Below are 43,124 nucleotides of genomic sequence, written 5' to 3'. Positions count from 1 at the left end.
CCACCGGGACGGTAGCGAATGGGGGGGCGGGCCCGCGGCCCCCCGGGGCTTGACGGGGTGGCCCCCCCCCGCCCTGGGGGCGGCTGGGGGGGGGGCCCGCGCCGCCGGGGCCGCCCCCCGGGGGCCCGACCGCCGCCCGCCCGCCCCCGCCACCATGCCCCGTCCGGTTCCGGCCGGCGCTCAACGAGGAGAAATTCCATGAGTGTTTCCGTTCTACTCATCCCCGCGGCCATCGCCGCCGTCGCTACCTTCAACGCCGCCCTCGCGGGCAGGGCCGAGAGCCGTGCCTCGGACACGGTGCCGGAGGTCGAAGCCGTGCCCCAGATCCAGGTGGGCACCCGGATGCGGGACCTAAACCTGCTGCAGGCCGCCCTGGAAGACACGCAGGCCAAGGTCGCGCGTGTCACCAAGGTTTCCATCGACGCCGCCTGGGCAGACGTGGCGGCGGTCTTCGAACGCGACGCCGACGGCATCTGGCAGGTCCACTTCAGCGGCGAGGACATCAACCGGCGCCGCGCGGCCGAGATTGTCCAGGCCATCGACGCGGCCTACGCCCGGCGGGTCCAGCAGGCGGTGGTGCAAAAGCTGCGGGAGCGCGCGCACACCGCGGGCTTGGAGCTAGCGTCGGAAACCGTGGAGGAAGACCAGAGCGTCACCATGGTCCTGAATGTCCGCCGCTGAGCATCCCGCCGCGCTCTCGGGCCGGACCGGAACGCCGCCGGTCCTCTGGCTGGGCGTCGCCAGCCTGTGGCTGCTGCTGCCGCTGTTCGGCGTCGGGGTCATGGGCTGGGCCGGGTTCTTGATCATCGGCCTGCTGGCGCGCCGCGCTGCCTGGATGTCCGCCGGCGGCTTCTACCTGGCGGCGCTGCTGGTTTCGCTGTTCATGAACGAAGAAGCCGGCCCCACGGCCCGCCTCCTGCTCTGGGCCATCAGCTCACTGCATGCGCTGGGCATCAATCCGGCCTGGCTACGCAACCGCTGGGCCCAGGCGTCCCGCTCGTCCGGCAGCGCGTGGACGGCCCTCGTCCGCCGGACCCCAGCGGACAGCTCCATGGACAGCACGACGGCGATGCCCACCGCCCGGGCACTGTTCCGCCGTCGACCTCGCACCGCCGCGCCGCTCCCTGCAGGAACAACCCCCGCCCCTGTGGGTGCCGCCGCCGAGCTCCTCAACGATCCCCGGCTCGACGCCGCCAATTATTACGCGGGCACCAGCAATTCGGGAGCCGGTACGTTTTCCGCGCCGTCGGCCGAGCCGGTGGACGTGAACACTGCGCCGGCGGCGGCCCTGCAGAAGCTGCCCGGGATCAGCAGGCACAAGGCGCGCAAGGCCGTGCGGTTGCGCCAGGAGCGCGGCCCCTTCCGAACCGTGGCGGACTTCGCCGCCGCGCTGGACGTGCCCAGACCAGAGCAGGCAAGGCTGAACCGGCTGGTAGTCTGCAAACTTCCGCCGGCCAAACCGGTTCCTTTCGGAAGGTCGGTGGATTACTGATGTCATCGGCCCAATCGAGCCTGAAGTGGAATCTGCGCCAGAGCCTCTGGCTGCTGGTCCCCTTGGGAACCTTCGGCTTCCTGGGCGGGGCTGCCCTGCTGGTGGTCGGTGCACGGGCGGGGCGGCCGCTGTGGTGGATCCTCGGCTTGGTCCACCTCACCCTCACGGGCGTGGCCATGGCCCTGGTCGACGGCACCGGAGTGCAGGAAGAAATCGCAACGTGGCTGCTCCTGACCTGCTGGCTGGCCGGCAGCAGCTTTGCCGTGGCCATCAATCCTGAGTACCTGCGGTTCAAGTGGGACCGCGACCGCGGCGCGGCCCGTCCTGCCCGCACCACGGGGGCAGCCACACGGTCGCGCTCCGGTAGCCAACTAAACTCCCGCGGACGGTCGCGCAGCCGGTCCGGCCCAGGCAGCCCCAGGTCCGTGCCCCGTACCGGTGCCGGTTCCCGCAACGGCGCCCCGACCCCCAAAGCTGGCACATCAGGGAAATCCCGTGCGGCCGGCCGGGGCCAGAGAGCCCCTGCCGGAGCACCAGCCCGGCAGGCTGCGGCTCAGGCGGTTGCCTCACGGACGAAGGCCGAGGCGGCGCTCGAACCGGTTGATGTTAATGCGGCCACCGCCCGCGAGCTCGAAACGCTGCCCGGATTCTCGCGGGCGCTTGCCAGGAAGGCGATTCAGGTCAGGGAGGAGCGCGGCGGGTTCACCTCTGAACAGGACTTCGCCGCCGCCCTGGACCTGCCACCGCACGTCTTCCAGCGGCTGCGCGGCCGCATTTCCTGCGGACGCCTGCCGCAGGCGCCGCCGTCGTTCGGGCGGGTGGTGGACTACTGAGGCCGGCGAGCCACGGCCGGCCCGGGTACGGCCGGCTCTAGCTGGGGTCAGGACCCGGTGTAGGGGAAACCTCCGGGAGCGGCCGACTTCTGGTCCTCCCCGTCAGTCAGCACTCTGAGCGCTCGGGGCCGAAGCTGCGGACTGAGCCGACACGGGCGAGGGAGCACTCTGGGCCGAGACCGGGCTGGCGGGTGACTGGGCGGAGACGGGTGACGGCGCGCTCTGGGCCGACACCGGACTGGCCGGGCTCTGGGCCGTAACGGCGGACGCCGCGGTCTTCACATCCTGCTGCTCCAGGTTCACCGCCGCCGGGGACACGCTGGTATTCACGACGGGGGCAGCAGCCGATGCTTCCGATGCCTGGACAATGCCCGGTCCCAAATCCTGGCTCCCGAAGCCGGAGTCCGCGACGGCGGCGCCGGCACCGATGGCCATGACGCCCAGAGTTCCGGTTGCGATCCACAGAGTGCGCTTGTTCATGTTGCTGCCTTCCATCGTGCGGTGAGGTGCTGATGACTCAACCATGCACGCCCAACGTGAGACGTTCAGGAGAACTCGATGAGAACGTTCTCATCTGCCGCTCGCGACTAAAGTATCCATAGCAACTCCCCAGGAAGGCCACGAATGACGCAGACCGCTCACCTGCCCACCGGCGACCAAATCGTGCAGGAGCTCCCCTGGCGCTGGCGGGTGCAGGGCAAGATCTTCCTGCTTGGCGGCCTCGGCTTCATGTTCGACGCGTGGGACGTCACGCTCAACGGCGTGCTGATCCCGCTGCTGTCGGACCATTGGGACCTCGTTCCGGCCCAGGCCGCCTGGATCGGCACCGCGAACCTGATCGGCATGGCCCTGGGCGCCTTCATCTGGGGATCGATTGCGGACATCATCGGCCGTAAAACGGCGTTTGCCGCCACGTTGCTGGTCTTCTCAATCTTTACGGTCCTCGGAGCCTTCGCCCCGGACATTGTCTGGTTCTGCGTTTTCCGGTTCATTGCCGGGTTTGGACTTGGGGGTTGCGTTCCCGTGGACTATGCGCTGGTCGGCGAATTCACGCCGCGGCGCCTTCGCGGGCGCGTCCTCACTGCCATGGACGGCTGGTGGCCGGTCGGGGCTGCACTCTGCGGTGTCGTCTCGGCCCTCATCATGGCCACCGTGGCCGATTGGCGCTTCACCATGCTGATCATGGTTTTGCCTGCGCTGCTGGTGTTCTGGGTCCGCAGGTCGGTGCCTGAATCCCCGCTCTATCTGGTGAGCCGCGGCCGAACGGCGGAGGCCGAGCAGGTCATCAACAGCATGATCCAGCGAACCGGCGCGACCGTTCGTGAATGGCGGCTGCCTGAACCGAGCGAAGCGCCGCGGTTGTCGGCCGGCAACGTCATGGCGCAGTTCCGCGCAGTCTGGAAATTCAACTGGAAAATCACGACGGCGGCGTGGGCCTTGTTCTTCAGCATCCTGCTGGTCTACTACCTGGCCCTGACCTGGATGCCGATCATCCTCATCGACGCCGGATTTGCCGCGGCGCGGGCATTCCTGACTACGGCCGGCATGGCCGCGGTCGGGCTGGTGGGCGTCGTCATCGCCGCCTACTTCGTCGAGAAGACCGGGCGGAAGTGGATCCTCGCCATCACCGGGCCGTTGTCCGCACTGACGCTGGTCGCCGTCGCACTCACGATGGATGTCCCCCCGGCGGTGGTGACTCTGCTGCTGGCCTACGGCATGGTCGTGCAGATTGCTATCCCGGTGCTGTACACCTACGTCTCCGAGCTCTACCCCACCGAGCTGCGCGGGTCGGGCTTCGGCTGGGCATCGACGTTCTCCCGCCTTGGCGCCGGGTTCGGCCCGATCATCTTCGCCTCGGTCATGTGGCCCTACCTAGGGCTGGCCTGGTCGTTCGCCATCGCCGGAGTCCTGGTGCTGCTCGCCGTGTTGTGGATGGCGCGCTTCTCCCCCGAGACCAAGGCCGCCGAGCTTCTTTAGTGCCTGCGATTGCCCGCCCGGTCCCGCAGACGCAAAGCGCCCTCCCGTCAGCAGGCGGAAGGGCGCACGCGCATTGGACGTGTCGGGGTGTTTACTCGGGGATCTCGGCGTCCGGCGTCTCTTCGACCGACACCATCGACCACGCGCCGTCGGCGTAGTTGGCAGTCACCGTCAGAGTGGTTCCGTCCGAATCCCATTCCTTGGTCTCGACGGTCTGGCCGTCCTTGTCCAAGGTGGTGCGCGCATCTTCCATGAACGGAACCACGGCGCTCAGGTTGCCCGCGTCGTCCTTGGCCTCATCCAACGCCACCACGTTCAGCGCCTTCGGCTGCCCGCCGGCAATCCAGCCACCGTCGGCGTAAACAGCCTCGAGGGCGTCAGCCTCGGCCATGCAGCTTTCGCAATCCGCGGCAACTTCGCGCATCAGGTCTGCTTCGCCGGTCTGGACCGCGTAATTCTTGGCGTCGAAGTAGTAGTACGTGAAGGACGCCAGGCCTTCGGCGGTGTCTTGGGCCATCCGATCGTTCTTCTCCGGAGTCCGCACATTCTGCGCCGGCGCTTCGGCAGTAGCCGCCACCGGTTTGTTGCTATCGGCTGGCTTGTCAGCGCCGGCTTCGCTGCCGCAGCCGACAAGTGCCATTGCTGCCGCGGCCAACACAGCACCCGACATCATCAACTTCTTCATGGTCTCCCCTGGGATTACGGTGTGATGGTGCCGACTGCTGCGCGTCCCGGCGGCGTCAGCACCGTCACATACCCTATCGCCGGATCGACGCGAAAATCTGAAAAAAGTGCTTCAGGTGTTGCAGATCACAGCACATTATTGATTCTCAACTAACAGCCCGCGCCCTCGGGATTCTCGAGGCAGTTATCCGCATAGTTATTGACCACAGAGCGCCAGACGCTAATCGCCACAGGAGCTGAACCGAAATCAGCAGTGTTGGGAATAGGAATCTCTTGGCTCCCATTCACAGAGTAGTAGCCCCTGAAAGTGGTGGTCAGGAGGATCTGAAAGTCTCCCGTCTGTCGGTAGACGTGACTCGTGGCAGTCTGCTCACCCCAGCGCTCGGGTGGCACCGGCCCGCCTGGGTCTGAGACGGGCCCAAAACCGCTACCGTCCCCATAGGCCCATGCATAACCGACGGGCTCGACCCGAATCACGACTTCTTGGCCGAGCATATTGAGTTCGAAGGCCTGCTCATGAGCCACGGCGTAAATATTTGTGTGAGCTCCCCTGAGTGTGTGTTCATTTGGCTGAAGTAAGACCTCTCCGGCTACCACCGGACGTTGCTCAAACTGATGCTGTATACGCGAGGCGATTTCTTCAAGAACATCGACAGGATCCTCCGAATAGATACATGCAGGGTTACCGAGAGGCATCCAACTGGACCGGTCAGTTCCTATAAGACCGGTGTACCACTGCACCAGTCGCGGCCCTTCCCCCTCCGTGCATCGGTCTCGTTGCTCCAAGCAAGGGGCGCTTTGGTGGCTCTTGTCCTCCAAACAAAGCGGCTCGAACCGATATCCATTCGGGTCCGTTGGCAGGGCATTCAAGGATCGGTGCCACATGCCGGATGCTGGGTCCCGCAGCCACGATTCTGCAGTAGCGTGGTCATCCAGGTAAATGTCGTCGATGCGATCAGCCATGGATGGCGCTGAGATAAGTGTCAGGGACATGCACAACACAGCGGTACTCAGAAGCTGCGTGACGCGCCCAATCATCCTCAACCAATTTTCTCGACGTTTTTTGCCATCCAATGCCCATCTTCGTATATTGCAATCATTATCAGCACCGACGAATCCACCGGTTCGCCGTTGAGCTTGCTAGTGCCGTCAGAACTGTAAACGTCGATTGCCTCTTGCGCATGCTGGAATAGGATCTGGTATTCGCCATCTGACGTGGGCTTGAAGTTCGTTTGTGCTGTTCCGGGAGTTAGCGCACCGCCAACAACCCATCCACCCCCCGCGTAAATATCGAAAATGCCACTCGCTGCATTTTTGCAGGCGGTGCAATTGGCGCCGCTGATGGCCTTCATTGGCCCCAAATCACCTGTTGCATACGCGTAGGTCATCGTTTCTAGCCAGTAAGCCGAGAACGCTGTTAATCCCTGTTCAGTCTTTTCTGTGGCGGCCTCTGGGAGTACCGGCACGGGGACATTTTCCGCGGGGCCTTCCTCAGTTGCCGGTTTGTAGATCGGCGCGGCTGACGGCGATGAAGCCGGCGTCGGAGTCTCGCTGGACGCCGTAGATGTAGCGGGTTGCGGCGGATCGGAGGGCTCGGCTCCGGCAGGGCCGGTGCAGCCTGTGAGGGCTAGGGGTGCCCCTGCGAGAAGCAGGGCGATAATTCGGGTGGCGCGCGTTGTTACTGAGAGTGGTAGCTGCTGGCTCACTCAGACCCCCGTGCTGGTCGGGCTAGACGCTAGGTGCGAGCCAGTCTAACCAGACGCCTCAGCGGATGCGGAGGTTTTCCACAGGTTTGGTCTGCAGCAGGTTAAAACCTCCGGCTTCCCTTGACAGCGGCACGACCATCCGGCGGTGTGCAAGGGAGAAGGGAGCACGCGCACCGTGACCAGGCACCGGCGTCGTTGTTCAGCTGGGGCTAGGCCAGCTTGGCGAGGGTCTCCACCAGAAGTTGGCGTTCCTCCACCTTGATCCGCTCGTGGAGGGAATCCTCGGTGTCGTCGTCGAGCACCGGCACGGCCGCCTGGGCGAGGATGGGTCCGGTGTCGACACCGGAATCGACCAAATGCACCGTCACGCCGGTGATCTTGACGCCATGGGCCAGGGCATCGCGCACGCCGTGGGCGCCGGGGAAAGAGGGCAACAGCGCCGGGTGGGTATTGACCAACCGGCCCTCGAAGCGGGCGACGAATCCGGCGTCGAGGATCCGCATGAACCCTGCCAGCAGCACCACATCCGGCTGGAAGGCCGCGGCGGCTTCTTCCAAGGCCCGGTTCCACTCCGGCCTGGTGGCGAAGTCTGCGGGAGCCACGGTGAACGTCTCAATGCCCGCCGCGGCGGCACGTTCCAGGCCGCGGCAGCCGGGCACGTCGCTGCCCACAGCAACGATCTCGGCATCCAGGCGGCCGGTGCCGATAGCGTCGATAACGGCCTGAAGATTGGTGCCGGAACCGGAAACGAGGACCACGATGCGCATGGAAGCAACTTTATGCGTCCCTCTCGCCTAGGCTTAAACCCATGCTTCAGAACACGCGCCCGGCGCCGACCGAGGAACAGACCAAGTCCGCGGGGCTTTTCATCCGTGTGCTGCTGCTGTTACTGGCTTCCACCTTCCTGGCAACGGCGCTCCCGCTCCCCTGGAAGGCCGTGGCTCCCGTGCTGGCCGTGGCAAGCGTCGTGGTGGCCGTGGTGGGATTGGTCAACGCGGTGCGCGCCGGTCTGCCGGGCTCGCTCCGGCTTACCTATGTGCTGGGCATCGGCGCGGGCGGATTCTTCCTGCTGACCACGCTGGCGCAGGTGCTCTTCTGGCCGCTGACGGCCGATTTCGAGGCTTGCAACCAGATGGCTGTCACGCAGTCCGCCCGCGAAGAATGCCTGGCCGCATACGAGGACAAGCTGCTGAACCTGGACGATCTGCTGAACCCGTAGGTTACTTCCGGCTGCGGGACTTGGCCGGTTCGCGTTCCAGCCAGGGGGCCACCGCGTAGCCGAGCATCGTTCCCACCGCGACCTCGCCCGCTACCCAGAGGGCGGTCCAGAGTGGATCCGGTCCGATCTCCGTCAACCGCCCGATGCCCAGCGAACCGTTGGACAGCCACACCAACCCGGCTGCCGCGGCCCCGGCAACAGACCCGACGAACAGGCCCAGGACCACCGTGGATCCGGATGCGGTGAACCAGCGGGCTTGGATCTTGATGGAGAGCCACTCGTCGAAATGGTTCTCGCCCTCGCGCAGGAACCACCATCCGGCCAGCACCCCGGCAAGCACGGGCAAGGCCAGGGCCGCGAGTCCGTAGGTCAGCTCGCCGGTAGGCAGCGCACCCAGCACCGGAAACGCTGGCATCGGGCCCACCGTGGTGGCCAGCGGTCCGATGGAACTGCCGGATCCGATAGCGAAGCCGGCCCCCGAGGACCATGCCAGCGTCCACACCACGAAATTCGGGACCAGCCCAAGCTGCGCCACCGTCAGCACGGCACCGCCGATAATGCCCGCGCCGAGCTGTTCGTAAATCTCGACGATTTCGGCCCAGTGCAGGCCGAGATCCACGGCGAGCAGCAGTGCCGAGAGTGACACCGCGGCCGTTACCGCCAGCAGTCCCGCGCGGACGGCTGCCCAGACGTAAGACCCGGCCCAGCGTGAGTGCTGGCTGGTACGTGCCACCCATGCTGCCGCATCCACGCCGATCAACCGCCCCCACGATCCCGCCTCCCGGTACGCGCCGACGATCAGCCCGGCACCGGCGGGCAACAGCGGGATGAGCGCGCCCGCCAGAGTGGAAATATTCACTTCGTCAGTGCGCACCATGTAGGCGGTTGCGCCTCCCGCCGCAGCGTACGTTCCCAGCGCGCCGACCAGCGCCTGCCAGAGCTGGTCGGTGTAGGACGCCCGTGCCAGCCGCCGTCCGGCGCGCCAGGACAAAAAGAACGGGACGACCATGAGTCCCAGCGGCACCAGCGATAACGTGCCGCTCAGCGTTTCCGCCGAACTGGGGCCGGTCTGGATGGCCAGTTCCAGCGGGACGCCGTGGATCAGCAGCCACGCCTGGCCACCGAGCCGGGCGAGCGAATCGAAGCTGCGGTCGTCGAAACCGTCCGCGAACCACACACCCACCAGCGGCAGCAGCACCAGGATGGCCGAGAGCAGGGCGCACTGAAAGAACTCGAAGACACCCTGCAGCCACAGGGGCATCGGCAGTCCGGCCTGACCGTCCGGTCGCGACGTGAGTTTCATTGCTTCTATGGTGCCAGTCCGGCTGCCCTTGCCCGTTCAGCGACTCGGTGCCGTAACCATCGGCACACCGCCAGCGGCCGCCGACGATGCCGACGCCACCGGGCGCCGGCCTTATTGGCGGCGGGCGTTGCTTGGCGGCAGGAGCTGCTTGGCGGCGGGCGTCGACGTGGCTTCGGCAAAAAAGCTCGATTGCCTCGGGATACCCGGACTGCTTTTCATACAGCGTTGCGAAAAATAAAATGGGCGGCCGGATGACATTGAGATCAATCCGGCCGCCCGGCAGGCGGATATTCGCTCAACGGAAATTCAACGCAGGAAAATAAATTCCGCGGACTCTTTCCGTGGCTCCGCCAGTCTGCAAGAACCGTGTTCCCGCGGTTCTTCCGGACCCGCTGGTCCGCGCCCCTCGAACGGCAGCCCCGCATCGCGCTGCCGTTTGCACGGACCCTGGCGGTTCCGGCGTGCTAGCGCTTGCGGCGTTTGGGAACGGTTTCGTTCTCCAAGACCGCCTTTTCGCGCTTTTCGGCACGCTTTTCTTTAATGCTTCTGCCTTGCTTCTTGGCACTCTCGCGTGACGGCGTTTTTCCTGACATTCGTGCTCCTCTTTCTCAAGCGGGATGTCTTGCTAAAGACCATACCTGCTTTGGGAAATAAAGCCAGCCCCCATTTCCAGCCGGACAAAATACCGGAAAAGCGCCACATTCAGGCCAGCAAGTCCGCCAGTCCCTTGGCCAGCGCACCGGCCGCTCCCAAAAAGGCGAGCACGACAACAGCGGTCCTGGCGTGCTCGTCCCGCAGCCGCCGGCCCAGCCGTTCGCCGGCAACGATGCCCATGATGATCGAGAGCACAATCACCGCCCACATCCACCACTGCAGGTGCGGCACGCTGCCCGGGTCCACCGCCAGCTTGGCGCCGACGGTGATGATGCACAGCTGAAGGAAGAACGGCTGCAGCGTCGCCGCGAACCGGCGCGGCGGCCAGTGGGACAGAATGGCGTACGCGCTGACGGTCGGGCCGCCCACGCCGGCGAGCGCGTTGGTCAACCCGGAGCCGAAACCCGCGAGCACCTTGGGCAGCTGCCCGGAAACGGTGACTTGGGCGCGGCCCAACGCCACGGCGACGGCCAGCCCGGCCATCACCACGCCGCCCACGACGGCGGACAGCACTGCGGGCGGGACCTGCACCGCGAACCAGGAACCCAGAACCGTGCCGGCGGCGGCAGGGACGGACAGCCACAGCAACAGGGTCCAATGGATCTCCTGCCAGACCCGGGGCACAATCAGTCCGCACGAGACGACGGCGCAGATGTTGATCATCATGATGCCCTCATGCGGCCCGAGCAGGATCGCCAGGATCGGTGCCACCAGCAGCGCGAACCCGATGCCCGCGATGCGCTGGGCCACCGAACCGAAGAAGATTGCGCCGGTGATCAGCGCCAGGAGTCCCATGGTCACCCGACCACCCTCCCAGAGTGGAGTTAGACCGCCGTTCACCGACACGATCACACCTGCTTGCCTGCCGGTCGCCCGCCGCGGGCAGGCTGGACGGCGTGAGGATAGCTATCGTTGCCGAATCGTTCCTTCCGCACATGAACGGGGTCACCCAGTCGCTGTTGCAGGTGATCGCCCACTTGCGGCGCCGCGGCGACGACGTCCTGGTGATCGCACCGGCGTCGTCCTGGCTGGAGGACACCGCCCCGGCCACGGTGGAGGGCTACCCGGTCCACCGTTTGCCCTCCATCCCGCTGCGCGGCTATCCCAACGTGCGGGTGGCGGCCGGAACCGTAACCCGCATCCGCCGGGTGCTGGCTGACTTCCGTCCGGACGTGGTCCACGTGGCGTCGCCCTTCATCCTGGGCTGGCGCGCGGTGCAGGCCGCGCAGCAGCTCGGCCTGCCGACGGTCTCCATCTACCAGACCGAGGTGCCCGCCTACGCAGCCCGCTACGGTGCGCCATGGTTGCAGGAGCTGCTGTGGCAGCGGGTGGAGAACATCCACAAGGCCTCCACCCTGACGCTGGCGCCGTCGTCGTTCGCCATGGAGCAGTTGCGCAGCCGTGGCATCCGCGTCCACCTGTGGCGCCGCGGCGTGGACACCAGCCGTTTCCATCCGGATAAGCACGACGCCGGCTGGCGGGCATCCGTCGCGCCGCACGGCGAGCGGATCATCGGTTACGTGGGCCGCCTGGCGGCGGAAAAGCAGGTGGAGGACCTGGCCGTGCTGGCCGACCTCCCCGGCACCCGGCTGGTGGTGGTCGGCTCCGGCCCGCTGAAGGAGGAGCTGCAGGAGATATTGCCCGGCGCACACTTTGCCGGTTTCCAGAGCGGCGAAGACCTGGCCCGGCATGTGGCATCCTTCGACCTCTTTGTACACCCGGGCGAATCGGAAACGTTCTGCCAGACCATCCAGGAGGCCATGGCCAGCGGCGTGCCCGTGGTGGCGGTGGGCCGCGGCGGTCCGGTGGACCTGGTGGACCCCTCGCGAACCGGCTGGATCTACGAGCCCGGGAAGTTGGACCAGCTGCGCGGGTACGTCCAGGACCTGGTGGGTGATGACACCAAGCGCCGGGCGCTGGGCAGGGCAGCTTTCGACTCGGTGCAAGGGCGCACCTGGCCGGTGCTCTGCGAGCAGCTGGTGGACTATTACCGGCTGGCCATCACGGTCAAGCGCCGCGCCCTTAACCTCGAAGCCCGCGGCGTGCTTGGCTTTCTGGCCGGGTGAAAGCTTCAGCCCGAGCCCGGACCGGTGGACGCCTTCCCTGCTTCCACTAGGATGTGGCCATGCCCACAGAAACCGGTTCCTTCCCGTCCGACAATGGCTCCTCCCTGGGGCAGGAGCAGCGCGGGCCTGCCGGGCAGTCCGTACCGGAGCGGCTGGCTGAGCAGCTCAAATCCCTGGGCGTTGCCCGGACCTACGGAGAACCGCTGCAGGTGGGCGGCGACACCGTGGTGCCCGTGGCCATGGTCTACTACGGATTTGGCGGCGGCGGCGACTCCGAGGGCGCAGCCGGCGGTGGCGGCGGCGGTGGCGCTGTTCCGCTCGGCGCCTACATCGGCAACGGCAGCGGACCCGCCACGTTCCGGCCGAACACCGTCGCGTTGTACGCCGTGCTGATCCCCTTGGTCTGGATCGCAGGCCGGGCGGTGGCACGCGTGATCCGGGCCGCCAAGAAGTAGCGGCAGCGCCGGTTGCGGAGCGGGCCAGTGGCGCGCGTGGTCCGGGCCGCCAAGAGGTAGGGGCAGCGCCGGTTTAGGGAGCCAGCGTGCCTTGAATACCGCGCCCGGCAATCTTCCCCCAGCGTGCGCGCTCCCGCCCTAGCGGACACTGCGGCAGGACCGTAGGCTCGAATATGACAGCCACCTACGGGAGAAGGACATCCGATGAAACTGAGCCATATCCCCTTGCGCCTGTCCACCGGCGCGTTCATCTTCAACTCCGGCCTGGGCAAGCGGAAGCTGGACAGGGACAGTGCCGCGGCCATGCAGGAGATGGGCAGCCGCGCGATCCCCCAGTTGAAGGAGATGGACCCCGAGAAGTTCGGCAAACTGCTCGCGTACGGCGAGATCGCCCTCGGCGCGGCCCTGCTGCTGCCGTTCGTGCCCAGCCGGCTGGCCGGCCTGGGCCTGACCGCCTTCTCCGGTTCAATGCTGGCCATGTACTTGAACACCCCCCACATGACCACCGAAGGCGGCGTCCGCCCCAGCTCCGAGGGCACTCCCTTGGCCAAGGACGTCTGGCTGCTCGGCATCGCGCTGGCGCTGGTCCTCGACACCAAGGACAAGAAGCCGAAGGTCCTCAGGACCCTGTAGCTTTCACGGCAGGACGGCGGCGGCGCCTGCCCTCCGCCGCCGTCCTCCCCCGTCCACAGCGCCAGCGGCCCGTGCCGGACGACGGTTCCCGCGTGACCGGCGGCCGGTTCCAGCGTGAGATGATGGAAGCCATGGCCGCTCTCACTTTTCCGCTGGTTGACGTCAGCGAAATCATCCGGTTGGTGGGCGGCGCAGCCTTTGCCCGCGGCAAGATTTACGCCTCCGATGGCTCTGTTGCAGAACCCGTCTGGGATCCCTCCGTCCGGCTGCTGACTGCCAAGGTCATCGGCACCGCCGCCTTGCCGTACCGCTGCCGGATTTATCTGGAAAACGGCGAGAGCGGCCAGTGGCGCCCGGCATCGTCCTCCTGCAGTTGCCCGGTGGGCGACGACTGCAAACACGTGGCCGCCGTGCTCTTGGCCAGCAACAGCCGGCACGTCATCTCCAGCCAGGCCTTTGCGCGCGAGCCGGAACCGGGACCGGCCGACTGGCAGGATTCGTTGGAGGGCCTGATCGGCGGCAAGCCGGACTCCACCCGGCAGGACACCGGCAAGCCGTCAAAGCCCAAGGCGAAAAGCACGTCCCCGCTCGGGCTGCAGTTCGAGCTCATGGAGCCGGGTCGCCGGGAGGACCGCCAGTACCGCCCCTCGGGCCTCTCCCTGCCGCAAGCCTCCGCAGCGGGTCCGAACTGGACCCGCAAGGCCGGCAACCGGCTGCGCGTCGGGGTCCGTCCCGTGCTGCAGAACGAGACCGGACGATGGATCCGCAGCAAGCTGCGCTGGAACACCATCAGCTACAAGACGTACGGCCTGCCGCTGGACCCCGAACAGCACCGCTGGTTCAGCCAGTTCGCGCCGCTGCACCGGGCCACCGGCCTCACCTACTTCGGCGAAGACAACGACTGGCTCTTCCTCGACGAATTCAGCAGCCCGCTCTTGTGGGAACTCTTCGCCGAGGCCAAGCGTCTGGGCATCGCCCTGATCGGTGCCAAGGCGGACACCGTCGTCGAGGTCCGGGAACAGGCCGTCATCGGTTTGGACGCCCACCGCGACGGCGTGGAGGCAGCGTCCGCGGCCGAAGCCGCCGCCGAACCTCCAGCTGAAGCCGCCGCGGAAGCCCCCACCCCAGAGGCCGCCGGGGAAGCCCGGCCGGTGACCGACGACTTGGTCCTCACGCCGTCGCTGCGGATCGACGGGCGGGAACTGCCCACCGGGACTGCGGGCATCGTCGGCACGCACGGCGTCTACCACTACGCCGTCGATGGACAGACCGTCATCACGCTGGCTCCGACCGGGCATCCGGTGACCGAGCAGGAAGCGAACCTGCTGCTCTCCGGCACGCCGCTGACCGTGCCGGCCGCCGACGTCGAGCAGTTCATGAAGCGCTACTACCCCGTGCTCAGCCAGCGCATCGCCGTGGTCAGCAGCGACGACTCGGTGAGCTTCCCGGAGATCGTACCCCCGGCGCTGGTGCTGACCGCGTCCTACCGCAAGGGCAACGTGCTGCAGCTCGGCTGGCACCTCGAGTACCGCCACGGGGACAAGCCGCTGCGCCTGCCGGTCGATGAGGAGCCCGACGGCAGCCACTACCGCGACCTGCCGGCCGAGCAGGACCTGCTGGAGGCGGCCGCGGCCGTGCCGGGCGTGGGCACGACGGCGGCGCGCACCCTGCGGGACATGGCCACCGTGGATTTCACCCGCTACGCGCTGCCGGCGCTCGAACAGCTCGACGGCGTGCGCGTGGATATTGTCGGCGACAGGCCCGAGTACGAGGAGCTCACCGAGGCACCCGAGCTGACCATCAGCACGGTGGCGACGGACGAGAGCGACTGGTTCGACCTGGGTGTCATGGTCCGCGTGGCTGGCCGCACCGTCCCGTTCGGGAACATCTTCAAGGCCCTGGCCCGCGGGCAGACAAGGCTGTTGTTAGTGGACAAGTCCTACCTGTCGCTGGAGCAGCCGGTCTTTGACCGGCTCCGCCAACTCGTGGACGAAGCCCGCCACATGCAGGACCGGGAATCCGGCGAACTGCTGCAGATCAGCCGCTACCAGGCGTCCCTCTGGGAGGACCTGGAGGAAGTCGCCACCGAAACGGTGCAGGCGCGCACCTGGCGCGAATCGGTGCAGGGCCTGCTGGAACTGGAAGCGGTGGAGCAGACCCCGCTGCCGACCGGGCTGGACGCGGACCTCCGCCCCTACCAGGCCGAAGGCTTCAACTGGCTCGCCTTCCTCTGGAAGCACCGGCTGGGCGGCGTGCTGGCCGACGACATGGGACTGGGCAAGACGCTGCAGACCCTGGCCCTGCTGCTGCACGCCAAACAGCAGGGCGAACCGGCCAGCGCCCGGCCGTTCCTGGTGGTGGCCCCCACCTCGGTGGTGTCCAACTGGGTCCACGAGAGCCGGCGCTTCGCCCCCGACCTCCGAATCGAGAGCATCACCGACACCCAGGGCCGCGGCCGGCCGCTGTCCGAGATCGCCGCGGACACCGACGTCATCGTCACTTCCTACACGCTGTTCCGGCTGGATTTCGACACCTACAAGGAGATGGACTGGGCCGGGCTGATCTTGGATGAGGCCCAGTTCGTCAAAAACCGCGCCACCAAGGTCCACCAGTGCGCCCGGGATTTGCACGCGCCCTTCAAGATGGCGATCACCGGCACGCCCATGGAGAACAACCTCATGGAACTCTGGTCCATCTTCTCCATCGTCGCGCCCGGGCTCTTCCCGTCTGCGGTTCGGTTTGTGGACCAGTACCAGCGGCCGATCGAACGCAGCCAGGACAGGGAGCTGCTGCAGAAACTGCGCCGCCGGATCAAACCGTTGATGATGCGCCGCAGCAAGGAGGCCGTGGCCGATGACCTGCCGGCGAAGCAGGAGCAGATCCTCGAGGTGGAACTGACGCCCAAGCACCGGCGGATCTACGACACGCACCTGCAGCGAGAGCGGCAGAAGGTGCTGCGGCTGGTCGAGGACATGGACAAGAACCGGTTCACGATCTTCCAGTCGCTGACCCTGTTGCGGCTCTTGAGCCTGGACCCCTCGCTGGTGGATCCGAAATATTCGTCGGTCCCCTCCAGCAAGCTGGGCGTCCTGTTCGAGCAACTGGAAGATGTCCTCGGCGAGGGGCATCGGGCGCTGATCTTCAGCCAGTTCACCAGCTACCTGAAGAAGACCGCCCAGCAGTTGGACGCGGCCGGCATCGAGTACTGCTACCTGGACGGCTCCACCCGCCGCCGCGCCGACGTCATTGAGAAGTTCAAGAGCGGCAACGCGCCGGTGTTCCTGATCAGCCTCAAGGCCGGCGGCTTCGGCCTGAACCTCACCGAAGCCGACTACTGCTTCCTGCTGGACCCCTGGTGGAACCCGGCGACCGAGGCGCAGGCCGTGGACCGCACGCACCGGATCGGCCAGACCAAGAACGTCATGGTCTATCGGATGGTGGCCCGCGGGACGATCGAAGAGAAGGTCATGGCCCTGAAGGAACGCAAGGCCAAACTGATCGCCTCGGTGCTCGAAGACGATGCGATGTTCTCCTCCAAGCTCACCGCCACCGACATCCGCGGGCTTTTCGGCGAGTAGCCGGCACCCGGGAGCGCCTCATCGCCTATGCGGCTACTGCGGCTACTGCGTCATGATCTGCAGCAGCCGCCAGCCTTCGGGAACCTGCGCTTCGATCGCGGCCTTGGCGTCGGCATAGGTGTCGCCCTCGGCCGACAACTGCTTGGTTTCCACCGGCTGAATGATTCCCACAACTTTGACCACGGACTAAAGATATCCCCGCCCGCCCCGGCGCCCCGGGATGCGGCGTGGTGCTTCCGCTCACGCCTGCCGCCGGGCACGGGCGCCGGCCCGGCCCTGCCGGCCGGGGCGCCGATTCCCTCCGGCGCATCGCTGCCGGCATGTGTTCCTCCACCGGCAGTTACGTGCGTCCGGCATGCCGGCGCCAGACCAGGTCCAGGCCGGCGTGGGCGCAGTCAATGTTCCAGTCCGTGTAGTCCACGCCCAGCGAATCCGGATGCTCGGAGGCGAACAACACCACTCCCGGGTAGTCCCGGATGAATTCCGACAACATGGCGGTGCCCTGCCGGTCCAAATCGGCGTCGAGCCGGTTCAAGACCAGCAGCGGCGGATCACCCAGCGAGGCCCTCGCCAGCATCAGCCGGGCCAGCTCGGAGGTGGTCAACGGTTCGCCGCCGCGCTTGAGCTGGGTCTCCTCGCCCCGCTCCAGTTGCCCGATCCGGCCGGCGAGGCCGACGCGTTCCAGGGCCGCCGATCCGTTGTCCGGCGAGAGGTCGGGCCGGCGGTACCGCACGCTGCGGGCGATGGAGCCGCGCTCCACGTACATGCCGGCGGCGGCGTACCCCACCAGCTTCCGGCGGGTGCGGCCGCCGCTTTCCAGCAAATGCCGGCCGCCCACCATGGCCACCGCGTGCGGGTCGCTGCGGATGCCGACCAGTGTCTCAAGTGCCCGGGTCTCGGCCGCCGGGTCGGCGGAGCGGATCCGGACCCGCGCGCCCGGGCCGGCGGACAAGGGCGGCGCCGGGCAGTTGCGGCACGCGGCCAGGCCGTCCACCAGCACGGCCCCGTTCGCGTGGGAATCCGCCGGGGTGGATGCCTCCGAAGGTGCGTCGGACGCCAACGCTGTCCCGGTCGCGGTCGCCGGACGGGTCCCGGACCGGGCGGCCGAGCGACGCCGTCGATCATCCCGCGCCGCAGCGGCCACCGCGAGGGCCGGAGCAAGAATGCGCCGCGCGGCCCGGAAGTTCTGCCGGTATTCCACCACCCGGCCCATGTCCGTGACGGGCGCGGAGATCATCCCCACGATGGTCAGCCCGGCGGCGATGCTGGCCGTGGGCACCGCCTGCCAGGTTCCGACGGCGGCCACGGCGGCGCTGCCGAGCGAGGCGGCCGCTGCCGCCGCCCCGCGGATATGACCGGCGGCAGCGGCGCGGTGCACGGCCGCATCCAAGACTTTCCGCCCGGCCTTGTCGATCTGCTTGACCTCCCGGTCCTCGCCGCCGGCGGCCCGGATGGTGCCGGCGGCAATCACCGTGTCCGCGAGCCGGGCGGCCAGCCGTCCCCGTTGGCGCCGCAATTCGCGGGCACGGTGGAACGCCGGCCGGGACAGCAGCGCCAGCCCGGCGGCCAGCAGCACCAGCGGCACGACGACGGCGAACGCCAGCACCGGGGACAGGAACCACAGTGCCGCAGCGGTTCCCACAATCAGCGGGATGCCGACGGCCAGGGGCGCGATGCCCAGCGCGATCCAGTTCCGGACGCTGGAGAGGTCGTTGGTGCTGCGCGCGATGGTCACCCCCGGCGACGGACCGCGGTCGGTGGCCAGGGCGGAGGCCACCAGGCCCTTGCGGATCTCGTGGATGTAGTCCTGTCCGAGCTTCTCCGCCAGGACGCGCTCGACGGCCCGCAGGCCGCCCAGCCCCAGCGCCGCGGCGGCCAGGCCGAGCGCGGGCGGCAGGATGCCGGCCGCGTCCGGCGCGGTGCCGCCCAGCAGCCGGGTCATCAGCAGCGCGCTCACCCCGGCGGCCGCGGCCATCAACAGGCCGGTCCCCAGCAGGGCCGCCATCAACCAGCGGCGCCGGCCGCGCAGCAGCTTAGGCAGCGGCAGGTCGGGCGGCCGCTGAACTTTCCCCAACGAGTCCGTCCGATCCCACGCCGCCGGCGCGGCATTGGCCGCCTGGCCTGCCGTCACTGTTACTTCCGCTCCGGCAGCAGCTGCAGGGCGGTGGCCGGGTCGCACAGGTCGTAGGTGTTGATCACCGGGGTATCAATGACGCCGGCGGCTTCCCGGGCGGCCAGCGGCGAGGCGGTCAGCAGGCCGGAGACGGCGGGCACGCTGACGCCGGCGTCGCGCAGGACCGCGATGCCGGCGGTAGCGCCCAGCGCGTCCGCCGCGGAGAACACCACGTGGTCCACGGCGGCATGGAACACCGGGTCGGCCAGCAGCCGGGCGGTTTCGCCCTGGTAGACGCCGTCGGCGATCTCCACTACCACCACGTCGGTCTCGGAAGTGGTCAGCGCGTCGATCAGGCTGGTGAGCAGGCCGCGCACGCGCTCGTAGTCCAGCAGGTAGGTGGTGGGGAAGCCGAAGTCGGTGAAGTCGAGCACTTTCACCGCTCCGGCATCGGCGAACAGCAGCGGATCGTTGCCGGCGCCCGTGCCGGTGGCCTTGCCCGCGGACACGGTCAGGCCGGCCGAGGTCAGGCCCTTGACCAGGCAACCAAGCGTGGTGGACTTGCCGGAGTTCATCGACGTGCCGAGCACCGCAATCACCGGCGGCCGTCCCGGCAGCACGGTGTTGGCGCTAATCGTGTGCGGCGCCAGATCGGCCAGGTTGACCACTCGCCCGTCACGCGCCAGCAGGCCGATGGGTTGGATGCGGGTGGCCATGTCGATGTCGGCGTGCTGTTCCAGCACCCGCGCCGCTAGGCCGCCGCCGGCCACCAGCGAGCACTCGGACAGGTCGCCGGGTACCACCGCCAGGAACTGGTCCGGCGCGTACCTGTTGCCGTAAGCCACTAGGATCTCGTCGCCGACGAACATGGCCTGGCGCCGCGAGGCCGGGCTCTCCAAGCGGGTGTGCTTGCCGATTTCCACCACCCGGGCCAGCACGACGTCGCCCGCGGCCGGCTCAACATCGAGCAATTCGTAGCCGGCGGCGTCGAGGCAGAGGCGCTCGGCCAGGAACCTGGTGGTGTACGCCTTCTTGGCCCGGCGCAGCCGCTGCGGGTCTGCCGGAGCGGCTGCCGTGCGGAAGACCTTCTCCGCTACCCCTGCCGCCGATGCGGCAGGGGTTCCGAGTGCTTCGAGTCCTGCTGTTCCGGCGGTGCCTACTGGGAAATCCGTGATGGTCATGGCCTGCTCCTTCGTTGGTGGGTGCGTCAGGATTGAGTCAACACACCCGCGATGAAACGAACATGACAGCCGCATGAGGGCTTTCTCATGAAACGTTTACCTTTCGGTCGCCCGTGCTCCCCACGCCGTTCAGTCCGCTGCGCACGGGAGGCCCTCCGCCTTCAGAAGCCGCATCCGGGCCGCCGTGCACCGCCGCCGGGCTAAGGTTGATGAGGGGACAAATCGTTGTGGGAATCGTCCCGTTCACCGGGCAAAAGGGGAAAAGTGCTGGCACTGGTACGTCACGGACAGACCGACTGGAATGCCGAAGGCCGGCTGCAGGGGCATACGGATGTGCCGCTCAACAACGTGGGCCGACGGCAGGCGCTGGACGCCGGCGCCTCGCTCGCCGAGAGGGGATGGGACGGCCTCGTGTCCTCGCCTTTGCGACGCGCGATGGAGACCGCCCGGATTATCGGCAGCCAGGTAGGCCTGGAGCTGGCGGAAACCGTTCCTGATCTTTCGGAGCGCGATTACCGCGGAATCGAAGGCACCGTGCTGCGCGGCCTGGAACGGCCGGAGATCGACCAGCTCATGCGGCAGGCCGAGCCGGAGCGGGAGGTGGCCGCCCGCGGCATCGCCGGCCTGCAGGAAGTGCTCCACACCTACCCGGGCCGCAACATCGTCGTGGTGGCCCACGGCACCATCCTGCGGCTCACGTTGAGCCTTGTCCACGGATCACCTTGGGGCTACATCGCCAACGGTGAGACGGTGGAACTGGACGCCGACCTGGTGCTCGGCTACCGGACGGACCCGGACCCGCTGGCCGCCGCGCGCTCCTGACCGCACCCGCTCCGGGTCACGCCGCCAAACGAGTTATGGGGCAGGGGCCGCCGGCGGCCGTGGAGCTGACCGGTTCCTAGCCCCCGTCCAGGCGGCGGTGCAGGAAGGCCACCGCATGCACGGACAGTTCCTCCCGCGGCGCGCACCAGTCCACCCACCGGTGCAGGAAGGCTGTCACCTCCCCCGGATCAACCGGCTCGAGTCCGCCTTCGGCCAGCACGGTCTCGCTGAGCAGGTCCAGCTTGACCGGGCTCACACGGGTGAGGCGTCCGCCGTCGTAATCCCAGCCGTAGCCAAGGACCAGGTTCACCATGCCGAGTTCGGCGGCCGAATCGCGCCCGGTCTCCCGCGCGTAGCGGGCGGCCAACTTCTCGATTTCCTCCTGCCGGATCGCCTCGATTTTTTCTTCCCGGGCGGCGGGCCCCGGTTCGGGGTCACCGGACGGCAGCGTGCCGGTGGCGGGCGCGGCCTCGGTCCCCGGCCCCGCCCCTGTCCCCGCCCCTGCCCCGGTCCCCGCCCCTGCCTCGGCATCGTCGAGCTCGGCGTAGTCCTCGTCGGAGAGCCAGTCTTCGCTCTCGTCCTCCGTATCGTCCGCGAGCTCGATGATGGTGCGCAGCCACGCCTGGGCCACCCAGCGGCGGGCGCCGAAGTCTTCGTCCACCATGTGCTCCGGCAGGTCCATCGAGGCGTCCAGGCCTTCCCAGGCGTCCAGCGCGGTGCCGGTCAGGTCTGCGTCGGCGTCGAGCACCAGCCCTGCTTCCTGGGCGTCCTCGTTCAGGTCCCTGAGCGCCGCGGCGGGATCGTCCACGAGTCCGGTTTCCATCACCGTGCCGCCGAAGGTGTTGCCGTCCAGCAGCGCCAGCAGCCCCACCTTCTCGGTGCCGGTGGTGAACTCGAAGAGCATGTCGGCTTCGTCGCCGTAGGCATCGGCATAACGGTGCAGGGCCGTCACGGCCACCGGATGCTTGGCCCATTCCGGTTCGGTGAACCCGTCGGCCACCAACCGGTCGGCCAGGGTTTCGGCGTCGCGGCGCATGTCCGGGCGATCGATCAGGAAAGCCAGCGCCCGCAGCATCGGCACGGAGCCGGGGCCGGTCCGGTCCTCGGCCAGGTCCAGCCAGGCGTAGAACAGCTCGTGGCGGCGCTGCTGGCCCGACGCGTCGGCAGTGTCCCACAGATCCAGCAGATAACCGCCCAGGGAATGGGCTTCGATCGGGCTGGGCGAGTCCAGAGTGTCCGCAAACGGCCCTTCCAGCTCGCGGTACAGGTCCAGCAGCGGGTCGCTGGCGGGCCCGCCCTGCCGGCCACCAAACCGGCTGTTCTTCAGCTTCTTAGGCTTGCGCTTGCGGCTCACGGGGCTCATGGCACGAGTGTGCCACGCCCGCCGGGGTGAAGGTAACCACCGGGCGGGACCCGCGGCCGCGGCAGGACTGGCTCACCAGCCGCCAATTCCGCGGCGGGCCCGTGCGAACGTCCGCCCCGAATGTAAGACTGGCCGCATGCCGTTTTACCAGGACGCCTCCGCCACCGAACCGCTGACGGCCATCCACCTGGTCCAGCGCACCAAGAGATGCTTCCAACTGGCGGCGCCGATTTACTACCAGGCGGAAACAACCTCCGCCATCGTCCGGATCGAGCCGCACGACCTCTCCGCCGGGCTGGAGCACAACTCCACGGATCTGGCCTCCGTGCCCACCTGGATGTGGGGACTCATCGCCAGCTACGGCCGGCAGACGGCTCCGGCCCTGCTGCATGATCAGCGCACGACGATGTGCGCCCGCTTGCCGAGCGATCAGGCGCTGGAGTTGCGCCGCATCTACGACGAAGAATTCCGCCGCGCACTGCTGGACACCGGGGTGGCCGCGTTGCGTGCCCGGCTGATGTGGGCGGTGGTGACGGTACAGGCTTACCTTGAGCATGCCGGCGCCCGCGGCCTGCTGCTGACCGTGTCCGTGGGCGCCGGAGCCATCGGGTTGCTGGCCGGCGTCGTGCTCGCGGCGACCGGCGCCGGCCTGGTGCCCCTGGCCGCAGCTGTCCTCCTGACCGGCGCGCTCTGCCTGACGTGGAGCCGCGACTGGGCGGTGGTTGCCGTCCTGGCTCCCGCCTTCGCCCTGTTCTCCCCCGTGCTGGCGGCAGCCGCGGCCGGGGTCCTGCTGCTCTGGCTCTGCGAAACGGCTTGGTGGGCCGCCATCAAACCCTTCGCAAAGCGCCCGGATCCGCCACCCGTCGTCGGACCCTTGGCCAGGACCACGCAACCGTGAGCCCCGGCGGTATTTCCAGGTTCCGGGCGCTGGAACCCGGTGCCGGAGAACACCCGAAAAGCGCCCATTTGGTTTGATTGGCAAAACCAAACGGAAACGGGTAAACTTGGACCATGCCATCCAGCTCCCGCAGACAGCCCGATCCGGGCGTCATGATCCGTGACGCCGTGGCTCAAGTGGTGCGCTGGGCGTCCCATGCGGAGACGCGGAAACAGCTGTTCGATCCGCGCGAGATGGGCCTGACGCCCACCGACGTGGCCTTGCTCGAGTACATCGACGACAACGGCCCCGTCCGGGTCTCGGAGCTGGCCACGCAGCAGGGCGTGGACAAATCCACCATGACGCCCCAGGTCCGCCGCTTGGAGGACAAAGGGCTGGTGGACAAGCAGGCCGACCCGGACGACGGCCGGGCCACCCTGCTGACGGCTTCCACGGCCGGACGGCGGATGCACCGGAACATCGGCAAGGCCGGCGCGGCCGTCGTCGATGAAATCCTGGCGGATTGGTCCGCCGAAGACCGCGAAACTTTCGCCCAACTCTTTACCCGCTTCGCCGAGCAATTGCTGCGCGGCGACGCATCCCCCCGAAGCGACTCAGAAAGGAACACGACCGGCGATGTCATCGAAGGCTCTTGAGCAAGGTGGCAAACACGATCTGCACACGCTTTCTACACGGTTGACCGCCACCCGGCAGCTGCTGACACAGAAAGTACGTACCGCCGGTTTGCTGTTCCCGCTGCTGACCCTGGCCGGCACTGCGGTGTTCTGGTCCATCGTCTGGCTGCTGGACACCGCACCCGTCCACGCCCTCTCTCCAGTCAACGCGCTGCTGCGGATCTACGGCACTGGCATGGCGGTCATCGCCACGATGGTCATCGTCGGTGCCTCCGTCTGGCTGATCGTCAAGCGGCTGGGCTACGCCGACAGGTTCGCCGAGGTTTTGTTCGAGTATCCCGAAGACATCGGGCCGGTTCCGGCCGTGCCCGGCAGCCTGGCACGGAACGCGACTGCCCCGGCGTCCGGCAGCGGCCTTGCGCCGGCGGCCGGCAGCGGCCTTGCTGCGCTGCCCGCAGCGACTCCCCGGCTGCAGCTTGAAGCCGCAAACAACGACGGCGGGGCGCGGCCGATGTCCGCACTCGCTGCGCCGGCGGCAGGCAACGACTCTGCCATGCACAGCGCCCGAACTGCGACGGCACCGCGAGGAGAAGAGTCCGGCGTCGCAGAGTTCCGGGCGGCAGGCGCCGCAGCGACGACGACCTGCACCGCCCCTCCGCTGGCCAAGGGCAATCCGCTCAAGAAGGGCAAAGGCCGCAGGAAGTAGCGGCCCCACATTCCAATGGCCGGCGTCAGCGAACGGGCGCCGGCCATTATTTTTGCCCGACGGCAGCTCCTGCCCGGGCGAAGCTTTGCCGTTGCCGGTCAGCCCCCGGAGGGGTCCAACTGGGCGGCAGCTGCCGCCTGGTGGTCCGGGTCGCCGGTGGCAATCGCATACAACCCGTAGTTGATGGGACCGGCCGACACCAGTTCGGCACAGTGCTCGGCCAGCCGCGGCGGCACCCGGCCGCCCTCGTCCCGGAAAGCCCGCACGGTCAGTTCGAACGCCTCGGGCGTGGACATCATGCAGTGCAGGCTGAAGTCCAGCGCCGGGTCCCCCACCTTGGCCGTCGTCCAGTCCAGCACCGACCGGATCTCCGCGTTCTCGTCCAGCAGCAGATGGGCCGGGTATAGCTCACCGTGGCTGAAAGCGGTGAAGTCCGGCCAATAGCTGTCGCCGTCCAGCCAGGCGTCCCACCGTCGCATCAGGTCCGCCGCCACCCGGAACTCCGAGCTCACTTTGGCCAGATTGTTTCGCATCTCCTGACGCACCTCGGCGGCGGTGAATGCCGGGACGCCGGCCTGGCGCGCCTCGTCCGGGCTGATGCGCTGCAGGTGGGCGATCAACCGTCCCAACGACGCGCAGTAGGCCGGCGACTCGCGGTCGAAGTGCCAGACGGGTTCTCCGTCCTCAAGCGTCAGGCCCGGCTCGCCCGGCAGCTCCGGATAGGCAATCAGGCTGCGGTTCCGAATCCGCCAGTCCGGCACGGCGGCGGAAATCCTGTTCTTTACCAGGTTCAGGATCTTGGCCTCGTCAGCCATTTTCGATGAGACGTCCGGCCGCCGCGGGATCCTGAGCACCCACCTCTTGCCGTCGTCGGCGGTTGCGTAGGCCACCAGGTAGTCCAGCCCTGCCTCGTTGAACCTGACGGACTTTGGATCGATGGTCAGCCCGTTTTGTGAGGCGAGGTCGGCGACGGAGTCCGGTGTGTAGTCGTTCGCTGCGCTCATGGGTACCTCCAGTCGACTTTGTGCCACTGTAGCCACAAGCCCGTGCCGAGGCCATGACACCCGCAGCGCCTGCCGCGCCCTTGCCGCCGCAAGCGCCGCTGAAAGCACGACGGCGGTGCCCCGCCCCGCCTTGGGGGAGGCACCGCCGTCGACGGTTCCTACAGGATGGCTGTCCTCTTCGCTTAGCCGCGGTCCGCCAGGTCGTCGGCTGCCACTCCCCTGCGCAAGGTCGCGCCGCGGAAGAAGTCCGGGTTGCGCCGATACATGAGCACCATCAGCACCGCGCCGAGCAGGATCACGCCGCAGCCGAGCACGAACACCAGGCCCAGTCCGCCGATCGACGAACCGGAACCGTAGGCAGGGTCCATCGAGTCGACGGCCGTCTGCACGAACATCACCAGCAGGATGACGCCTCCCAGCAGCGGCGCCAGGAACTTGAGCCCGAATCCGCGCAGCGAGGCAAAGGCATCGGCCCGGAAGTACCAGACGCACGCCAAGGCGGTGACGCCGTAGTAGAAGCAGATCATCATGCCCAGCGCGGTGATGGTGTCCCACAGCGCGTTCTCGGACATCACCCGGGTGACGGTGTAGAAGCCGCCGGCCGCCACTGCTGCGGCGACGGTGGCGTAGCTGGGCGACTTGTACTTCGGGCTGATCGTGCCGTATCCGGCCGGCAGCGCCCGGTAGTGGCCCATGGCGAGCATGGTCCGGGCGGGCGAGACGAAGGTGGACTGAAGCGACGCCGCCGAACTGCTCAGCACGGCCAGGGACATCAGGATGGCGAACGGTCCCATCACCGGGCCGGCGAGCGTGGCGAAGATGCTCTCCTGGTTCTCCGGGTTGCCGGCGCCCAGGCCTTCGGTGCCCACGCCCGCGTAAGCCAGCACGGCCAGTGCCACGGTCATGTAGATCACGACGATGACCATGATGGTTACTGCGGCGGCACGGCCCGGAGTCTTCTCCGGGTCCTTCGTCTCCTCGTTCATGGTGAGGGTGACGTCCCAGCCCCAGAAGATAAAGATGGACAGCGAGATGCCGGCGGCGAAGGCCGAGAAGGACTCGACGCCGAACGGGTTGAACCAGTCGGCCGAGATCTCCAGCGCGTCGAACGCCGTGCCTCCCGCCACGTGGCCGAAGGCAGCCACGGCGAACCAAACGAGCACCACCACCTGGAACGCCACCAGCACATACTGGAAGGTCTTGGTGGTTTCCATGCCGCGGTACGAGATCCAGCAGGCCAGCCCGATGAAGATCCAGGTCGTGGCGATGTTCAGCGGCAGGTTGTTGGTCAGGTCGGCAAGCGCTGCGTTGCCGGTGAGCTGGGCGAGCATTAGGTAGAAAAAGTCGACTGCCACCGCCGCCAGGTTGGAGAGCACGATCACCGTTGCGGCGATCAGCCCCCAGCCGCCCATCCAGCCCACCCAGGGACCGAAGGCACGGGTGGCCCAGGTGAAGGACGTGCCGGAATCAGGCATGGCGTTGTTCAGCTCGCGGTAGCCGAGGGCCACCAGCAGCATCGGAATGAAGCCCACCAGGAAAATCGCGGGCAGGTGCACGCCGACCTCGGCGATGGTGGGGCCGAGCGCCCCGGTCAGCGTATACGCCGGGGCGATGCAGGAGACGCCGATGACGACGGCGCCGAGCAGGCCGACCGAACCCGATTTCAGGCCCTTCCGGCTCAGGCCGCCCGCGGTGCTCCCGGCCTTGGTGATGGTACTGGTCATGGTCATGCCTCCTTGCGGCCGGCGCCGTCGGAATGTTCAGGGCCCTTGGGCTGACCCGGATCGTCGGTAAGTTGTGCGGCGCCCGCGTAGCCGCGCGGGACCACCAGCATGGGAACCGGCAGCGCCCGCAGCACCTTGCTGGCCGTCGCCCCGAGGAACATGCGGTTGTGCGGCGCCAGCCGGCTGGAGCCGATCAGCATCACTTCGCCTTCGTCCCACTCCAGCGCGTCGATGGCGTCTTCGATCGAACGGCCTTCCGCGACGCCGGCGGTCACCCGGCCGGGCAGCACAGCTTCTGCCTGTGCCAGCCGTTCCTTCACGTGCGCTTCGGCACGGGCTATCGCGTCCGCGTCGGAGGAATCCAGCGGCACCAGCGAGAGCAGCCGCAGGTCCAGGCCCCGCCGATGGCCGGCGTTCACGGCAACCTGCATGACCTCGTCCGCCCCCACCCGGTTGCCGATGCCCACCGTCATCCGCGAGACGGGTTCGGTGCGCCGGTAGCCGCGCGGCGCCAACGCCACGGGGACCGTGGACGCGTGGAGCAGTCCGCTGGCGACGGTGCCGACGCTGAAGCGGCGGAAAACGCTGTTGCGCCCGGCACCGATCACGATCAGCGTCGCGCCGAATTCCTCGGCGGCGGCGATCAGGCCCTCGGCGTTGGAATCGGCGGGGCGAACATGGGCGCGGGCCGGAACGTCGTCGGGCACCATCTCGAGCCCCTCGGCCAGCCACTGCTGAATCTGTTCGGAGAGAATCCCGCCGAAGCCGGATTCCGGCCGCGGATAGGCGCCCGAGTAGGGCGAGGATTCGGGCAGCACCATGACCAGGTCGAGGCTGCCGCCCTGCCGGCGGGCCAGCGCCGTCGCGAGGTTGACCGCTTCGCGTCCGCTGTCCGTGGCGGTGTAGGCAACAACATAGCGTCGCATGCCTAGCCCTTCCGGCCGGCGGCAGGGACGAGTTCACCGGCGTCGGCCGCGTGTGCTTCGAGGATGCGGGCGGCAGTCCCGCGGCCCATCCGCACTGCGCCGTCCACGTGCTGGTAGCCGGCGCCGGCCAGGTCGGAACAGGACCAATAAATCGGTCCCACCGGAGTCGACTGGTCCTTGCCGTAGCGTGACAGGCCGCCCAGATCGTAGCTGGAGGCGTAGGCGCCGCGGGTCCATTCCTCGGATCCCCAGTCCGACTCGTAGTACACCACCGGATCCAGCGCGGCCGGGCCCAGGTAGTCGGCAATGGAGGAGAGGATTGCGGCCTTCCGCTCCCCCGCGCTGAGTTCGAACATCGCGTCGGCCTTCTCATCGCTCACGAAGCCGACCAGGGTTCCGCGGGAGTCGCCGTAGTTGGTGTTGTCGTACACCTCCTGGACCACCGAGTTGGCGCCGAAGCACGTTCCCGAGAGGCCGTCGGCCCGCCAGAACGGCGTCTCGTAGACGGCGTGGACCTTGATCACCAGACCCAGCGACTGGTGCTGGTGCATCTGGTGCTGCCGGCGCGGCAACGGCGGTTCGTAGGAGACGCGCGAATACAGGTTCGGCGGCACGGCCATCACGGCGTAGCGGGCCTCGACGGTGACACCGTCCGCGGTGGCGGTCACGCCGTCGTCGTTCCAGCGCAGCGCGCGGACGGGTGCGTTGAGCACAACGTCGTCGCCCAGCTCTGCGGCCAGGCGCACGGAGACCTCCTGCATGCCGCCCACCACACGCTTGTCCAGGATGAACTCGTCGTCCACCAGGTTGCTGAACGAGCCGGCGGACGCGGCCATCAGCACCGCCTGCAGCACCGAGAACGAGTGCGCCGGCTTGGTCAGCATGCCGCCGGCCACGAACAGGCCGATGTTGTTGCAGGCTTCCTCGTCCGCGGACTGCTGGCGCAGCCACTGGTCGAAGGAGATGGTGTCCAACTCGCGGGCCTCCGGGTGGGCCCACGGTTCCTCGGCGCCAACCTCGGCGGCCAAGGCGTCCAGCAGCCCGATCAGGCGGTTCATCTCGGACTCCGTGGAGGCGCTGACCGGGAACATGGCGCCGGTGTAGCGCTTGGCTTCGCCCGTGGCGTCCAGGTAGATGCTCTCGCCGTCGCGGTAGCGGCTGTAGGTCTCCAGCCCCAGCTCGTCCAGTAGCTCCAGCAGGGCCGTCTGGTCCGGCGAAACCCACTGCCCGCCGATCTCGAGCATGGCTCCGTCCACCACATCGGTCCAGGTGCGGCCGCCCACGCGGTCACGCGCCTCCAACACGGCCACGGACATTCCGGCCCGCTTCAAGTCCCGCGCCGCGGTCAGCCCGGAGGGCCCGGCGCCGATGACTACTACGTCCCGCTTCAACTTGCTCACTGTGCTCCACTCCCATTCGTGCCGTGGCGGTCCGGCCGCATGAGTGCCTGGCCCCGCCCGCTTAAATGAATGTCATTCATTTAGCCACAACACTGTAACCCGTGCCACAGCCTTTTGAAAACCGTTGCGTAGGATGGCCCTACAGGCCGCACCGCCGCGGCCCGCACGGCCGAGGGAAGAAGGAGCCCGTGGTAACAGCACGCCCAGCGGGCGAGGACGCCTCCGTCCGGAACGGGAACCGCCCCGCCGGCCGCCCCGTCCAGAAACTGCTGTCCAAGGAACTGATGACGACGGCGGCGCTCGGCCTGATCGAATCGCGCGGCTATGAAGGGCTCACCATGTCGGCCCTGGCGCGCAGCCTCGGCGTGGCCCCCTCCGCGCTCTACAACCACGTGGCGTCGAAGCACGACGTCCTGCTGCTCCTTCAGGACCACGTGATGGCCGGCGTGGACGTGAGCGTGTTTTCAGACCTGGCGTGGGCGGACGCCGTGCGCCGCTGGGCCTGGTCCTACCGCGACGCTTTCACCCACCACGCCCCGCTGATTCCCGTGATCGCGGTGCTGCCCGTCACCGGCGCCCCGCACACGCTGGCCATGTACGAGGCCGTCACCGCCGGCTTCCTGAAGGCCGGCTGGCCGGAGCCGCAGGTCGTGCCGGCCATCGTGGCTTTGGAGTCCTTCATCTTCGGTTCGGCCTTCGACGTGACCGCACCGGCGGATATCTTCGAATCGGGCGAGCTCGCCGCGGCCAACCCGGCCTTCACCTCCGCCGTGCGGTCGCAGGATTCCGGCCCCGCCGGGTCGGCGGCCGACGCGGCCTTCCGGCTGGGCCTAGAGGCGCTGATCGCCGGCTTGGAGATGCAACTCGAGGCTGCCCGGTCCGCCTGACCCCTGGTTGATTCCCCCGTTGCTGCGGGAAGTCGCCTAAGGCCCGTGCGCCGGCCGTCATGGGTCTTTGACGCTCCCGACCTGCGTCTTGCGCGCGGGCGGAAGCGGGCCTTTTGGTGCCCACCTTTTCCGCAGGAAAAACCATTAAACCGCAGCGCAAGTGCATCGTTTACCCATCCGGGGAAGCATTCCCCGGCAGGTGTCGCAGGATAGGCAAAAGCCGGCCGTTTCCGGGCTTTCGGCTTGCTAATTTTCTTGAAGAGCTGGCGAGGTGCCAGCCGGCCGCTGGCCAGGATGCCAGCGATTCAATCGCACAGGAGTTCTCATGCTTTCCATCATCGCCACCCTTCAGACCCTCGGTTTCACCGTGAAGAACCGCCTCCAGCGCGAGGAGACCGGGGCCACCGCCGTCGAATACGCCCTCATGGTGGGCCTCATCGCCGTCGTCATGATCACCGGACTGACCATCTTCGGCCCGCAGCTGAGCACCTTCTTCGGCGGCCTCGGCACCAAGCTGAAAATCGTCTAGGCCTGAGGCTACTTCCGAATCGAACGTATCCACCTCCTGGGTGGCTGGGACGGCGGCACTGGTTGCTCCCGTCCCAGCCACCGAACTGTGAAAGAGCAACACATGAAACGCATGACATCGGAACGCGGAGCGGCAGCCGTCGAGTTCGCCCTGGTCTTGCCGGTCTTGTTGTTGCTGCTGTTGGGGATTGTCGAGTTCGGACGCGTCTACAACGCCCAGATGCAGCTCACCGCAGCGGCACGGGACGGGGCGCGCGTGATGACCATCAACAGCACGGCGTCCAGCGCGGCTGAATCCCGGGCGGCAGTGATCGCCTCGGCCCCTGCGCTGGCGCCGACCATCACGGCCGACCAAATAACTGTCGCTGTCAGCCCCGGCAACAGCGGCGCCTGCGCGCCCGGCTCGGTCGCCACCGTCACCGTGGCCTACCCCATGAATTTTCTGTCCGGCCTCTTCGGGGCCAGCATCACCCTGACCGGCAAAGGAGTCATGCAGTGCAGCGTCTGAGCGACGAACGCGGCGCCACTGCCGTCACCACCGCCCTTTTCATGGTGGTCCTGCTCGGCATGGCCGCCGTCGTCCTAGACATCGGGGCGCTGTACTTCGAGCGCGCCCAGCTGAAGAACGGCGCCGACGCCGGGGCGCTGGCCGTCGCCCAGAACTGCGCGGCAGGCCACTGCGATGCGGACTTCACAGCCCTCGCCACCTCGCTCGCCAACCAAAACGCGAACGACGGCTTGGCCAACGCCAGTGTCCAACTGGACCCCGCCGCCGCCACCGCCACCGTCACCACCACCACGAGGTCTGCCGACGGCCACTTCCTGGCCCAGCACTTCGCGCCCATCCTCGGCCTGGACGGCTCCGCCTCCATCACCGCCGAGTCCCGGGCCCGCTGGGGAGCCCCAGTCGCCGGCAAATCCGTCCTCCCCATCGCCATTTCCTACTGCCAGTTCCTGGGCATGCTCGACGGCGGCCTGCAGCGGGTGGAATTCAACCCGAACGGGCTGACTACCGCTGGATGTTCCAGCTCAACGGTTCCGGGCAGCACGGGGGCGGCCTACACGATTCCGGGCGGCTTCGGCTGGCTGAAGCAAGATCCGGCCCGTCCGTGCCAGGCCAAGATCAACCTTGGCGCGACCGGCCTTCCAGGCTTCCCCGTCGATCCTGAAGTGGCCAGCGATTCGGGTAACGATGTGCCGTCCGCCTGTAAGCAGACCAACATGCTGCAGCAGATTGCCGGCACCACCGTCCTGCTGCCGCTGTATGACAAGGTCGGCGGCCAGGGGACGAATGGCTGGTACCACGTCATCGGGTTCGCTGCCTTCAAGGTCACCGGCTGGAACTTCAGCAGCACGTCCCACAACAACCTCAGCCCGGCCTCCGTGCAGTGCACCGGCAGCTGCCGGGCACTGATCGGCGAGTTCGAAACTTTCGTGACGCTCGACGCCGGCGAACAAGACTTCATCTTCGGCGGCGCCAACAACACCTTCGGCGCCTCCCTCGTCACGCTTGTCCACTAGGAGCACCGTAGGTGAAAAAGAGAATCGTAGGGGCCATAGCGGCCCTGCTGATGGCCGTCGTCGGAACCATGATGGTCCTCGCCTACATCGGCAGCGCCGATCAGCGCGCCCTGGCCGGCACCGAGACGGTGGAGGTCCTGGTGGTCGCCGAGAACGTGCCGGCCGGCACGCCCGCCGACCAGTTGGCAGCCAACGTGGCAACCGAGCTTGTACCGGCCAAGGTTGTCCCCGCTGATGCCGTGAAGGATCTCCAAGAGCTGTCCGGCCGGGTGGCCGCCGTCGACCTCGTCGCCGGGGAACAGGTGCTGGCCGCACGCTTTGCCCTGCCCGCGGAGCTCGAGGAACCCGGAACGGTCGCCGTGCCCGAGGGCATGCAGGAGGTCACCATCTCCCTGGACCCGGCACGCGTTGTCGGCGGCCAAGTCGCGGCGGGTGACACCGTGGGCGTCTTCGTCTCGATGGAAGCCGGCCCCGGCGACACTAAAGGCGTCACACACCTGACCCTGCATAAGGTCCTGGTCACCCGGGTGCAGGGAGTGGCGGTCGCCGCCGAGTCCGGCGATGCCACCGTGCCCGCCAACAACGTGCTGGTCACCCTGGCGGTGATGGCACCCGATGCCGAAAAGATCGTGTACGCCCAGGAGTTCGCCCGCACCTGGCTCTCGAAGGAACCGGCCGACGCCAGCGAAAAGGGAACGCGCCTGGTGGACAAGGACGAGGTATACAAATGAGCCGCTACGTACTGGTGGGCACCGACCCCGACTTCGAACAACGCTTCGCCGCCGCCGCGGTTGGTTCCTTGGCCGGCCATACCCAGCTGTGGAACGGGGCGGGCCTCCCCACCGAACCCAACGATGTCTTCGCCGTGCTGTCCAACCCGCAACTCCTGGATGCCGTGGTGCTTGGCCCCGGGCTGGCCCCCGGGCAGGCGCTGGACCTGGCGGCGGAGTTCGAATCGCAGCGGCCCGAGGTTTCGGTGCTGCTGGTCGCGGGGCCGAGCCCGGACGTCGTGCTGGCCGCCATGCGCGCCGGCATCCGCGACGTCGTGGATCCCGGTGCCGATGTCCGCGATATCGCCGCGCTGCTGCACCGTGCGGTTCGCAGCGCCAACCACCGCCGGCACAGCGTTCCCTCGTCCGACGGCCAGGCCGCGAATGGCCGCGTGATCGCCGTCGTCTCGCCCAAGGGCGGCGCCGGAAAGACCACGGTGGCGACCAACCTCGCCGTCGGGCTGGCTGCCGCCTCGGAGCAGCAGACCGTCATCGTCGACCTCGACCTGCAGTTCGGCGACGTGGCCAGCGCGCTCTGCCTGGAGCCGGAGCATTCGCTGGTCGACGCCGTGCAGCCGAACGCGCAGAAAGACAGCATTGTGCTCAAGTCCTTCCTGGCCCGGCACCCCAGCGGGCTGTATGCGCTGTGCGCGCCGCCGTCGCCGGCCGATGCCGATCAGGTCACCGGCGAGCAGGTATCGCTGCTGCTGGACCAACTGGCCGCGCAGTACGCGCACGTCATCATCGACACGTCCCCGGGGCTGTCGGAGCACACGCTGGCCGCGCTGGATCGTGCCACGGACTATATCTTCGTGGGTGGCATGGACGTTCCCAGCATCCGCGGACTCCGAAAGGAGCTCGAAATCCTGCGCGAGCTGGGCATGGAACCGCTCACCCGCCACATCGTGTTGAACGGGGCGGATCCGCGCGACGGGCTCACCCGCCGCGACGCGGAGACCACCCTCGGCTGCAAAGTCGACGACGTCATCCCGGACACCCGCGCGGTCCGGATTTCCACCAACCAAGGCGTGCCGGTGCTCGAAAGCGCCCCGCGCGATCCTGCGGCCCGCGCCTTGCACAAGGTGGTGGACCGCTTTGCCCCCGCCCCGGCCGGCCTGCTCAAGCGCCGCGGCCGTCACCGAAGAGGATAGCCATGAACCTTGCCCAACGGCTTCAGGCAGTGCACGGCACCGCCCCAACAGCTCCCCCCGCCCGTCATCAGGCGGCCGCGCAGGCCGCAACCGCCACGGCGGCTGCGCCGGCACCGGCTGCTTCCGGCTCCGCTGCTCCCGCGGTGTCTGCGACGGTGACTGCGGCGGCGTCCTCCTCCACCGTCGCCGCTGCACAGCCGGCCGCTACCGGCCGCACCGCTCCCCCGGCGGCCCTGCCCCCGGCCCAAGATGCCCTGTCCAAGATGAAGGAACGTGCCAGCACGGTCCTCTTCGAACGCATGGGATCGCGGCTGCTGGATTCCTCCCTGGACGAGGACAAGCTGCATCTCGTGGTGCAGCAGGAACTTGCCAAGGTGGTGGAGGAAGAAGAGAACTCGCTCAGCCACCAGGAGCGCCAGCGCCTGATCCGTGAAGTCAGCGACGACGTGCTCGGCTATGGTCCGCTGCAGCCGCTGCTGGAAGATCCGGACGTCTCCGAAATCATGGTGAACGGACCCGACATGATCTATGTGGAGCACAAGGGCAAGCTGTCGCGCAGTTCGGCCCGGTTCCTGTCCGAGGAACAACTGCGCCGCGTCATTGAACGCATCGTGTCCCGGGTTGGCCGCCGGATCGACGAATCGTCGCCACTCGTTGACGCACGTTTGGCCGACGGTTCCCGCGTGAATGCGGTCATTCCGCCGCTTGCAGTCAACGGGTCCTCACTGACCATCCGGAAGTTCGCCGCCGACCCGTTCCAGGTCCAGGACCTCATTGGCTTCGGCACTCTTTCACCGGAGATGGCCGCGTTGTTGGACGCCTGCGTCCGGTCACGGCTGAACATCATCGTGTCCGGCGGCACCGGCACCGGAAAGACGACCCTGCTGAATGTGCTCTCCTCCTTCATTCCGGCCGGCGAGCGCATTGTCACCATCGAAGACGCCGTGGAACTGCAACTGCAGCAGGACCACGTGGTCCGGCTGGAAAGCCGCCCGACCAACATCGAGGGCAAGGGCGCGATCACCATCCGCGACCTCGTCCGCAACTCGCTGCGCATGCGCCCGGACCGGATCGTGGTGGGCGAGGTCCGCGGCGGAGAAACACTGGACATGCTCCAAGCCATGAACACCGGCCACGACGGGTCGCTGTCCACCGTGCATTCGAACTCCCCCAGGGACGCCATCGCGCGCCTGGAAACCTTGGTGTTGATGGCCGGGATGGATCTGCCCCTGCGAGCGATCCGGGAACAGATCGCCTCCGCGGTGGACGTCATTGTGCAACTGACCCGCCTGCGCGACGGTACGCGCCGAGTCACGCATGTGACCGAGGTACAGGGCATGGAAGGCGACATCGTGACGCTGCAGGACGCCTTCGTCTTCGACTACAGCGCCGGAGTGGATGCCAGCGGCAGATTCCTGGGCAAACCCGTTCCAACCGGGGTACGCCCCCGGTTTACCGATCGGTTCCGGGAATTGGGCATCGACCTGCCGGCCGACATCTTCGAGCCGGCCACCGGCCCGTTGCGGACCTCGGCGGCCGCACGATGACCCCGGCGGTCCTGGTTGCCGGGATGCTGTTCTGCTACGGTTCCCTGGCCCTGCTGGTGGCAGCGGTGTTCGGCACGCGATCCTTGAGGCTTCGGGCGTCCCGCCGTGGTACCGCGGAACGCGGCTCACGGCTCAGTGATGTGGCCGCCCGCTCCACCGCTGCCATCGAACGGCTCCTGGCCCGCCGCCGGCAAGCCCCGGCGATAGCCGGAGCCCTCGAAGCCGCCGGGTTGAAGCTCAGCCCCGCGGAACTGGTGGTGCTGGTTCTGTCCGGCGCAGCAGTCAGCGCGGCCCTCGGGCTCATGCTCGCGGGACCCGCCGCCGCCCTGCTCCTGGCTGTTGCGGCCCCAGCCGTCGCAAAAGCGGTCCTGGCTTTCCGGGCCGGCCGGCGCCGGGCGGCCTTCGCCGACCAGCTCGACGACACGCTCCAACTGCTGGCCAGCGGCCTGCGTGCCGGCCACAGCCTGCTGCGCGCGGTGGATGCGGTCTCCGCCGAGTCGGCGGCCCCGACGTCCGAAGAGCTCCGTCGGGTGGTCAACGAAACGAGGCTGGGCCGCGACCTCGGTGAGTCGCTGCACGATACCGCCGACAGGATGGGCAGCGAAGACTTCCACTGGGTGGCCCAGGCCATAGACATCCATCGCGAGGTAGGCGGCAACCTGGCCGAGGTCCTTGACCAGGTGGGCCAGACGATCAGGGAGCGCTCCCAAATCCGGGGACAGGTCAAGGCGCTCAGCGCCGAAGGGCGGATCTCCGCCTTGGTCCTGATGGTCCTGCCCTTTGGCCTCAGCGGGTTCCTGTTCGTGTCCAGCCCCGGCTATCTGGACAGCTTCACCCAAAGCCCGCTCGGTTTTTCCCTGCTGGCGGCGGCGGCAGCCCTGCTCATCGCGGGCGGGCTGTGGATGCGCAAAGTCGTCAGCTTCAAGTTCTAAGTTCCGCATCGTTTAGTAAAGGAGTCCGCCGATGCCGCTGACTATTATGGTGGCTGCCGCAGCCCTGGTGCTGTCGCTCCCGCTGTTTGCCTGGTCCCTGGTGGGCGGCAAGAATCCCCAGCACGAGGCCATCCGGGCCAATTTGTCCCGTGGCCTGGCCGGGCCGCGCGCGGTCAAACGCAAACGCCGGCGCCGGTTCGAGGCGCTGGCCAGCCGGTTCACGCCCGCCACCTTTGCCCAGCGTTTGGAACGCCAGCTGGCGCTGGCCGGACGTCCCGAGGCCTGGCCGCTGAAGCGGCTCATGGCGGCGAAGATCGTACTTGCCGTGGCAGGCATCGTACTCGGGCTCCTGTACGTGGCCGCCACATCCGCAGGGTCCAGCGTCCTGCTCGCCATCGTCGTCGCCGTCGTCGCTTACTGCCTCCCCGATCTTCTGCTGCACAGCGCGGGGCAGAAACGCCAGGCAAAGATCAGCGAGGAACTGCCGGACACGCTGGACCAGATGACCATCGCAGTGGAGGCCGGCCTGGGTTTCGACGCGGCGGTCGCCCGGGTAGGAGCGAACGGTTCCGGCCCGCTGGCCGCCGAACTGATCCGGGTCCTGCAGGACATGCAGGTGGGCCGCTCGCGCCGCGAGGCCTACGACTCCTTGGCCGGCAGGACCACGTCGAAGGACCTGCAGCAGTTCGTTCGCGCCGTCATCCAGGCGGACGCCTATGGCGTGTCCGTCTCCGGCGTGCTCCGCACGCAGGCGGCCGAGATGCGCGTCAAGCGGCGCCAGCGCGCCGAGGAAAAGGCCATGCAGATCCCGGTCAAGGTAGTCTTCCCGCTGATGTTCTGCATTCTTCCGGTGCTTTTTATCGCGTTGCTCGGCCCTGCGGCATTGAACATCATCGCCACCCTTGGCGGCTGACGAGGACCGGCACGCCGGCAACCACAGCAATACCGCAACATTAGCCAAAGAAACCGGAAAACCGGCAGACCCACCCGCCATCGGAAAGTAGTCTCGAACCATGCCCACCCCATCCACCCACTGTGCACTGGCCGGCCTGGTCCCGGCCGGGACCCGTCCCCCGCGGCGCGTGCCATGATGGCCGCTGACCAGCACCAGGTCCTGCCGCTGGTTGACCCCGCGGTAGTGGAAGATCTTGGCGACGGTTTGGCCGACCACGGCATCGCGCGCGGATTGGTCCAGGACTTTTCCGAAGCGTGGCCGGAACGGTTCAGCTGCTTGGAGACCGCGTTGGAAAGCCAGGACCGGACCGATTCCCTGGATGCTGTCCTCAGCCTGAGGACCGCCTCGATCATGGTGGGCGCCAGTCAACTGGCCTGGCTGTCCGGCAAGGTCGAGGCTCATGTTCGGGCGACGGAATTCGCGGAGGCGGCCGCCCTGCTTGCTCTCATCCATCAATGCGGTACGGCCACAGCCAGCGAAATGCAGGGAATGAAGGCCGAAGGAGGAGCACCCGCTACACCGGACGCTCCGGCGCCAGACGATAACCGATTCCCCGCACCGTAACGAGCCAGCGGGGGCGGTGCGGATCTTCCTTCAGTTTGCGCCGCAGATTGCCCACGTGGACTTCGATCGCCCGCTCATCGGCTTCACTGATATAGGCGTCTTCAGGGTAATAGTCCCCGCGCACTACCTTAACGAGTTCGGCCTTCGAGCGGACGGCCCCCGAACTGCGCAGCATCTCCTGAAGCACGTTGAACTCGCTCCTGGTCAGACGCAGTTCCTCACCCTCGCGCGACGCCGTACGCCGGTCCGCATCAAGGACGAGCCCATTGTGCTTGAGGATTCTGCTGTCGGCGGGCGGGGCCGCAGGTAGCGGCGGCGCGTTTGCCGGGGTGGTTTCCAGCGGATGCGGAGTGCGGGGCCGGCGCATCATCGCGTGGATCCTGGCCCGCAGCTCCCGGGGACGAAATGGTTTGGTCATGTAGTCGTCCGCGCCAAGCTGCAACGCCGTGAGCGTGTCGAGTTCCTCGTTCCTGCTGGTGAGCATCACGATGTAACAGTTGCTGAATTGGCGGATCCGCCGGAGCACTTCAAAGCCGTCAATGTCCGGCAGCGAGATGTCCAAGGTGACAACGGTGGTGATCCGTTGTCGCACGGCATGGATACCTTCCCGCCCGCTCGCGGCTGCCTGCACGTCGAATCCTGATTGCAGGAGGACGGCGCTCACAAGATTGCGGATGTCCACGTCGTCTTCTATCACTACGGCCGTACCCGGGTCACTCATCTTGCATCTCCTCCCTGCACGGTCCGCATCGGGCTCATGCCCGAAGGACTGTCCGGCCTCTGCAGAAGCCCGGATCTCTGATACTCCTAGAGGTTAATCGATTCGTTCTGCTTTGAGCCTATGCCGGGCAGCGGTGTGATGAAAGGGTGACCAACGATCCGAAGAGCCGAGGGACATGAAGGAACAAGGTCTCTGGCCTGTGGGCGGTGCCGGTGACCATGTTGCTGGCACTCGTGCTGACCGCCGCCGGAGCCCTTGCCGGCTGGTGCGTCTTCGCGCTCGCCCACCGGGAGGAGCGCACATCCCTGCCCGCCGCGTGGCGCGGGCCGATGGCCGCCGCCACCGGCGTCCTCTGCGGCCTCCTGGCCCCGTCCCGGGAAGCGGCTGAGCTGCCGGCCTTCGGCCTTCTGGCTGTCCTCGGCGTGCTGCTGGCCGCCATTGACCTCCGGCACAAGTTGCTGCCCAATCGCGTGGTCCTCCCGTTCCTGGGGGCGGCCTTGGCACTGCTGCTCCTGCCCGCCTTCACCGACTCCGCGTGGCAGCCGGTCTTGGCCGGGGTGCTCGGCTCGTTGGCGATGTTTGCCGCCTATCTGCTGGCGGCCCTGATCAAGCCCGGCGGCATCGGCATGGGAGACGTGAAGCTTGCCGCCGTGGTGGGCCTGTTTGCCGGCTATGACGGCGTAGCGGCGTGGATGGCCGTCCTGCTGGGTGCGTTCCTGCTGAACGCCGCGGTCATCGTCCTGCTGATGCTGGCCCGCGTGGTCAGGCGGGATTCAAACATCCCTTTTGGCCCGTCCATGATTGCCGCCACGCTCGCGGTCTCGCTGGCCGGTCCGCTGGCCGGATAGTCCGGCCTACAGCAGGCGGCGTGCTCCGTCGGCCGGCAACACGGTGAACAGCTCGGGCCGGCGGAATCCCTGCGCGGCGAACGCGTGCAGCACAGCCTCCTGCACCCGCGCTGCTTCGCCGGCGGGAACCAGGGCGATGGCTGAACCGCCGAAACCGCCGCCGGTCATGCGGGCGCCCAGGGCGCCGTTCGCACGCGCAGCGTCCACGGCCAGGTCAAGCTCCGGGCAGGAGATTTCGAAGTCGTCGCGCATGGAGACGTGGCTGGCGTACAGCAGCCGGCGGATGGTCCCTGGGCCATCGGAGCGCAGCGCCTCCACGGTCGCTAGGACACGGTCGTTCTCGGTCACGATGTGCCGGGCGCGGCGAAAGGTCTCGTCGTCGAGCAACTGCTGTGCCTCCCCCAGCCGACTGGCCGGAAGGTCGCGGAGCAGCGGTACATCCAGCGCTTCCGCTGCGCGTACGCAGGAGTCGCGCCTGCGGGCGTAGTCCCCGGTAGCGTGTGCGTGGGAGACCTTGGTATCCATCACCAGGCACACCAGGTCCGCAGCCTCGAGGTCCAGCGGCACCAGTTCCACGGCTTCGCTGCGGCAGTCCAGAAACACCGCGGATCCGGCCGCCCCGAACAGGGAGGCGTACTGGTCCATGATGCCGGTGGGCGCACCTACCACCTCGTTCTCCGCGCGCCGTCCGGCGGCCGCCAGCCCGGCCCGATCCGGCCCCGCGGGAACCAGCCCCGTCGGATTCGGCCCGGTCCGATCCAACCCGGGCCGGTCCAGCCCCGCATCCGCCCACCGATCTCCGGCCAGTTCGGCCAGGCCAAGGGCCACCGCGCATTCCAGCGCGGCAGACGAGGACAATCCGGCGCCGACCGGAACTTCCGAGTCCACCAGCAGGTCGAAACCGGGCAGGCGTACTCCCGCCTGCTCCAGCGCCCAGGCCACGCCCAGCGGGTACGCCGACCAGCCGGAAACCGCGCCGGGGCCGACATCGTCCAGCCTGACCTCCACCGCCTCGGCCCCCGGCAGGGCCGAGGCCACCCGAACGGTGCGGTCGCCGCGCACGGCTAGCGCCGCCGTCGTAATCTTGTCGATGGCGAAGGGCAGCACGAAGCCGCCGTTGTAATCGGTGTGTTCGCCGATCAGATTCGCCCGTCCGGGCCCCGCCCACACCCCGTCCGGGCCGCGGCCGAACCGTGCGGCGAAGGCATCGGCGGTGCGTGCGGCCAAGGTTTCGGCGGTCACGGGGCGTCCCCGCTGGCTGCCACGGCGTCCTCGGTCGCTTCACCCGCTGCGCGCGTCCCGTCCAGCCCTTCGTTGCCTGCTCTCGGGGTCCGCCCCGGATCCGCCTCCCGCAGCGCGGCGGCCACCTGCTCCGGCAGCGTGTCGTTGATGAAGGCGCCCATCGCGGCCTCGGAGCCCGCCAGGTACTTCAACTTGTCGGCGGCCCGGCGCGGCGAGGTCAGCTGCAGGTGCAGGTAGCCCGCTTCCCGCAGCGCCCGGGCGACCGGCGCCTGGTGCCAGGCGGCGATGTACGGGGTGGGGCTGTCGTAGAGCGCGTCGAACCGGCCCAGCAGCTGCGGGTATAGCTCCGCCAGTTCGTCCCGCTCCGCACCCGTGAGCCCGGCGAGGTCCGCGACCTGCCGGTGCGGCACCAGGTGCACCTCCAGCGGCCAGCGTGCCGCGAACGGCACGTAGGCACTGAAATGCTCGCCTTCCAGCACCATCCGGGAGCCGGCGGAGCGCTCGCCGGCGAGCACCGCCCCGGTGAGGGTCTGCCGCCCGCCGGTGGCCTCGAAGTGTTTCCGCGCGGCCGCCGCCATGACTGCCCCGCGCGGCGGCAGGTAGGAGTAGGCGTAGATCTGCCCGTGCGGATGGTGCAGCGTCACGCCGATCTGCGCGCCGCGGTTTTCGAAGCAGAAGACCTGCGCAATCCCGTCCATCGCGCCGAGCGCGGCGGTCCGGTGCGCCCACGCGTCGATCACGGTGCGCACCCGGCGGGTGTCCAGCCCGGCGAACGAACCGGTATGCGCCGAGGTGAAGGAGACCACCTCGCAGCGCCCGCCGGCGGTGTAGGCGCTGCCCCACTCCGGGTCCTCGGGCGTGGCCAGCAGGTCCGGCCCGAGCGACGGAAACCGGTTCTCGAACACGGCCACGTCATAGTCCGCCGCCGGGATTTCGGAGGCGTAGTCCGGCGTACTCGGGCACAGCGGGCACGCGTCCGCCGGCGGCAGATACGTGCGGGTCTGCCGGTGCGCGGCCAGCGCCACCCACTCCCCCGTCAGCACGTCGTAGCGCAGCTCCCCCACCGGCGGCCGCTCCGGCAGGTCACGGGTGTCCTGCGAAGCCCGCGGGACCGGCAGCGCACCGTCGTCGAAATACAGCAGCTCCCGGCCGTCCGCCAGCCGGGTGCCGGTCACCGCGGTGACGGGGTCTCCGTCCGGAACAACGACGGCGGTGCCAGCCTCGTGCGTGGCACGATCCACTTTGGTTCGCTCAGGCACGGCGCTGCTTCGCGGCGCAGGCCACGCAATATTGTGCTTCAGGCCGGATCTCCAGGCGTTCGCGCGGGATGGGGTTGCCGCACGAGGCGCACGTGCCATAGGTGCCGGCCGCCAGCCGGGCACGTGCGGCGGCGATGTCCGCCAGCGCCTTTTCCGTGCTGACCAGCAGGGCCACTTCGCGCGCCCGTTCCAGCGTGGCCGTCGAGCCCTCGGGGTCGTGTTCGTCGTCGGCCGGGACGTCCCGGGTCGCGGCGGTGACTTCGGCAATGTCGACCGTGAGGCGCTCCACCTGGGCGCGGTCCGACGCCTCGCGGGCGTCCAGCAGCGCGGCGAAGTGCTCCACATCGTCGTGGGTCAGGCTGTCGCTCATGTGTGCCTCCCGTCGGCTGGTCGGTCCGGCAGCTGCGGACCGGAGTGCCCCTAGACTACGCCGTTGCCGCGGTACATGGGGTGGACCGGCCACCACGGGACGCTGGCCACCACGGGAGGCTGCCGGCGGCGGGGCAGATTGGCCGGTTGCGGAGGCGAGCCGCCGCCAACACGGCTGCCACGGCGGTCAGGCCAGCCGGTGCGGCCGCGGCCGGGCGACCGGGTCAGCCGTTGAGCTTGCCCGCCATCCGCTCCCGCATGGCCACACTGGCCGAGTTCAGCCCGATGATCCGCACGTCCTTGCCCTGGCTGCGGTACTTCTCAGTAATCGCATCCAGTGCCGCCACGGTCGAGGCATCCCACAGGTGCGAGGCATGCATGTCGATGACCACCTTGTCCGGGTCGTGTGCGTACTGGAACTGCGTGTAAAGGTCGTTCGAGGACGCGAAGAACAGCTCGCCGTCGACCACGTAGGTGGC

At 68.0% G+C, this 43,124-nt stretch carries 44 protein-coding genes (1 of these 44 running past the window's edge); 24 read left to right on the top strand and 20 right to left on the bottom strand.

The genetic code is table 11. The features are described from left to right. Nucleotides 1–198 precede the first annotated feature (198 nt). The 3 genes from AC5RV3_RS13440 to AC5RV3_RS13430 are packed head-to-tail and all read left to right on the top strand — an operon-like array spanning nucleotide 199 to nucleotide 2,325. Nucleotides 199–681: a hypothetical protein gene (locus AC5RV3_RS13440; RefSeq protein WP_494122562.1), complete on the top strand. Its 483-nt coding sequence runs from the start codon at nucleotides 199–201 to the stop codon at nucleotides 679–681. After that, the gene (locus AC5RV3_RS13435; RefSeq protein WP_494122561.1) at nucleotides 668–1,492 is read left to right on the top strand and encodes a ComEA family DNA-binding protein; all 825 of its coding nucleotides are present in this window, start codon (nucleotides 668–670) and stop codon (nucleotides 1,490–1,492) included. Before AC5RV3_RS13440 ends, AC5RV3_RS13435 begins: the two co-directional genes overlap by 14 nt. Next, entirely contained in the window at nucleotides 1,492–2,325 is an 834-nt protein-coding gene (locus AC5RV3_RS13430; protein WP_494122560.1) for a ComEA family DNA-binding protein, read from the top strand. The genes AC5RV3_RS13435 and AC5RV3_RS13430 overlap by 1 nt, the downstream gene beginning before the upstream one ends. Nucleotides 2,326–2,427: 102 nt before the next feature. On the opposite strand, the gene AC5RV3_RS13425 is transcribed toward AC5RV3_RS13430, so the two are convergent. Next, nucleotides 2,428–2,805 carry a hypothetical protein gene (locus AC5RV3_RS13425; protein ID WP_494122559.1) on the bottom strand — a complete coding sequence of 126 codons (378 nt, stop codon included), beginning with the start codon at nucleotides 2,803–2,805 and terminating at the stop codon, nucleotides 2,428–2,430. A 144-nt stretch (nucleotides 2,806–2,949) separates the two neighbouring features. On the opposite strand from AC5RV3_RS13425, the gene AC5RV3_RS13420 reads away from it, so the two are divergent. Next, nucleotides 2,950–4,302 carry an MFS transporter gene (locus tag AC5RV3_RS13420; RefSeq protein ID WP_494122558.1) on the top strand — a complete coding sequence of 451 codons (1,353 nt, stop codon included), beginning with the start codon at nucleotides 2,950–2,952 and terminating at the stop codon, nucleotides 4,300–4,302. Between the two features lie 91 nt (nucleotides 4,303–4,393). Here AC5RV3_RS13420 and AC5RV3_RS13415 read toward each other — a convergent pair whose 3' ends face one another. The 3 genes from AC5RV3_RS13415 to purN form a co-directional block, all read right to left on the bottom strand. Then, nucleotides 4,394–4,987, bottom strand: coding sequence for a DUF6318 family protein (locus AC5RV3_RS13415; protein ID WP_494122557.1), 594 nt, complete (start codon nucleotides 4,985–4,987; stop codon nucleotides 4,394–4,396). Between the two features lie 1,039 nt (nucleotides 4,988–6,026). Further along, nucleotides 6,027–6,692 carry a DUF6318 family protein gene (locus AC5RV3_RS13410; RefSeq protein ID WP_494122556.1) on the bottom strand — a complete coding sequence of 222 codons (666 nt, stop codon included), beginning with the start codon at nucleotides 6,690–6,692 and terminating at the stop codon, nucleotides 6,027–6,029. Between the two features lie 209 nt (nucleotides 6,693–6,901). Next, complete coding sequence (gene purN / locus AC5RV3_RS13405) at nucleotides 6,902–7,459, bottom strand: phosphoribosylglycinamide formyltransferase (RefSeq protein ID WP_494122555.1); 558 nt, start codon at nucleotides 7,457–7,459, stop codon at nucleotides 6,902–6,904. 41 nt (nucleotides 7,460–7,500) lie between these two features. Here purN and AC5RV3_RS13400 point away from each other — a divergent pair, with 41 nt between their 5' ends. Continuing rightward, nucleotides 7,501–7,911: a hypothetical protein gene (locus tag AC5RV3_RS13400; protein WP_494122554.1), complete on the top strand. Its 411-nt coding sequence runs from the start codon at nucleotides 7,501–7,503 to the stop codon at nucleotides 7,909–7,911. Between the two features lies 1 nt (nucleotide 7,912). On the opposite strand, the gene AC5RV3_RS13395 is transcribed toward AC5RV3_RS13400, so the two are convergent. The 3 genes from AC5RV3_RS13395 to AC5RV3_RS13385 all read right to left on the bottom strand — a co-directional run bounded on the left by AC5RV3_RS13395 (nucleotide 7,913) and on the right by AC5RV3_RS13385 (nucleotide 10,663). Next, nucleotides 7,913–9,214 carry a cell division protein PerM gene (locus AC5RV3_RS13395; RefSeq protein WP_494122553.1) on the bottom strand — a complete coding sequence of 434 codons (1,302 nt, stop codon included), beginning with the start codon at nucleotides 9,212–9,214 and terminating at the stop codon, nucleotides 7,913–7,915. A 464-nt stretch (nucleotides 9,215–9,678) separates the two neighbouring features. Then, nucleotides 9,679–9,807, bottom strand: a complete 129-nt coding sequence (locus AC5RV3_RS13390; protein WP_493978854.1) for a hypothetical protein — start codon at nucleotides 9,805–9,807, stop codon at nucleotides 9,679–9,681. Nucleotides 9,808–9,916: 109 nt separating this feature from the next. Further along, on the bottom strand, nucleotides 9,917–10,663 hold the full coding sequence (locus tag AC5RV3_RS13385) for a sulfite exporter TauE/SafE family protein (RefSeq protein ID WP_494122570.1): 747 nt from the start codon (nucleotides 10,661–10,663) through the stop codon (nucleotides 9,917–9,919). 101 nt (nucleotides 10,664–10,764) lie between these two features. Here AC5RV3_RS13385 and AC5RV3_RS13380 point away from each other — a divergent pair, with 101 nt between their 5' ends. The 4 genes from AC5RV3_RS13380 (at nucleotide 10,765) to AC5RV3_RS13365 (ending at nucleotide 16,600) form a co-directional block, all read left to right on the top strand. After that, complete coding sequence (locus AC5RV3_RS13380) at nucleotides 10,765–11,934, top strand: glycosyltransferase family 4 protein (RefSeq protein ID WP_494122552.1); 1,170 nt, start codon at nucleotides 10,765–10,767, stop codon at nucleotides 11,932–11,934. Between the two features lie 59 nt (nucleotides 11,935–11,993). Beyond that, nucleotides 11,994–12,389: a hypothetical protein gene (locus AC5RV3_RS13375; RefSeq protein ID WP_494122551.1), complete on the top strand. Its 396-nt coding sequence runs from the start codon at nucleotides 11,994–11,996 to the stop codon at nucleotides 12,387–12,389. A gap of 204 nt (nucleotides 12,390–12,593) precedes the next feature. Continuing rightward, complete coding sequence (locus tag AC5RV3_RS13370; protein ID WP_494122550.1) at nucleotides 12,594–13,022, top strand: hypothetical protein; 429 nt, start codon at nucleotides 12,594–12,596, stop codon at nucleotides 13,020–13,022. A gap of 131 nt (nucleotides 13,023–13,153) precedes the next feature. After that, nucleotides 13,154–16,600 (top strand): DEAD/DEAH box helicase, encoded by a 3,447-nt coding sequence (locus tag AC5RV3_RS13365; RefSeq protein WP_494122549.1) that lies wholly within the window; start codon nucleotides 13,154–13,156, stop codon nucleotides 16,598–16,600. Nucleotides 16,601–16,642: 42 nt separating this feature from the next. On the opposite strand, the gene AC5RV3_RS13360 is transcribed toward AC5RV3_RS13365, so the two are convergent. From AC5RV3_RS13360 to AC5RV3_RS13350, 3 genes are all read right to left on the bottom strand, one after another. Further along, nucleotides 16,643–16,783, bottom strand: coding sequence for a hypothetical protein (locus AC5RV3_RS13360; protein ID WP_494122548.1), 141 nt, complete (start codon nucleotides 16,781–16,783; stop codon nucleotides 16,643–16,645). A gap of 157 nt (nucleotides 16,784–16,940) precedes the next feature. After that, on the bottom strand, nucleotides 16,941–18,731 hold the full coding sequence (locus AC5RV3_RS13355) for an ABC transporter transmembrane domain-containing protein (RefSeq protein WP_494122547.1): 1,791 nt from the start codon (nucleotides 18,729–18,731) through the stop codon (nucleotides 16,941–16,943). A 2-nt stretch (nucleotides 18,732–18,733) separates the two neighbouring features. Next, nucleotides 18,734–19,894 (bottom strand): P-loop NTPase family protein, encoded by a 1,161-nt coding sequence (locus AC5RV3_RS13350; protein WP_494122546.1) that lies wholly within the window; start codon nucleotides 19,892–19,894, stop codon nucleotides 18,734–18,736. A gap of 264 nt (nucleotides 19,895–20,158) precedes the next feature. Here AC5RV3_RS13350 and AC5RV3_RS13345 point away from each other — a divergent pair, with 264 nt between their 5' ends. After that, the gene (locus AC5RV3_RS13345) at nucleotides 20,159–20,716 is read left to right on the top strand and encodes a histidine phosphatase family protein (RefSeq protein WP_494122545.1); all 558 of its coding nucleotides are present in this window, start codon (nucleotides 20,159–20,161) and stop codon (nucleotides 20,714–20,716) included. Nucleotides 20,717–20,792: 76 nt separating this feature from the next. On the opposite strand, the gene AC5RV3_RS13340 is transcribed toward AC5RV3_RS13345, so the two are convergent. After that, complete coding sequence (locus tag AC5RV3_RS13340) at nucleotides 20,793–22,079, bottom strand: hypothetical protein (protein WP_494122544.1); 1,287 nt, start codon at nucleotides 22,077–22,079, stop codon at nucleotides 20,793–20,795. Nucleotides 22,080–22,215: 136 nt separating this feature from the next. On the opposite strand from AC5RV3_RS13340, the gene AC5RV3_RS13335 reads away from it, so the two are divergent. The 3 genes from AC5RV3_RS13335 (at nucleotide 22,216) to AC5RV3_RS13325 (ending at nucleotide 24,297) form a co-directional block, all read left to right on the top strand. Continuing rightward, nucleotides 22,216–22,977, top strand: coding sequence for a DUF1353 domain-containing protein (locus tag AC5RV3_RS13335; protein WP_494122543.1), 762 nt, complete (start codon nucleotides 22,216–22,218; stop codon nucleotides 22,975–22,977). Between the two features lie 113 nt (nucleotides 22,978–23,090). Next, nucleotides 23,091–23,612, top strand: coding sequence for a MarR family winged helix-turn-helix transcriptional regulator (locus AC5RV3_RS13330; protein WP_494122542.1), 522 nt, complete (start codon nucleotides 23,091–23,093; stop codon nucleotides 23,610–23,612). Beyond that, nucleotides 23,593–24,297, top strand: coding sequence for a hypothetical protein (locus tag AC5RV3_RS13325; protein ID WP_494122541.1), 705 nt, complete (start codon nucleotides 23,593–23,595; stop codon nucleotides 24,295–24,297). The genes AC5RV3_RS13330 and AC5RV3_RS13325 overlap by 20 nt, the downstream gene beginning before the upstream one ends. Nucleotides 24,298–24,395: 98 nt before the next feature. On the opposite strand, the gene AC5RV3_RS13320 is transcribed toward AC5RV3_RS13325, so the two are convergent. The 4 genes from AC5RV3_RS13320 to AC5RV3_RS13305 form a co-directional block, all read right to left on the bottom strand. After that, on the bottom strand, nucleotides 24,396–25,301 hold the full coding sequence (locus tag AC5RV3_RS13320) for a macrolide 2'-phosphotransferase (RefSeq protein WP_494122540.1): 906 nt from the start codon (nucleotides 25,299–25,301) through the stop codon (nucleotides 24,396–24,398). Nucleotides 25,302–25,483: 182 nt separating this feature from the next. Next, nucleotides 25,484–27,025, bottom strand: coding sequence for an APC family permease (locus tag AC5RV3_RS13315; protein ID WP_494122539.1), 1,542 nt, complete (start codon nucleotides 27,023–27,025; stop codon nucleotides 25,484–25,486). A 2-nt stretch (nucleotides 27,026–27,027) separates the two neighbouring features. Then, complete coding sequence (locus AC5RV3_RS13310) at nucleotides 27,028–27,951, bottom strand: universal stress protein (protein ID WP_494122538.1); 924 nt, start codon at nucleotides 27,949–27,951, stop codon at nucleotides 27,028–27,030. 2 nt (nucleotides 27,952–27,953) lie between these two features. Then, entirely contained in the window at nucleotides 27,954–29,351 is a 1,398-nt protein-coding gene (locus AC5RV3_RS13305; RefSeq protein WP_494122537.1) for a flavin monoamine oxidase family protein, read from the bottom strand. A 188-nt stretch (nucleotides 29,352–29,539) separates the two neighbouring features. Between AC5RV3_RS13305 and AC5RV3_RS13300 the strand changes: the two genes are divergently transcribed. The 10 genes from AC5RV3_RS13300 (at nucleotide 29,540) to AC5RV3_RS13255 (ending at nucleotide 38,206) form a co-directional block, all read left to right on the top strand. After that, the gene (locus AC5RV3_RS13300) at nucleotides 29,540–30,238 is read left to right on the top strand and encodes a TetR/AcrR family transcriptional regulator C-terminal domain-containing protein (protein WP_494122536.1); all 699 of its coding nucleotides are present in this window, start codon (nucleotides 29,540–29,542) and stop codon (nucleotides 30,236–30,238) included. Nucleotides 30,239–30,563: 325 nt separating this feature from the next. Continuing rightward, the gene (locus AC5RV3_RS13295) at nucleotides 30,564–30,767 is read left to right on the top strand and encodes a Flp family type IVb pilin (RefSeq protein WP_494122535.1); all 204 of its coding nucleotides are present in this window, start codon (nucleotides 30,564–30,566) and stop codon (nucleotides 30,765–30,767) included. 102 nt (nucleotides 30,768–30,869) lie between these two features. Continuing rightward, a complete protein-coding gene (locus tag AC5RV3_RS13290) occupies nucleotides 30,870–31,274 on the top strand; it encodes a TadE/TadG family type IV pilus assembly protein (protein ID WP_494122534.1) in 405 nt (134 codons plus the stop codon). Continuing rightward, nucleotides 31,262–32,287 (top strand): pilus assembly protein TadG-related protein, encoded by a 1,026-nt coding sequence (locus tag AC5RV3_RS13285; protein ID WP_494122533.1) that lies wholly within the window; start codon nucleotides 31,262–31,264, stop codon nucleotides 32,285–32,287. Before AC5RV3_RS13290 ends, AC5RV3_RS13285 begins: the two co-directional genes overlap by 13 nt. A gap of 11 nt (nucleotides 32,288–32,298) precedes the next feature. Further along, on the top strand, nucleotides 32,299–33,018 hold the full coding sequence (gene cpaB / locus AC5RV3_RS13280) for a Flp pilus assembly protein CpaB (protein ID WP_494122532.1): 720 nt from the start codon (nucleotides 32,299–32,301) through the stop codon (nucleotides 33,016–33,018). Further along, complete coding sequence (locus AC5RV3_RS13275) at nucleotides 33,015–34,208, top strand: CpaE/TadZ family protein (protein ID WP_494122531.1); 1,194 nt, start codon at nucleotides 33,015–33,017, stop codon at nucleotides 34,206–34,208. The genes cpaB and AC5RV3_RS13275 overlap by 4 nt, the downstream gene beginning before the upstream one ends. Nucleotides 34,209–34,210: 2 nt before the next feature. Next, nucleotides 34,211–35,755, top strand: a complete 1,545-nt coding sequence (locus AC5RV3_RS13270; RefSeq protein WP_494122530.1) for a TadA family conjugal transfer-associated ATPase — start codon at nucleotides 34,211–34,213, stop codon at nucleotides 35,753–35,755. Further along, nucleotides 35,752–36,687 carry a type II secretion system F family protein gene (locus tag AC5RV3_RS13265; protein WP_494122529.1) on the top strand — a complete coding sequence of 312 codons (936 nt, stop codon included), beginning with the start codon at nucleotides 35,752–35,754 and terminating at the stop codon, nucleotides 36,685–36,687. The genes AC5RV3_RS13270 and AC5RV3_RS13265 overlap by 4 nt, the downstream gene beginning before the upstream one ends. 31 nt (nucleotides 36,688–36,718) lie before the next feature. Continuing rightward, nucleotides 36,719–37,600 carry a type II secretion system F family protein gene (locus AC5RV3_RS13260; protein WP_494122528.1) on the top strand — a complete coding sequence of 294 codons (882 nt, stop codon included), beginning with the start codon at nucleotides 36,719–36,721 and terminating at the stop codon, nucleotides 37,598–37,600. Nucleotides 37,601–37,774: 174 nt separating this feature from the next. Beyond that, the gene (locus AC5RV3_RS13255; RefSeq protein WP_494122527.1) at nucleotides 37,775–38,206 is read left to right on the top strand and encodes an Hpt domain-containing protein; all 432 of its coding nucleotides are present in this window, start codon (nucleotides 37,775–37,777) and stop codon (nucleotides 38,204–38,206) included. Here AC5RV3_RS13255 and AC5RV3_RS13250 read toward each other — a convergent pair. Then, entirely contained in the window at nucleotides 38,157–38,927 is a 771-nt protein-coding gene (locus tag AC5RV3_RS13250) for a response regulator transcription factor (RefSeq protein WP_494122526.1), read from the bottom strand. The two genes, AC5RV3_RS13255 and AC5RV3_RS13250, sit on opposite strands and share 50 nt — an antisense overlap. 218 nt (nucleotides 38,928–39,145) lie before the next feature. On the opposite strand from AC5RV3_RS13250, the gene AC5RV3_RS13245 reads away from it, so the two are divergent. Further along, nucleotides 39,146–39,775, top strand: coding sequence for a prepilin peptidase (locus AC5RV3_RS13245; RefSeq protein WP_494122569.1), 630 nt, complete (start codon nucleotides 39,146–39,148; stop codon nucleotides 39,773–39,775). 6 nt (nucleotides 39,776–39,781) lie between these two features. Here the strand turns inward: AC5RV3_RS13245 and AC5RV3_RS13240 are convergent, their stop codons facing one another. From AC5RV3_RS13240 to AC5RV3_RS13225, 4 genes are all read right to left on the bottom strand, one after another. Continuing rightward, nucleotides 39,782–41,017 (bottom strand): galactokinase, encoded by a 1,236-nt coding sequence (locus tag AC5RV3_RS13240; protein WP_494122525.1) that lies wholly within the window; start codon nucleotides 41,015–41,017, stop codon nucleotides 39,782–39,784. Then, nucleotides 41,014–42,192: a galactose-1-phosphate uridylyltransferase gene (galT, locus tag AC5RV3_RS13235; RefSeq protein ID WP_494122568.1), complete on the bottom strand. Its 1,179-nt coding sequence runs from the start codon at nucleotides 42,190–42,192 to the stop codon at nucleotides 41,014–41,016. The genes AC5RV3_RS13240 and galT overlap by 4 nt, the downstream gene beginning before the upstream one ends. A 76-nt stretch (nucleotides 42,193–42,268) precedes the next feature. Continuing rightward, nucleotides 42,269–42,646 (bottom strand): TraR/DksA family transcriptional regulator, encoded by a 378-nt coding sequence (locus AC5RV3_RS13230; RefSeq protein ID WP_494122524.1) that lies wholly within the window; start codon nucleotides 42,644–42,646, stop codon nucleotides 42,269–42,271. Between the two features lie 223 nt (nucleotides 42,647–42,869). Further along, nucleotides 42,870–43,124, bottom strand: the final stretch of a protein-coding gene (locus tag AC5RV3_RS13225; protein WP_494122523.1) for a SulP family inorganic anion transporter. 1,263 nt of this gene lie beyond the right edge of the window; the window shows 255 of its 1,518 coding nt (coding positions 1,264–1,518); its start codon lies beyond the right edge, outside the window — the gene reads right to left on this strand; the stop codon is at nucleotides 42,870–42,872.

This window comes from Arthrobacter sp. Y3221114, assembly GCF_059092625.1.
This window is presented reverse-complemented; position numbering and strand designations above follow the sequence as displayed.

Coding starts and splice junctions, on each gene's coding strand:
- AC5RV3_RS13440 (WP_494122562.1), top strand. CDS start 199: ATGAGTGTTTCCGTTCTACTCATCCCCGCGGCCATCGCCGCCGTCGCT.
- AC5RV3_RS13435 (WP_494122561.1), top strand. CDS start 668: ATGTCCGCCGCTGAGCATCCCGCCGCGCTCTCGGGCCGGACCGGAACG.
- AC5RV3_RS13430 (WP_494122560.1), top strand. CDS start 1,492: ATGTCATCGGCCCAATCGAGCCTGAAGTGGAATCTGCGCCAGAGCCTC.
- AC5RV3_RS13425 (WP_494122559.1), bottom strand. CDS start 2,805: ATGAACAAGCGCACTCTGTGGATCGCAACCGGAACTCTGGGCGTCATG.
- AC5RV3_RS13420 (WP_494122558.1), top strand. CDS start 2,950: ATGACGCAGACCGCTCACCTGCCCACCGGCGACCAAATCGTGCAGGAG.
- AC5RV3_RS13415 (WP_494122557.1), bottom strand. CDS start 4,987: ATGAAGAAGTTGATGATGTCGGGTGCTGTGTTGGCCGCGGCAGCAATG.
- purN (WP_494122555.1), bottom strand. CDS start 7,459: ATGCGCATCGTGGTCCTCGTTTCCGGTTCCGGCACCAATCTTCAGGCC.
- AC5RV3_RS13400 (WP_494122554.1), top strand. CDS start 7,501: ATGCTTCAGAACACGCGCCCGGCGCCGACCGAGGAACAGACCAAGTCC.
- AC5RV3_RS13395 (WP_494122553.1), bottom strand. CDS start 9,214: ATGAAACTCACGTCGCGACCGGACGGTCAGGCCGGACTGCCGATGCCC.
- AC5RV3_RS13390 (WP_493978854.1), bottom strand. CDS start 9,807: ATGTCAGGAAAAACGCCGTCACGCGAGAGTGCCAAGAAGCAAGGCAGA.
- AC5RV3_RS13385 (WP_494122570.1), bottom strand. CDS start 10,663: ATGGGACTCCTGGCGCTGATCACCGGCGCAATCTTCTTCGGTTCGGTG.
- AC5RV3_RS13375 (WP_494122551.1), top strand. CDS start 11,994: ATGCCCACAGAAACCGGTTCCTTCCCGTCCGACAATGGCTCCTCCCTG.
- AC5RV3_RS13370 (WP_494122550.1), top strand. CDS start 12,594: ATGAAACTGAGCCATATCCCCTTGCGCCTGTCCACCGGCGCGTTCATC.
- AC5RV3_RS13365 (WP_494122549.1), top strand. CDS start 13,154: ATGGCCGCTCTCACTTTTCCGCTGGTTGACGTCAGCGAAATCATCCGG.
- AC5RV3_RS13350 (WP_494122546.1), bottom strand. CDS start 19,894: ATGACCATCACGGATTTCCCAGTAGGCACCGCCGGAACAGCAGGACTC.
- AC5RV3_RS13340 (WP_494122544.1), bottom strand. CDS start 22,079: ATGAGCCCCGTGAGCCGCAAGCGCAAGCCTAAGAAGCTGAAGAACAGC.
- AC5RV3_RS13335 (WP_494122543.1), top strand. CDS start 22,216: ATGCCGTTTTACCAGGACGCCTCCGCCACCGAACCGCTGACGGCCATC.
- AC5RV3_RS13330 (WP_494122542.1), top strand. CDS start 23,091: ATGCCATCCAGCTCCCGCAGACAGCCCGATCCGGGCGTCATGATCCGT.
- AC5RV3_RS13325 (WP_494122541.1), top strand. CDS start 23,593: ATGTCATCGAAGGCTCTTGAGCAAGGTGGCAAACACGATCTGCACACG.
- AC5RV3_RS13320 (WP_494122540.1), bottom strand. CDS start 25,301: ATGAGCGCAGCGAACGACTACACACCGGACTCCGTCGCCGACCTCGCC.
- AC5RV3_RS13315 (WP_494122539.1), bottom strand. CDS start 27,025: ATGACCAGTACCATCACCAAGGCCGGGAGCACCGCGGGCGGCCTGAGC.
- AC5RV3_RS13310 (WP_494122538.1), bottom strand. CDS start 27,951: ATGCGACGCTATGTTGTTGCCTACACCGCCACGGACAGCGGACGCGAA.
- AC5RV3_RS13295 (WP_494122535.1), top strand. CDS start 30,564: ATGCTTTCCATCATCGCCACCCTTCAGACCCTCGGTTTCACCGTGAAG.
- AC5RV3_RS13290 (WP_494122534.1), top strand. CDS start 30,870: ATGAAACGCATGACATCGGAACGCGGAGCGGCAGCCGTCGAGTTCGCC.
- AC5RV3_RS13275 (WP_494122531.1), top strand. CDS start 33,015: ATGAGCCGCTACGTACTGGTGGGCACCGACCCCGACTTCGAACAACGC.
- AC5RV3_RS13270 (WP_494122530.1), top strand. CDS start 34,211: ATGAACCTTGCCCAACGGCTTCAGGCAGTGCACGGCACCGCCCCAACA.
- AC5RV3_RS13265 (WP_494122529.1), top strand. CDS start 35,752: ATGACCCCGGCGGTCCTGGTTGCCGGGATGCTGTTCTGCTACGGTTCC.
- AC5RV3_RS13260 (WP_494122528.1), top strand. CDS start 36,719: ATGCCGCTGACTATTATGGTGGCTGCCGCAGCCCTGGTGCTGTCGCTC.
- AC5RV3_RS13255 (WP_494122527.1), top strand. CDS start 37,775: ATGATGGCCGCTGACCAGCACCAGGTCCTGCCGCTGGTTGACCCCGCG.
- AC5RV3_RS13250 (WP_494122526.1), bottom strand. CDS start 38,927: ATGAGTGACCCGGGTACGGCCGTAGTGATAGAAGACGACGTGGACATC.
- AC5RV3_RS13245 (WP_494122569.1), top strand. CDS start 39,146: ATGTTGCTGGCACTCGTGCTGACCGCCGCCGGAGCCCTTGCCGGCTGG.
- AC5RV3_RS13230 (WP_494122524.1), bottom strand. CDS start 42,646: ATGAGCGACAGCCTGACCCACGACGATGTGGAGCACTTCGCCGCGCTG.